Genomic DNA, 56374 nt, shown 5'->3' with positions numbered 1-56374 from the left:
CACGATCCACGCATCAAAGGTCGGCGCGCCAAACTTGGCCAGTTCGCCGGACGTGATCAGCACTTTGCCGTTTTCCTTCGCCACGCCCAGCGCCGGATCCCATACGTAAGTGGCGTCGATGTCGCCACGTTTCCACGCGGCAATGATCGCTGGCGGGGCGAGGTTGAGCACGGTGACTTTCGAAGGGTCGATGTTCCAGTGCTTCAGCGCGGCCAGCAGGCTGTAGTGACCGGTGGATACGAACGGTACGGCGATTTTCTTGCCGATCAGATCTTGCGGAGTCTTGATGCCGGAACCGTCGCGCGCGACCAGTGCTTCGGCGGCGCCGATCTGGGTGGCGATGAGGAAAGTTTCGACCGGAACTTTGCGGGTAATCGCGGCAGTCAGCGGGCTGGAACCGAGGTAGCCGATCTGCACATCACCGGAAGCGATGGCGGCGATGATGTCGGCGCCGTTGTCGAACTTGCGCCAGGCGATGTCGGCTTTGGTGGCTTTTTCGTAAGCGCCGTCGGCTTGGGCAACTTTCGCCGGGTCAACGGTGGTTTGGTAGGCGACGGTGAGGTCGGCGGCCTGGGCCAGAAAACTCGCGGCAGCCAGAGAGGCCACGGCCAGCAGGCGAAGCGGGAAATTCAGTTTCATTGAACAGCTCCATATCAGGCGACCGAGCGTCGGCGTGAAAGGAGACTAAATGATCTAAGAATCGGTAAATAAATAACTTTTTAGAATGAGCTTATGAGCGGAAAAATCTAAGGCGCGGGGGATTGTGGATATTTCGGATCTTGCGTTCGACGTTAGATCTTTGCCCCCTCACCCCAGCCCTCTCCCCCAGGGGGGCGAGGGGGAAAGGGAGCCGATCTTTATGCATTTCAAGGCCTGAGTTCGGCTGGATATTTCAGGTCGGCGTAAATCTCAAGAGCACCTGAATCAGTCCCCTCTCCCTCCGGGAGAGGGCTAGGGTGAGGGGCTTTTAATTGCTGATCGCCAAAATACTCGCCTGATACGAACCGACGAACACGTCGAAATCCCCAACCTCGTTCTGCTCCAGCTCAGCCTGCGCTGCCAGCGACGAACGCGCCAGCTCCTCAAACTTCGCCTGCTCATCCGCCGCCAGTGGCTCGCTACGGAAAAACTCGGCATGGGCCTGGCTCTGTCGCAGCGAGAACTGCGCAAAGCTTTCCTTGTGCTCAGCCATCGCCGCCAGCACTTGCGCCGAAGGTGTCAGGGACGGGTCGCTGACCTTGGCCAGTTGCGCGTCCAGCGCCTTGCTGTGGGCATCGCCGCCATGGCTCTGATCCAGCAACGCCGCCAGTGGCGCGATTTGCTCCAGCAGTTCGGCTGCCCAGGTCTTCATCTCGACCGCTTCACCATCACGCTGCAATTGCAGGCCCGGGCGACGACCTTCCTTGACCACGCTGAGGAAGTTCGACGTCGCGTTGCCGCATGAGGTATTGGTCAGCAACGGGCTGTCGTTCAGCGCGCAATACAGCAGGAAGGCGTCAAGGAAGCGCGACTCGGTGAGGTCGATGCCCATCGGCAGGAACGGGTTGATGTCCAGGCAACGCACTTCAACGTACTGAATGCCACGGGCCACCAGCGCTTGAATCGGCCGCTCGCCGGTATAGGTCACGCGTTTCGGGCGGATGTTGGAGTAGTACTCGTTTTCGATCTGCAGGATGTTGGTGTTGAGCTGCACCCACTCGCCATCCTTGTGCGTGCCGACTTCCACGTACGGCGCGTATGGCGTGGCCACGGCTTTACGCAGGCTGTCGGTATAGCTCGACAGATCGTTGTAGCACGGCGTCAGACCGGCCTGAGCGTTGCTCTGGTAACCGAGGTCGCTCATGCGCAGGCTGGTGGCGTACGGCAGGTACAGCGTGTCGGGATCGAGTTGTTCCAGCTGATGCGAACGGCCGCGCAGGAAGCCTGCGTCCAGCGCCGGCGAGGCACCGAACAGGTACATCAACAGCCAGCTATAGCGGCGGAAATTACGGATCAGGGCGATATAGGACGTCGACTGGAAATCGCGGTCGGTGCCGACGAAACCTTCGGCTTCCTTCAGCAGTGGCCAGAGCTTTTCCGGCAGGGAGAAATTGTAGTGAATCCCGGCGATGCACTGCATGGTCTTGCCGTAACGCAGGGCCAGGCCCTTGCGATAGACGTACTTGAGTTGACCGATGTTGGAGGTGCCGTAATAGGCGATCGGGATGTCTTCCTCGGCCGGCAACGGGCACGGCATCGATGGACTCCACAGGTACTCGTTGCCGAGCTTGCTGTAGGCAAAGCGGTGAATCTTGTCCAGGCTCGCCAACGTGTCGGCCGGATCCGGCAGGGCGGGCGTGATGAATTCCAGCAGCGACTCGGAGTAGTCGGTGGTGATCTGTTCGTTGGTCAGCGCGGAACCCAAGGTTTCGGGGTGCGGCGTTTGCGCCAGGCGACCTTCGCTGGTCACGCGCAGGCATTCACGTTCGATACCGTGCAGGCACTGCTCGAGCAGAGAGAGGTTAGCGCGCTCGCCGAGCAGAGCCAGGCGGCGGTTGAGAAGTTCGCTCAATTTGGATTCCTTCACGCGTCAGTCGCCCCAATATGGGGGTGGGCAAGACGGTCTACAAGGGTGAAGTTGAAACTGGCGTTTTCGCCTGGTTTTTGAGCCACAACGGCCCGTGTCGATTGCCAACTTCACTCCTTGAATCTGGCTATTGCGCGCACGGAAAAGTTCGACGCCGCAGACGCAGCGCCGAAATTAACTCAAATTGATAACGACAAGCTACAGGACAGCGAACGTGCCTTGCGCTTTTGCGACCAGTTTGTCGCCCTGCATCACGTCGGCTTCGACCACCAAAGTACGTCGGCCCGGGTGAATCACCCGCGCCGTGCACATGACCTCACCGTCGGAAACGGCGCGGATATAGTTGATCTTGCACTCGATGGTCGCGCTCTGTTGATCGAAACCGTGGGTGCTGGAACAGGCCAGCCCCATGGCGATGTCGACCAGACTGAACAGCGCGCCGCCGTGCAATTTGCCGCCGCGATTGCGCAGTTCCGGTTCCAGCGCCAGGGCGACTTGCGCCACCCCGGTTTCCAGGCTGTGCAGGCGGCAGCCCAACAGCTTGAAAAACGCGCTCTCGACGAGCCCGGCCGGAATCTCCATCAGCGTTTCTTCAACTGCTTGGCGTTGGCGAACAGCGAGGCCATCGCATTGTTCACTGGCGCTGCTGTCGCGGTTTCCTTGCGCGGCGCGTTGTTCGAAGGCTGGCGCTGGGCCGAGCCCGGACGCGAGCCACGGGCGCCGTCGATTTTCTCGCCCGGGGTGTCGCCCATGCGCATCGACAGACCGACGCGTTTGCGCGGGATGTCGACTTCCATGACCTTCACTTTCACCACGTCACCGGCCTTCACCGCTTCACGCGGATCCTTGATGAACTTCTCCGACAGCGCCGAGATGTGCACCAGACCGTCCTGGTGCACGCCGATGTCGACGAAGGCACCGAACGCGGTCACGTTGGTGACGACGCCTTCGAGGATCATCCCCAATTGCAGGTCTTTCAGATCTTCAACGCCTTCCTGGAACTCGGCGGTCTTGAACTCCGGACGTGGATCGCGGCCCGGTTTTTCCAGTTCCTGAAGGATGTCGGTTACGGTCGGCAGACCGAAGGTTTCGTCGGTGAATTTCTTCGGATCCAGACGCTTGAGGAACGCGGCATCGCCGATCAGCGAGCGAATGTCACGGTCGGTTTCAGCGGCGATGCGCTGCACCAACGGATAGGCTTCCGGGTGAACGGCCGACGAATCCAGCGGGTTGTCGCCGTTCATCACGCGCAAGAAACCGGCGGCCTGTTCAAAGGTTTTTTCGCCCAGGCGTGCGACTTTCTTCAGTGCCGCGCGGGTTTTGAACGCGCCGTGTTCGTCGCGGTGCGTGACGATGTTCTGCGCCAGCGTTGCGTTGAGACCGGAGATACGGGCCAGCAGCGCCACCGAAGCGGTGTTCACGTCTACACCGACGGCGTTCACGCAGTCCTCGACTACAGCGTCCAGACCGCGCGCCAGTTTCAGTTGCGAGACGTCGTGCTGGTACTGGCCGACACCGATGGATTTCGGATCGATCTTCACCAGCTCGGCCAGCGGATCCTGCAGGCGGCGGGCAATCGATACCGCGCCACGGATCGACACGTCCAGATCCGGGAATTCCTTGGCTGCCAGTTCCGACGCCGAGTACACCGATGCACCGGCCTCGGAGACCATGACTTTGGTCATCTTCATCGCTGGGTATTTTTTGATTAGCTCGATCGCCAGTTTGTCGGTTTCGCGGCTGGCGGTGCCGTTGCCGATGGCGATCAGGTCAACCGAGTGCTTGGCGCACAGGGCGGCCAGAATGGCGATGGTCTGATCCCACTTGTTGTGCGGCACGTGCGGGTAAACCGTGGCGTGATCCAGCAGTTTGCCAGTCGAGTCGACCACAGCGACTTTGCAACCGGTACGCAGGCCCGGGTCGAGACCCAGCGTCGCGCGCGGGCCGGCCGGGGCGGCCAGCAGCAAGTCGTGCAGGTTGTGCGCGAAGACGTTGATCGCCTCGGTTTCGGCGCCGTCACGCAGCTCGCCGAGCAGGTCGGTTTCCAGATGGGTGTAGAGCTTGACCTTCCACGTCCAGCGCACCACTTCACCGAGCCACTTGTCGGCCGGGCGGTTCTGGTTCTGGATGCCGAATTGCTGGCCGATCATGCCTTCGCACGGGTGCATGGTGCCCGGCAGTTCGTCGCCGACTTTCAGCGCGGAGCTGAGAATGCCTTCGTTGCGGCCACGGAAAATCGCCAATGCGCGGTGCGATGGCATGCTTTTCAGCGGCTCGTCGTGTTCGAAGTAATCACGGAACTTGGCGCCTTCCTCTTCCTTGCCAGCGATAACGCGGGCACTGAGGGTCGCTTCCTGTTTCAGGTAGTTACGCAGTTTCTCCAGCAGGCTGGCGTCTTCGGCGAAGCGTTCCATCAGGATGTACTTGGCGCCTTCGAGCGCAGCCTTCACGTCGGCCACGCCTTTTTCGGCATCGACGAAGCGTGCGGCTTCGGTTTCCGGGGTCAGGTTCGGGTCGTTGAACAGACCGTCGGCCAGGTCGCCGAGGCCGGCCTCCAGGGCGATCTGGCCCTTGGTGCGGCGCTTCTGCTTGTACGGCAGGTACAAGTCTTCGAGGCGGGTCTTGGTGTCAGCAAGTTTGATGTCGCGCTCAAGGGCAGGGGTGAGTTTGCCTTGCTCCTCAATGCTGGCGAGGATGCTGATGCGCCGTTCGTCGAGTTCTCGCAGGTAGCGCAGGCGCTCTTCCAGGTGACGCAACTGGGTGTCATCGAGGCTGCCGGTGACTTCTTTCCGGTAACGGGCGATGAAGGGAACGGTAGAGCCTTCATCGAGTAGCGCGACGGCCGCTTCGACCTGTTGTGGGCGTACACCGAGTTCCTCGGCAATGCGGCTGTTGATGCTGTCCATAAAACCACCTGACATATTGTGAAAGCAGGCTCGCAGGCACGGAAATAAAGGCCCGGAGTCTGGTTGAGCGGCTAGAAAATTGCCGCTGCCTGGGTCAAAAGGCAGCCCATTGACCCGTGAAATCGAACAATTACTGCGCGCGGTGGGAAAAAAAGCCTGCCACCTGCGGTAACGATTCAGACGTTGCCTGGCACAAAACGCCGCGCATTATAACCAGCGTTCTGTCATTCGGGGGCGTTGCAGTCTGTAGGCATAAACCCCGGTTTTCTGGCAGTGAAGGAAAAATCTGCTAACAATGCACACGGTGCGTATAACGGCAGCTACGCCATAATGCGCGCCGAGCTAAAAGGAGCATCCAATGAGCAGCACTGCACAAACTGCTGAAGGCGAAAAAATTCTCATCGTTGACGACGATCCGGGCCTGAGCAGCCTGCTGGAACGTTTTTTCGTCAGCAAGGGCTACCGAGCCCGTACCGTACCGAATACCGAGCAGATGGATCGTCTGCTGTCGCGTGAGGTTTTCAATCTGGTCGTTCTCGACCTGATGCTGCCTGGCGAAGATGGTCTGACCGCTTGCCGCCGCCTGCGGGCTGCGAACAATCAGATCCCGATCATCATGCTCACCGCCAAGGGCGATGAGATGAGCCGCATCAAAGGCCTGGAGCTGGGCGCCGACGATTATCTGGCCAAGCCGTTCAACCCGGACGAGCTGATGGCGCGGGTCAAAGCGGTTCTGCGTCGTCAGGCTGCACCGGTGCCGGGCGCCCCGGGCAGCGAAGACGAGAACGTCACCTTCGGTGATTACGTCTTGTCGCTGGCCACCCGCGAACTGAAACGCGGCGACGAGGTGCACATGCTCACCACCGGTGAGTTTGCGGTACTCAAGGCCCTGGTGATGAACGCGCGTCAGCCACTGACCCGTGACAAACTGATGAATCTGGCCCGTGGCCGCGAGTGGGATGCCCTGGAGCGTTCCATCGATGTGCAGATTTCCCGTCTGCGCCGCATGATCGAGCCTGATCCGTCGAAGCCGCGCTATATCCAGACTGTCTGGGGCGTGGGCTACGTGTTTGTACCCGATGGTGCCGCCACCAAGTGATCGGTGATTTGTAGGAGCGAGTCTGCAGGTTAGGTCGAAGGGCCATGGCCGCAGACTCGCAATCCGCAATATGCGAGCATTGCTCGCTCCTGCAAGTGTGTAGCGGTTATAGATGAAAACCCCCGTCTGGTTCCCCCAAAGTTTTTTCTCCCGCACCCTCTGGCTGGTGCTTATCGTCGTGCTGTTTTCCAAGGCGCTGACCCTGGTTTATCTGTTGATGAACGAGGACGTGCTGGTGGACCGCCAATACAGCCACGGCGTGGCCCTGACGCTGCGAGCCTATTGGGCTGCCGATGAAGAAAACCGCGCGAAGATCGCTGATGCCGCAACCCTGATCCGGGTCGTTGGCGCTGGTGTGCCGGAAGGCGAACAGCACTGGCCGTACAGCGAAATCTACCAGCGGCAGATGCAGGCGGAACTGGGCGCCGACACCGAAGTGCGTTTACGCATGCACTCGCCGCCGGCGTTGTGGGTGCGTGCGCCCAGCCTCGGCGATGGTTGGCTGAAAGTACCGCTGTATCCGCACCCGTTGCGTGGCCAGAAAATCTGGAACGTGCTCGGCTGGTTCCTCGCCATCGGCCTGCTGTCGACGGCGTCGGCGTGGATTTTCGTCAGTCAGCTCAACCAGCCGTTGAAACGCTTGGTCTATGCCGCCCGGCAGCTCGGTCAGGGTCGCAGCGTGCGGCTGCCGATCAGCGACACGCCAAGCGAGATGACCGAGGTCTATCGCGCGTTCAACCAGATGGCCGAAGACGTCGAGCAGGCTGGACGCGAACGCGAGTTGATGCTGGCCGGCGTGTCCCATGACTTGCGCACACCATTGACCCGCTTGCGCCTGTCGCTGGAGTTGATGGGTGACCGCAACGACCTGACCGACGACATGGTGCGCGACATCGAAGACATGGACGCGATCCTCGACCAGTTCCTCGCGTTTATTCGCGATGGTCGCGACGAATCAGTGGAAGAGGTGGATCTGACTGATCTGGTGCGCGAGGTCGCAGCGCCGTACAACCAGAATGAAGAGAAAGTGCGTTTGCGTCTTGAGCCGATCCAGCCGTTTCCGCTGCGTCGGGTCTCGATGAAACGCTTGCTCAACAACCTGATCGGCAACGCCTTGAACCATGCCGGTGGCAGCGTTGAGGTCGCCGCTTATGTGTCCGGTGACGTCAGTGCGCCGTATGTGGTGTTGAGCGTGATGGACCGTGGCGCAGGGATTGATCCTTCGGAGCTGGAGGCAATTTTCAATCCGTTCACCCGAGGCGATCGCGCCCGGGGTGGCAAGGGCACTGGCCTGGGCCTGGCGATCGTGAAGCGGATTGCTTCGATGCACGGCGGCAATGTTGAACTGCGCAATCGGTCCGGGGGTGGATTGGAAGCGCGAGTCAGGTTGCCGTTGGGGTTGATGTTGCCTCGGGATGCCGTTTAAAACATAAAACCCTCACCCCAGCCCTCTCCCAGAGGGAGAGGGGGCCAGCCGAGGTGTCTGGCGCCATACATCGACCTGAAATTCCGAGTCGATTACGGATTCGGTACAGCAAGATCAGGTCGGCGTATCTCTTAATCATCCCCCTATCTGCTCCCTCTCCCAGAGGGAGCAGACCGAGGTGTCTGGCGTCTACGTCGACCTGAAATTCCGAGGCGATTGTGAATGCGGCACAGCAGGATCAGGTCGGCGTATCTTTTAAGCATCCCCCTATCAGTCCCCTCTCCCTATGGGAGGGTTAGGGTGAGGGGCTCTTGCTCTTCGCTCTAGCCCTTGCCTTTGGTCCGGGTCATGTTCGGCCCGCCATTCTTCTCAAGATGCTCGATGATGATCCCGGCCACGTTCTTGCCCGTGGTGGTCTCGATCCCTTCCAGTCCCGGTGACGAGTTCACTTCCATCACCAATGGCCCGTGATTGGAACGCAGGATGTCCACACCCGCTACGGCCAGGCCCATGACCTTGGCAGCGCGCAATGCGGTCATGCGTTCTTCCGGGGTGATCTTGATCAGGCTGGCGCTGCCGCCACGATGCAGGTTGGAGCGGAACTCACCCGGCTTGGCCTGACGCTTCATCGCGGCGATGACTTTGTCGCCGACCACGAAGCAACGAATATCCGCACCGCCCGCTTCCTTGATGTATTCCTGAACCATGATGTTCTGCTTCAGGCCCATGAACGCCTCGATCACCGACTCTGCCGCCGTGGCGGTTTCGCACAACACCACGCCGATGCCCTGAGTGCCTTCCAGCACCTTGATCACCAGTGGTGCGCCGTTGACCATGTCGATCAGGTCGGGAATGTCATCCGGCGAGTGAGCAAAACCGGTGACCGGCAGACCGATGCCGCGACGCGACAGCAGTTGCAGTGAACGCAACTTGTCCCGCGAACGGGCGATGGCCACCGATTCGTTGAGCGGGAATACCCCCATCATTTCAAACTGGCGCAACACCGCGCAGCCGTAGAACGTCACCGACGCGCCGATCCGCGGAATCACCGCATCGAAGCCTTCCAGCGGTTTGCCGCGATAGTGGATCTGCGGCTTGTGGCTGGCGATGTTCATGTAGGCGCGCAAGGTGTCGATCACTACCATTTCATGCCCGCGCTCGGTTCCGGCTTCGACCAGACGGCGGGTGGAATACAGACGCGGGTTTCGCGACAGCACAGCGATCTTCATGCAACACCTGTGGAAGAGGTAGATACCGGGAACACCGGCTTGTCTTGTACATACTTGATACCCGGATTGACCACCAACTGGCCATCGATCAGGGCTTTGGAACCGAGCAACAGGCGATAGCGCATCGACTTGCGGCAGGCAAGGGTGAACTCGACCGGCCAGACCCGATCACCCAAAGCCAGGGTGGTGCTGATCACGTAGCGCTCCTGGGCATGGCCGTTGGAGCTTTTGATGGTTTTGCGCGTCACCAGCGGCGCTTCGCAACGCCGGTGACGTAACTGCACCACCGTGCCCAGGTGCGCGGTGAAGCGCACCCACTTCTCGCCGTCACGCTCGAACGGCTCGATGTCAGTGGCATGCAGGCTGGAGGTGCTGGCGCCGGTGTCGATTTTCGCTCGCAGGCCTGCGACTCCCAGATCAGGGAGCGCCACCCACTCGCGCAGACCGACAACGGTCAAATGGTCAAATGTCTTCAATAGGAAAAACCAACGATTAACGCGTCCAGGCCTCAGCTGAAACCGGGGCCAACGCTTTGAATGCAGGCTTGGCGAACCAGTAGCCCTGCATCAGAAATATTCCACAGTCCGCCAGGAAGTCCCGTTCACCGGCGCTCTCGATGCCTTCGGCAATGACTGTAACGTCCAACTCCGCACAGATTGTGACAATCCCCCGGACGATCACCTGACGGACACGGTCTTGGTCGACATTCCGGATCAGCGCCATGTCGAGTTTGATCAGGTCCGGTTGGAAATCGGCCAGCAGATTGAGCCCCGAATGACCGGCACCGAAATCGTCGATGGCGGTCTTGAAGCCGAATTCGCGGTATTCACGCAGAATATTGGTCAAATGGCGATAGTTATCTACGTGCTCGCTTTCCAGTGTTTCAAAAATCAGTCGGTCGAGCGGGAAACAGTGTTTTTTTGCCGCCTCGAGCGTACTGCGAATGCACAGCTCTGGACGATAGACGGCGTTGGGCATGAAGTTGATCGACAAGTGTGTCTGCATATTAAGATCGGCCGCGCCTTTGATGGCGCGGGTCCGGCAGAGCTGGTCGAAACGGTAGCGGTTTTCTTCTGTAACCTGATTCAACACAGTGAATGCGCCTTCACCGCTCACCCCACGGACCAGCGCTTCATGGGCGAAAACCGACTGGTCGCGCAGATCGACAATAGGTTGGTAGGCAAAGTCAAAATCGAAGCCCAACGGTTCACTGTGCTGGCAGCCCTGGCAACCGGTGTGGGTCGAGGTTAATGAAGACGGAAATTTTGTCACTCGAGCACCCCCATGCCGATGCACTGGCCAAGATCTGTCTATCGGGAGGGCCGAGTTCTTGCGCCCGACAGAAACGGTAGTACAGTTCCGACTACTGGCTGAACGAGGAATTCAAATGGCACAAAAAAGCGAAGAGGACGACAAGGTCCGTCTCGACAAGTGGCTGTGGGCCGCGCGTTTTTACAAAACCCGTGCCTTGGCCAAGGCGGCGATCGAAAGCGGCAAGGTGCATTGTCGCGGTGAGCGCTGCAAACCTGGCAAAGAGCCGCGTATTGGCGACGAGTTCGAGATTCGTACCGGGCTCGAGGTGCGCACGGTGAAGGTCGAGGCGTTGTCGATTGTGCGGCGTGGTGCGCCCGAAGCGCAGACGTTGTATTCGGAGACTGAGGCGAGTATCGCCAAGCGGGAAGCCGCAGCGGCAATGCGCAAGGCGGGGTCGCTGGGTGTGAGCACCGACGGCAAGCCGAGCAAGAAGCAGCGGCGGGATTTGTTCAAGTTTCGCGGCAGCAGTAACGACGAGTAAGCGCGACGTTCTGTTTTGTTGGTTCTGGCCTCTTCGTGAGCAGGCTCGCACAGGAGATTGCATTCCAATGTGGGAGCGAGCCTGCTCGCGAATCGAGGGCGCAGCCCTCGCCGAAGACAGCTCGGAATCAGGCGCTACGCACCACACTCATCCGCGACACCAGCGGCAACTTGCCCAGCAACGCAAAGATCGGCGCCGTCACCTTCAGCCAGAAATTCGCGGCGTGATAAGCAAACGGCGTGTAGTAACCCCAACCCAACGCCCACACCGCCAGCAGCACGCCGCCGATGTAATCGTCCTGACCCCAATGCGCACCGGCCACCAGACGCGGGAGCATGAACAACAGCGCCAGAGCCCAGATCGTTACAAACTGGCCAGCCGTGCGGCTGAACACGCCCATGAACAGCGCCCAGATCAGCAATACCGAAGCGTGGTCACCAGGGAAACTCTGGCTCGAGCGATCCTTTAGCTCCCAGGTTTTTTCCAGGTGCGGGAAGTAATCGCTGATATGCACCGCGCCTTCGAGCACCATCGACGGACTGCTGTGCTGCCAGTCCATATGGTCGGCGAACTTGGAAAACAGTGCGCGGATCACCACCATCAACAGCAGGATCGAGAAAAAACCGAAGAATGCGCGACGCACCTCAATCGCCTTGAACACCCAGTCGCCCTTGATCAGCAGCGCCAGCAAAATCACACCGACAACGATGTCGAACGGACGCAGACTTGCAATTGCCCAGATGTGGAGCCATATCGGGTTGCTGGCCAGCGGTGCATTGAGCGAGCGGAACAGCCACTCGTCGAAAATCACACACAGCGAGTTGCCCGTAGGCCATAACCAGAAAGCCAGTAGCGCCAGCGGCACTACGTTGCACAGAACCAGCCGGCCGAGGTTCCACCTTGATTGGAACAAACCCGGATTGTTCATAAAATGCCTCCCATGGCTTAACGCTGGCACCAAAAAGGGTGCCAAGAAGTGCAAATTTTCACGTCTTGTAACCATTTTGTCATCACATTCAGATACCCAAAATTATGACCGACCTAGCGGATACCGATTTCACCCAACGTTTCATCTTCGATGACAGCGACACGCGCGGCGAACTGGTGGCGCTTGAACGCAGCTACGCCGAAGTCCTCGCCAAGCACCCGTACCCGGAGCCGGTGGCGCAACTGCTGGGCGAATTGATGGCGGCTGCCTCGTTGCTGGTGGGCACGCTGAAGTTCGATGGCTTGCTGATTCTGCAGGCGCGTTCCGAAGGGCCGATTCCGCTGCTGATGATCGAATGCTCCAGCGAGCGCGAGATCCGTGGCCTGGCGCGTTACAACGCCGAGCAGATCGCGGCGGACGCCACCCTCAATGATCTGATGCCGAACGGCGTTCTGGCCCTGACCGTCGACCCGACTGTTGGTCAGCGCTATCAGGGCATTGTTGATCTTGACGGCGAGACACTGTCGGACTGCTTCACCAACTATTTCGTCATGTCGCAACAGGTCGGCACCCGCTTCAAGCTCTTCGCCGACGGTCGTCGTGCCCGTGGCCTGCTGCTGCAGCAATTGCCGGCCGATCGCTTGAAGGACGAAGAAGAACGCGCCGCCAGCTGGCAGCACATCACCGCGTTGGGCAACACGCTGACCGCAGATGAAATGCTTAGCCTGGATAACGAAACCGTACTCCATCGTCTCTATCACGAAGAGCAGGTGCGCCTGTTCGATGTGCAACATTTGCGCTTCAGCTGCAGCTGCTCGCGGGAACGCTCCGGCAACGCGCTGGTCAGTCTTGGGCTTGAAGATGCGCTGGCGCTGGCAGCCGAGCAGGATGGCAAAGTCGAGATCGATTGCCAGTTTTGCAATCAGCAGTACCTGTTCGACTCGGCCGATATTGCTCAGTTGTTCGCTGGCGCAGGGGTCGACACGCCGTCAGATACCCGGCACTAAAACGGTTCAGCGCAGGTAAATTCACTGCGTAACGACGGAATTTCGCCGTTACGACGGGAGGACCCTACTCTTTTTGGGCTTTTCTGGCATAATCCGGCCCACTTTTTTCGCGGTAGTAGTGCACGACTTTCTACTACAAAACGTTTGGAGCACACTCGGCCACTGGCCGACGGGGAACCTCATGACGCAAGCCAATAACGCCGTGTACACCGATCTGAGTGTTGATGATCTGGTTAAAGAAGCCCTGCAGCGCGGTGAGGGCGAGCTTGCCGATACCGGCGCTCTGGTTGTTCGCACTGGTCACCGCACCGGTCGTTCGCCTGTTGACCGTTTCATCGTTGAAGAGCCTTCCACCCAGGCCGCTATCGCCTGGGGCCCGATCAACCGCAAGTTCCCGGCCGACAAGTTCGACGCGCTGTGGGCTCGCGTAGAAGCCTTCAACAACGCGCAAGAGCACTTTGTGTCCCACGTGCATGTAGGCGCGGCGGAAGATCACTACCTGGCCGTGAAAATGACCACCCAGACTGCCTGGCAGAATCTGTTCGGTCGTTGCCTGTTCATCAACCCGGCCCAGTACAACCCGGCCGGTCGTGAAGAGTGGCAAGTGCTCAACGTGGCCAACTTCGAGTGCGTGCCTGAGCGTGACGGCACCAACTCCGATGGTTGCGTGATCCTCAACTTCGCACAGAAGAAAGTGCTGATCGCCGGCATGCGTTACGCCGGTGAAATGAAGAAAGCCATGTTCTCCGTGCAGAACTTCCTGCTGCCGGCCGCTGACGTGCTGCCAATGCACTGCGCTGCCAACATCGGCGAAGAAGGAGACGTGACCCTGTTCTTCGGTCTGTCGGGCACCGGTAAAACCACCCTGTCGGCCGACGAAAGCCGTTACCTGATCGGTGACGACGAACACGGCTGGGGCGAAGGCGTGGTGTTCAACATCGAAGGCGGTTGCTATGCCAAGTGCATCGACCTCTCCGAGAAGAACGAGCCGGTGATCTGGAAAGCCATCAAGCACGGCGCGGTGCTGGAAAACGTTGTCATTGACGACGCCAAGCACGCCGACTACGCCGATGTCAGCCTGACCCAGAACAGCCGCGCCGCGTATCCGCTGGAGCACGTTGCCAAGCGTTCCGAGAAGAACCTGGGCGGCGAGCCAAACGCTGTGATCTTCCTGACCTGCGACCTGACCGGCGTCCTGCCGCCAGTGTCGATCCTCAACGAAGAACAAGCGGCCTACCACTTCCTGTCCGGCTACACCGCACTGGTGGGCTCGACTGAAATGGGTTCGGGCAGCGGCATCAAGTCGACCTTCTCCACCTGCTTCGGCGCACCGTTCTTCCCGCGTCCGGCCGGCGAATACGCCGAGCTGCTGATCAAGCGCATCCGCGGCTTCGGTTCGAAGGTCTACCTGGTCAACACCGGCTGGACCGGCGGCGGCTACGGCGTCGGCAAGCGCTTCAACATCCCGACCACCCGCGCAGTGATCGCCGCAATCCAGAGCGGCGCGCTGATCGGTGCAGCCACCGAGCACCTCGACACCATCAACCTCGACGTGCCACTGGCCGTACCGGGCGTTGAAACCAACCTGCTCAACCCACGCAACACCTGGGCTGACAAGGCTGCGTACGACGAGGCTGCCAAAGCACTGGCCGGTCTGTTCATCGAGAACTTCAAGAAGTTCGAAGTGAGCGACGCGATCAAGGCTGCTGGGCCGAAGTTGTAAGATTGGTTTGTTGTGAATGAAAAAGCCGCCCTTTAGGGGCGGCTTTTTTTTGAGGGACTAATACCCAATAATATTTTTTAAATCAGCGTCGAGTAAATCTTCATAGTCTGCATCGCTAACACCGAATTCATTAAATCCTTCCTTTATGTCGCTGTGCTCATGCTTGGACAACAGTTCGCGAAGCCCACTTTGAATGTTTTTTGGTTGACTGTTTATCATTATATGTAGCGTTGCTTTATGTCGCGTAAAATTGCTATGCCTATCGTAAATTTGATCGATAAGAGGCTGGATATTATTATTAAATGAGTATAGATAAAGTGCGCCTCTCCACCAACTCTGGGTCATGAGATCAATAATGTCTATTGATCTGTTTCTTTCGAGTTCCTCTGCAGCGAGTGACTCTTGAATCCTGAGGTGCCCAAAACTATAAGTATTTCCGTCGGAGGACTTTATTAAAATGTTGCAAGCATCAATCAAGTCGTTCAGAGCGCTCTGAACTACATCTGAGCCAACTCTTGATTCCAGCCCTCTTGCTAAAAAGCTTTTTAGTTCATCAGTAGTTGCTTCTCTTCGTGATCTTACATGCATTTGGAAGGCGATTTTCTGGCAACACTTCTCTAGAAAAGACTTTTCGTTTGTCGCTCTTTTTATTCCTTTGCTTTGGTCATATAGTCCGCAAAGAAGTTCAATTTTTCGCCGGTAGACGTCTGGTTCATTTTCTGGGACTGGAATTCCATTTTCGTGAAGTGTGCATATAATTGTTGCCAGAAGTGGATTTCGTGCTACTTCGAAAAGTTCATTGTTTTCTATGCATGACCACAATTCATTGCATTGACTTTCATCGGAGAGCCAACCAAATATAAATTTCTTTAATTGGTCCCTGTTGAATGGAAGTAGTGTAATTCCAAGGAACTCTATCTCGTTTATATAGCTAACGCAGTTTCGTGAGGAAGTAATTACTTGGGCTTGTGGTATGTGTTTTGGAAGTTCGGACAGAGCAGGGATTATCCAGTCTGAGTTATTTGCTGATTCGTCCAATGCATCGATTATTATTGTTACTTTCGTTTTTTTGGAAAGCGTTTCAACTAATAAATTTCTGTTTTCTGGTGTGACATCAACGTCTCTATAGAGCAGGAACGAATTTATAAGAGAGTTGAAGTGGCTTTTTTCATCAATGACTTGCGCTTTAAGATCAATACCTGCTTTTCCCAGTTTGCTCGTAACTCGGTTGAGGGGGATAAATAAAACTTCCTCAGAAGAGCTTTTGTTCTTATATAGTTTTTCAGCATAAACGTACAGTGTAGTAGATTTTCCCGCTCCAGCGTCGCCGTACAGTGCTATGTTGCAACCCGAGTCAAAGATAGTGTGGGCTGATATGTCTAGCTCATTGGCAAATGACGTGTCTTTTCTTAGTGTGACTTTGAGAGAAGCACTTTTTAAATTTTTCGTCAAATGGTCGATGCATCGAAGAACTGTGTTGGTAGTGTCGAGAATTGTCCGAGCTTCAATATTTGTAAGTGTTCTTTTGTTTAGTTGTGTCAGTTGCAATGATAAATTTTTTATTTTTGAGTTTATATCGGACTCAACGGTTTTTTCGCAGATGTCCGTTTCATAATTAGGAATGGGTAATACAGAGGAATTTAAGGTTATGATGGTTAGGTTGGCTTTTTGTAAATCTTTTGCCAAGCTACCTATATTCAACAAAGACGATTTTACTCTTTTGTCTTTGATATCTTTTATAGGTAGTTCTCGAATTTGTACCTCTATCTCTAAAAAAGATTCGCTCCAGGATAACTCTTCGATGGTTTCGATTGCTTTCTTTAGGGGAGAAAGAAACCCAGTCGGTACAGATTCTTTGCTTACTTTTGATTTGGATGTCGTAATGACAGCCGCAATTAAGTTTTTTGCTATGGATATTTCGGATGTTATTAAGGATCTTAGGGTTTGAATATTTTCTTTGTTTTGAGTTAGTTGAGCTATTATTTCTTGGTTTTCTTTTTTGTTATATTCAGATAGTTTTTTATTGTAGTTGGATTCTATATTCTGAATGCTTCCCTGAATAAGATTTTGATCGATGCATTCTTTTATCCATTTGTTAGCTTTCTTTAGCTCTTGCCACTCAAGTTCGTCATATGAGCCCTGAAAGGATTTAGAGAAGTGGATATGGCTGGAAAAGACTTCTCGGCTTTCAGTTTGGCCAACAAAAAAATTTAAGTCTGAATAATAATTTGAGTAAGTTGTTTTGGATTCAATGTGTAGTGCTCTGTAGAGCTCAACATTTGAAATATCGTAGTTCTGTAGTTTAATCGCTTGCGACAGATTGTTGTGATCTGGTTCGTAGATATCTGGCCAATATTTGTCGAGGAGGCTGGTGAGCTTCGTTTGGTCGAATATTCCAATGTTATGAAGTTTTATTTTTTCAAACTGCTCACTTAAATGTCTAGTGTCAACAGTAAATGGCGTGATCAAAAGAATTTTCGATGGCGATCTTTCGACTCCATCAGCGCAGGGGATTTTCTTTGAATAGCACAAGCTTAGCTGATGAACGATTGTTCCGAATATTTGGCTACTTGTTGATGTCCTGCTAGGTTTAAACATTTTTGATTGAATGACTGTTACTTCAATGTCATCAAACTCATTTAACTTGTAGGCTATAATATCCTTGCCCAGTTCGTATGGGCCACCATTAAAGTCTACAAATTGATATCCGATTTTCCTGAGTAAAGGGATTATTATTGTTTTGCTAAAATCGTCTTCATGTAGTTTCTGTATATTTTTAAAAAACAGCTCCTTGTTATTCATAAATAAATGCGCCGTAGAAGGATGAATGCTTTTTTACAGTCGTTTGGCGATTCATTTTAGATTTTCCCTTCGTGCATATGGCCATTACGTACGTGTTTTTAGCCTTTGTGTCAGCGTAAACCCGAAGGCATTATTTTGCCAGTACTTAGAAGCTTTAAGTTTGGTTTTAGGAACCGACCTGCTTGCTGAATGGTAGAAAAGAAAATTTCAGTTTAAAAACATGTCTATCTGTTAAAGCAGTCAAAAACTGGTGCCATCCGATCCTGCTCTTGTCTAGAGATTTTCAGCGCTCCAGCCAATGTAGGCCATTGGCCGATGGCATCTTGAAAGTGCTTAATGATTTTATTCACCTGTGAGTCGGAAACTCGAAAAACGGCAGCAACTTCCCTCGCCAACTCCAAATCCAGCGCATTGTCAGAATCAGTGATGTTCAGCTTCAACCCATCCGCATGCGCTACCGGATTCATGTCATACGCTGCCGACAAGCGCCATCCTCGGCCAGGATCCAGAATAAAACCGTGGTTCCGCAAGTGATCATCGGTGTTCGAAACGAGGATGTTGAAGACGATTCGTGACCAGAGTTCACGGAGGTCGGTATTGGGTTCCGAGCCGTGTTCCATGATTACTTCCGCCAACTCTAGATAGCTGGCGCCGGTTGAGGCGTCGTCGCCGTCGACGCGGTTGGTCATGGTCATGGCTGATGCGAAGTGATGTCGGGCGCCGCGTTCGGTTCGGTCGAAACGCTTTACCAGGAAGCAGTGGTGATCGCTTGCGTAGCGTCGGGCCATGCCGGTGGCAACACGTAGACCACAGTTGACCGCCAAAGCGTTTACTACAAATTCCCAACCACCGACATCGTAGTCATCTCTCGTACTTGGGAATTTGGCGATCCACAGTTGGCCGAACTCGTCGACGACGCTGGCTTTCGGTCTGGCGCCGCCCAGTGAGCCGCCCGGTGCGATGAGCATTCTTAGCCATTCGCGGCCCTCGCTGGCTGTGTTATCCCTATCGTTTTCCAGGGCGAGACTTGCCTGCTCTAACGCGCGTAGCTCGACAAAGGGTGGAGCTGCAACGCCGTCGCGGTCGTCGAGGAAGTTGCCTTCGTCATTGAGTTTGTAGCGAAGGGCGCCGACACGGAACAGGTCGTGGACGCCAAGCAGGTAATCGGATTCAAACAACTTGCTGTTGCTGGGGAGCAAGCCGTCGCGAATGTCCCTTTCCAATCGGCGTTTCATCAGCAGTTGGCCCCAACGATCGGGGCTCGAGTCTGCAAAGACGCCAAAGCGGCTCTGATGTTCGCCGGGGAATTGGCGGCCTTCGAAGGGGCCGATGCGCGGGTCTAGAGTTATGGAACTCAACTCGGGATCGGCCAACGCCTTAGGGTCGTACTCAAATTCGAACACGTTGGTGTTGCGTGTTTTCCTTGCGTGTAGAAATCCGAGGCGTCTGGCGCCTTTCAAGGATTCCCAGTCTGCATAAACAGCAATCAGCGTCATTCTTCACCTGTTGGGGGGCCGGCCTTTTTCTTCGTGTTCAAAAGGCTGGAGAGTGAGTGTGTGTTGAATGGGAAGTCAGCCGGAATTTTCGTGGTAGTGGCGGCATCGATAACGTTTGAAGTCCCGGCGTGTTCGGATGTGCCCTTTTTTGCCGCACTGACTGCTCGTACTCGCTGGGTTTTTTTGGCTGCGGATCTTGTTGCAGGCATTAACTGCGCATCCTGCAATTGGCGACCCATTTCATCGGATGCAGCCAGTTTGTTCAGATCCTTTTCCAGCCCCAGCACTTGCATGACCGACAAGTAGGCCCCGATGGTGACGCCTGATCCACCTGACTCCAGATGGCGCAAGGTTGTCAGCGACATGCCTGATCTTTCGGCGACCTGCTTGGCCGTCAATTTGCGGCGTAGGCGAGCCAGCTTCAGTCGTTCACCAAGGTCGACCAACAGCCGAGCAGTGGAGGGCAAAAGCGGCGCTGTTTTCTTGGCCATGTGGCAGTATTCCTTCATTTTTAAACCTTAACTGCCAGAATAATAGCACTTAAGCTGAAGAACGCTGTTTGCCGCAAGATCCCTGAAAAAAAGAAGTTAAGTGGCATTATTCCATCTGTTTTTGGCTTGTATAGCTAGAATACTGCCACTTAAACGTGAGCGCTTCCTCGAGTCAGCCCGGTTTTTGCCGGTACTTTTCGAGAACCTCCATGCGTGAGGAAAGTGGCTTTTCAGCATCGGCAGGGGTGGTTTCAAAACCTTCAATACTTAGGCTAGCCAAGTAGTTTGACCGGCGAACCTTGTCGTAATGGGCCTGCTTTTGCTGAAACGTCAAAACGCTCGTGTCAGCATTTGAGTCTGAATCGCGATGATTTTTGCGTAAGATCTCGTCCATTTCGATAACGCTTTCCATCAGCTCATCAAAGAATTTGCTCATGGTTGCTCCCATGTTTAATTACCGTTTTTTGATCGCTCTCACAGAGTGCATAAGAGCGATACGATCACTCAATTTCAGACTGGAGCCTTCCAATTGAGCATCTGCTGCTGTGCGACTTGCAGCAGGTCACAGCCATCCTGCGTCAGCAGATAGAGGGCGTGGGTGATGTGGGGGATGTCTTCGACGTCGGCTTGTCTGAAGTTGAGGCAGTAGAGGGTGCGTAGCAGGTCGCTTGAAGCGCGCAGGCGCTGAACGGCGCATTCGAGGATGTCTTGCGGGTTGGCCGTTGTGTCGATGATCAGGGGCTTGGTGTCGGTGAGGTTTGATTCGAGTGGGCGGTAGCGATCAGGGGTAAGCGGATTCCATGCTTTCATTGTTCTTCTCTCTATAGGCGTTCCAATAGCCGCCGCCATCATGACCAAACGATGGGAGGCGACTGTGTTCGGGTTGGTCAACCAGAGAGAGAGAACTCCGTGTACGCCGAAGCGTCCCAAACACAGCCGCCATAAAGCATGCCGCACAATAGATGGCGGCAAGCATACAAGGGCATGCGTAGTTTCTCTCTCTCAATTTCAGGTGACCAAACCCGAGTCGCTGATTTGGCAGCGACAGCCACGACTATAGATTTGACTTACCAAGCCGCGATAGGCGGCAACGGAGTCTAGGTTTGTAGGAACTGGACGAATAGCGGATAGGCTATTGCTGTAGGTTTTTTCGTCCGCTCACACCCCCAGCGCCATCAACCAATAATCCGATACTCCGCAACGTTTAACAGGCTCGTCGTCAGCCCCGTTGCCGGCGCGTAGATCGAACCCTTCACTGCCGAGAACGGCACCCCTTTGCTACCCAGCGAAACATAGCGCTCACCTTTATCCAGTTCGGTGAAGTAGGTGTAGGAAATGCTGTGCATCCGCTTGTAGCGCGCTTCGTCGGCGACGATGGCGCCCGTCAGGCGCAGCAGATCTGTTTCGCTCAGGTTCAGGGTTTTGTTCAGTTGTACGCCCCAGCGCTTGAGGCAGGTTTCGGCGAGGTGGCGGACGATGCGGCCAGGTTCGACCAGCGCTTTCAGGTCGCCGCTGTTGGTGGGTACACCACCGTCAGCTGTGGCGTTGCCGGCCATGGTCGCGTGGCGGCCGGCCATCGGGTAGACGCAGGTTTTAGTGCCGGTGGCGGTTTGCGGAATGACACAACTGAAACCTTTGGAGCGTTCATCGCGGGCATAGAAGGCGACATATTCTTTGACGTTGGCGCCAAGTTTGACGCGCGCATCCTGGAAGTTGCCGATTCCTGGTACCGGATCAAGGGCAAATATATTCACCGGGATATTATTCAGTTCGTGATCATTGAGCATCGCATTGGCCAGCATATGGCAACTTACACCCCCTCGGCTCCAGCCCACCAGATTGACCTGAGTGGGAATAACGCCATCCTTGCGAAATGTCTTGATGATCTGCTCCTGTAACTTCTGTTGGGTCACGCTGCGATCACCGTAGTTATATTTGCGCCAGAACCACGAACCCTCGACTTTTACGTCTTCAATAGGAATGCCAGCGGCTTTGAGGCGGTTGTATTCAGTCTCGGTCAGTTGCTCGCGCTGCCAGTCGCATTTGCCCTTGATAATATTGAGGGCATGCTGCACGTTTTCCTCCCAGCCTTTGCCGAACAGCGTGCCCGTAAGGCCGTACTCCTTGGTTTTGGTGAACAGATCGTCAGCTTGCAGGTTGCCGCTGCCGGGTCCGTCGACGACGATCCATTCGGCGAACTCGCGGCCGGTGTGGTTGGCAGCCAGCGTGGAAACCAATTCACCGTCCCAGAAGTTTTCATGGGCGGTATCGAACTTGTTGGAACCCGTACCGCAAAAAAATATAGTTAGAACTGTCATGCTGTTGCTCTCGTTTAGTTGTAAGAGCGAACAAGTTAGTGTGGGCTGCATGTATAAATAAAGCGTGTTGGTGTTTCCGTATTTGTAGCGGGATTAGTTGTATGTTGTTTGGGGCGATTTTTGTTTGGCAACTTCAAGCAAGTCACAGCCATCCTGAACCAGCAAATAAAGCGCGTTAACGATGTTGGGAATATCTTTCACATCAGCCTGTTTGAAACATAGGCAATAGAGTGTCTCCAGCAAGTCCCCGGCCGCGCGAAGGCGCTGATCGGCGGCATTGATCAGGTCAGTCTGGCTGGAGTGGCTGTCGATAAGCAGTACCGGGTTTTCGCTGTAGCAAGTCTTGAGGGGGCGGTAGCGGTTGATCATGGTCAGGCGTGTCCTGTTCGAAGGCGCTGGAGCGGGCCGGTGCAGTGTTTGCAGCCGCGCCGGCCACTATAGAAGGGCGTTTCTCTGTGGGACAAGACAGCCGCAATGGACAGTATTCGTAGGGGTTTTTCCGTGTTTTGAGGAAATGCCCTACGTGTTTTCGCAGCTTTTTCAGGCCAAAACCCTTAGGCGTAATAATTCCTACATGTTTGTCAGGCGATTCGCGGTAAACCGCTGTATCGTGCGCGCCAGAATCTGTAGGGCGTTTCCAAACGTCTGACACGCGCTTAAAGGGAATTAGGTATGCACTGGCTACGAATGGCCGCGATTTTATTGCTCGGGCTGAGCACTTGCCGTTGGACCATGGCCTCTGACATTGGCAATGCATGGGTGCTGGACCGTCTCGATCGCACCGATTGGCCGGAGGCAATCATCAGCCAAGCGAGCATGGACACGGCGTCGCGCGGGGAGGTGTTGATGTTCGCCAAAGCCCTGTTGGCCAGTGAAGCACTGGATGAAGAAGGGCTTGAGCAGCGACTCGGTGTGCCCCACGTGCAACTGAAGTCGATTCGCCGCGTGCGTGACGGCCTCTGGGAGGGGTTGTTGAGCACCTATCGCAACGCCAGCCAGAACTGTGATGAACAACCGTTCTGCCCGCGCGTGCGCAGCGTCGCTGACCTGCGGCAGTTGGCGGCGGCATTCACTGGCGACATCAGTCCGGCCCATGCGCTGTGGGCGAGCAAAAGCCAAAACGTCCATGAGCAGATGCTGAATGAGCAGTTGCGGGTGGCGGTGTTGCACCCCTGAACCTCCGGTGTTGTGTTGTTCTGACCGGCCTCTTCGCGAGCAGGCTCGCTCCCACAGGGACCGTGGCAATCAAGTAATCGCTGTATCATTCCGAATCGATTTGGCCCCGACCTTTTCTCGACTCGCTGCGATCGCCCGCTAGGCTGTTGGCATGGCAGCAGTCAATGGAGTGACAGCGAATGCACAACACCCTGGAACAGGTTTTTGGTTTTCCACAGTTTCGACCCGGGCAAGAGGCCGCGATCAGCGCGGTGCTGGCCGGGCGCTCGGCGGCGGCGATTTTTCCCACCGGTTCCGGCAAGTCGATTTGCTATCAATTGCCGGCGCTGATGCTGCCGCACCTGACATTGGTGGTCTCGCCGTTACTGGCGCTGATGCAGGATCAGTTGGCGTTTTTGCAGCGACACGGTATTTCCGCTGGCAGCATTGATTCAGCGCAGAGCCGCGATGACGCCAATGACGTGATGGCCCGCGCCCGCTCAGGTGAACTGAAGATTCTGATGATCTCGGTGGAGCGCTTGAAGAACGAGCGCTTCCGCAACTTTTTGCAGCAAGTGCCGATCTCGTTGCTGGTGGTCGACGAGGCGCATTGCATCTCGGAATGGGGCCACAACTTCCGTCCTGACTATCTAAAACTGCCGGACTACCAACGCCAGTTCAACATCCCGCAAACCTTGCTACTGACGGCCACGGCAACGCCGAAAGTCATCGCCGACATGCAGGCCAAATTCGCTATCGCCGACGCTGACGTGGTGACTACCGGCTTCTATCGGCCCAACCTCAATCTGTTGGTCGAACCGGTGCGCGGCCAGGACAAGCGGCGGCGTCTGGTGGAGTGGATGGCCGAGCGGCCAGGGCAGCCAAGCATCGTCTATGTGACCTTGCAGAAAACCGCCGAACACATCGCCGAACACCTTGAGCGTAACGGCATTCAGGCCGAGGCGTATCACGCAGGTCTGGCCCACGACAAACGCGAGGCGATCCAGAAGCGCTTCATGGCTGGGCAGTCCAATTGCATCGTCGCGACGATCGCTTTCGGTATGGGCATCGACAAGAGTGATATCCGCAACGTCGTGCACTTTGATCTGCCCAAATCCATCGAAAACTACAGTCAGGAAATTGGCCGCGCCGGGCGCGACGGGCAGCCATCCGACTGTTTGGTATTGGCCAATCGCGACAGCCTCAATGTGCTGGAAAACTTCGTATACGGCGATACGCCGGAGCGTGACGGCATCCGCTATGTGCTCGACGAACTGAAGGCATCGGCACCAGAAGGGCAGTGGGAGTTTCTGCTCGGGCCGCTGGCGGATCAGAGCAACATTCGCGCACTGCCGCTGAAGACCTTGCTGGTGCAACTGGAACTGCGCGGTTTGATCGCACCGCGCTACGCCTACTACGCCGAATACCGTTTCAAATACCTGCTGGAACCCGAAGTGCTGCTTGAACGTTTTGAGGGTGAGCGCAGGGATTTCGTCGCTGCAATCATTCAGACCTCGACCCGCGCGCGCACCTGGGCCACAGTGAATTTCGAGTCGATGTATTCGCAATATTCCGCCGAGCGCAATCGGGTAGTGAAGGCGCTGGATTACTTCCAGGAAAAGGGTTGGGTCGAGCTGGAAAGCAAGCAAATGACCGAGGTCTACAGCCTGCTGAACAGCGACTTCGACAGCGATGTCCTGAGTGCCGAGCTGCATGAATATTTCACCCGACATGAGCAGGCCGAAGTGGCGCGCATCCACGCGATGCTTGAGGTATTCGCCACCGAACGCTGCTTGGGTTATCGCCTGGCCGAGTATTTCGGTGATCACAATGCGCCCGAGCAGTGTGGGCATTGTTCGGTGTGCCACGGGCAGGTTGCGCGGCTGCCGGCACCACCGGAGTTGCCAGCGCTTGTGGATAAAAACTTCGCGGCGCTGTGCGGCGATTTTATCCACAGGCATGAGCAGCACACCGGGTTGATTCCAACGGCGGAACGGCTGACGCGATTTTTGTGCGGGATCAGCGTGCCGTTGTTTACCAGGCTCAAGGCGCGAACGATTACCGGGTTTGCGGGGCTGGAGGAGTATCCCTATGCGGAAGTCCGCAGTTGGGCGCAAGAGCACCTCTGATCCTTGTAGGAGCTGCCGAAGGCTGCGATCTTTTGATGTTGATTTGTTCAAGATCAAAAGATCGCAGCCTTCGGCAGCTCCTACATTAAGTGTCATCAAGTCTGGGGCTCTATCCATCCGCTGAATGTCGATCATCACGGTAATAAACTTCAAAATCCGTTATTGGCTGACTATGGTGAGACCAGTCTTTGGATCGCCAACAAGAGAACAACATGAGCCAGACATCCTTCGATATTCAGCAGGCCGCGGTGATTGGCGCGGGCACCATGGGCCGCGGCATTGTCATGTGCCTGGCCAATGCCGGCGTGACCGTGCAATGGGTGGATAACAATCCACAGATGCTTGAACAGGCCCTCGCCACTGTGGCCGAGACTTATGCACACAACGTGCGTCAGGGGCGGATTGATCAGGCCGAGGCGGATGCGCGTATCGCACGGGTGAGTACGGCGGCGGATTATGCGGCGATTCGCAATGTCGACCTGGTGATCGAGGCGGTGTACGAAAATCTTGAGCTGAAGCAGAAGATCTTTCGTGAGCTGGATGGTTTGCTCAAGCCTGAAGCCTTGTTGGCGAGCAATACCTCGGCGCTGGACATCGATGCGATTGCTGCGGCGACGAGGCGTCCGGAGCAAGTGCTGGGCCTGCATTTCTTCAGCCCGGCGCACATCATGAAACTGCTGGAAATCGTTCGCGGTGCGCAAACCTCTGCGGCGGTGCTGGAGGCTGCACTGGCGCTGGGCAAACGCATGGGCAAGGTCAGTGTGGTGTCGGGGAACTGCCACGGTTTTATCGGCAATCGCATGCTGCATCCGTATGTGCTGGAGGCGCGCAAGATGTTGCTTGAGGGCGCTTATCCACAGCAGGTCGACGCGGCGCTGCAAGGTTTCGGTTTTGCCATGGGGCCGTTTCGCATGTACGACGTGGTTGGCATCGATCTGGAGTGGCGTGCCCGCGAGTTGGCCGGCAAGGGCCAGGATGCGCCAGAGGTTCAGGTGGATAACCGCTTGTGCGAGCTGGGCCGGTTTGGACAGAAGTCTGGCAACGGTTACTACCATTACGAGCCGGGCAGTCGTCAGGCCGAGCACGATCCTGAGGTCGATGCGCTGGTATTGCAGGTCAGCGAAGGGCTGGGCTTCCAGCGCCGCGAGATCGGTCCGGAGGAGATTCTGGAGCGCTGCCTGCTGGCTCTGGTCAACGAAGGCGCGAAGGTTTTGCAGGAGGGCATTGCCGCGTCAGCGCACGACATTGATCTGGTGTACCTGAACGGCTACGGGTTCCCGGCGGACAAGGGCGGGCCGATGGCCTGGGCGGATCAGCAAGGACTGGCCGATATTCATCAGCGCTTGCTGGCGCTGGAGACGCGTCAGGGCGATCAGTGGAAACCGGCGCGGTTGATTGGTGAGTTGGCGGCGCAGGGTAGGCGGTTTGCTCAGGATTAGTGTTGAAGTCAAAATCTTACCCCCTCACCCCAGCCCTCTTCCCCAAGGGGGCGAGGGGGAAAGGGAGCCGATCTCTGTGCCTTTCGCGTTCGGCTCGGCAATTCAGGTCGGTGTATTTCGAGAGAACACCTCGGTCAGTCCCCTCTACCTCTGGGAGAGGGCTAGGGTGAGGGCAAGCAGCCTCACTGAAAAAACAGGAGAATCAGCCCAACCATGTCCACCCCTCAACGCACCGACTACTCACACTTCCAGCCCATCACCACACGCTGGCACGACAACGATGCTTACGGTCACGTCAACAACGTCACCTACTACAGCTTCTTCGACACGGCGGTGAACACCTACCTGATTCAAGTCGGTGGTCTGGATATTCATGATGGCGAGGTGGTGGGATTTGTGGTCAGTTCGGCGTGCGATTACTTCGCTTCAATTGCCTTTCCGGATCTGATCGAGATCGGTCTGCGGGTCGGCAAGCTGGGCAACAGTTCGGTGCAATACGAATTGGCGGTGTTCAAGGTGGGAGAGAGCGAGGCCTGCGCGGCCGGGCGCTTCGTTCACGTATTCGTCGATCGGACGAGTAACCAGCCAGTGCCGATTCCCGCCAAGCTGCGGCAGGCACTGGAATACCTTGTGGTTTAAAAAAAGCAAAAAAATCGCAGCCCTCGGGCTGCGATTTTTGTTCAAGCATCCGCCTTAACGATGGCGATAGTACTTGTGATGCTTGCGGTGGCCGTAGGCATGGCCGCGACCTGGATGGCCGTCGCGGTAGTAGCGACGATCATCATGGCGACGGTCATAGCGACGATCATCGTCATCGCTTTTGTTACCCATATAGTTACCCAGCGCGCCACCGGCGCCGCCACCTGCTGCGGAGCCGATCAGGCTGCCGGTGGTGCCGCCCATGCTGCGGCCGACCACGTTACCGCCGGCTGCGCCCAGCGCACCACCGATGGCGGCTTCGCCACGGCTGCGTTTGTCGGCGCCGACCGCGCTACCACCCGCGCCGCCCAGGGCTGCGCCAATGGTGGAACCTGTATTGCCGCCTAAGGACTGACCGACGACCGAGCCAAGAACCCCGCCCAATGCGCCGCCCACACCTGCTTCGGTGGTGCCGCCTGCAGAAGCAAAACCACTGACCAGGCCAAGGGACAACAAGAGAATCGAGGAGAACTTCATAGATGAGCCTCAAAGGGATGACGGCGCCGATCCTGAGGCTGTGTAACAAGGCTGACAATCGAAATCCGACGAATAACACGACTTGTATACAATTTTGCAAGTTGCTGTTTTTTCAGCGGAACTTAACTGATTTTCGCCGGTCTTTAGCTACTTCGGACAGGCCGCTTTTGTGAAAAAGCGGCCTTTTTTGTGGGCGTTTGAAAAGTGCTAGCCGGAAGAGGTTTATTGAATGTCCCACCGCTTTCGCGAGCAGGCTCGCTCCCACAGTTGATCGGGTTCATGCAAAAAAATCGCGATCCATGTGGGAGCGAGCTTGCTCGCGAATAGGCCGGTACTGACACCGCTTCAGGCGGATTTAGCCATGATCAACCCAGTCTCACTCGCCGCTTCCAACCGAATCGCAATGAACTTCGACGTCGGTGTATGGCTGCCATCCCCGGTGCTTTCCAGCGGCACCAGCGGGTTCACTTCCGGGTAATACGCCGCCGCTTGTCCGGCGGGAATATCAAACGCCAGCAGCGTAAAGCCTTTAACGCGACGCTCGCGGCCATCGTCCCATATCGAAACGATGTCGGCTTTCTGCCCCGGACGGAAGCCCAGACGAATGATGTCCGCTTCGTTGGCAAACAATACATCGCGCTGGCCTTTCACCCCGCGATAACGGTCGTCGAGGCCATAAATCGTGGTGTTGTACTGATCGTGAGAGCGCATCGATTGCAGGATCAGATCCGGCAGTTGCCCGGTGGCGCGGGTGCGTTCGTGCACCAGATCTTTCGGCAGCATGTTCGCGCGGAAATTGGCGCGGCCCGACGGCGTGTTCCACTTGCGCGCGCCAGCGCTGTTGCCGAGGTAGAAGCCGCCCGGGTTCTTGATCTTCTCGTTGAATTCTTTGAAGTTGGGAATGGTATCGGCGATCAGTTCGCGGATGCGTCCGTAATCGGCCACCAGCCAGTTCCAGTCCACCGGTTTGCTGCCCAGCGTGGCGGCGGCGATACCGGCGATGATCGACGGCTCCGAGCGCATCTGGTTCGACAGTGGCTGCAACTGACCGTTGGAGGCGTGAACCATGCTGAACGAGTCTTCCACGGTGACCGCTTGCGGGCCTTCGGTCTGGATATCAATGTCGGTCCGGCCGAGGCACGGCAGGATCAGCGCGTCTTTACCGTGAGCCAGGTGGCTACGGTTGAGTTTGGTGCTGATTTGTACGGTCAGGTCGCAATTGCTCAGAGCGGCAAACGTGCGCGGACTGTCCGGCGTGGCTTGGGCGAAGTTGCCACCCAGACCGATAAAGACTTTGGCGCGACCTTCAGCCATCGCGTGGATCGCTTCGACCACGTTGTGGCCGTTGTGGCGCGGCACTTTGAACTGGAAGCGTCGTTCCAGCGAATCGAGAAACGCCACCGGCGGACGCTCGTTGATGCCCATGGTGCGGTCGCCCTGCACGTTACTGTGGCCGCGCACCGGGCACAGGCCTGCGCCGGGTTTGCCGATGTTGCCGCGCAGCAACATCAGGTTGGCGATTTCCTGAATCGTCGGCACCGAGTGGCGATGCTGGGTGATGCCCATCGCCCAGCACATGATCACGTTCTTGCCCTTGGCGTACATGCGCGCAGCTTGCTCGATTTCTACGAGGGTCAGGCCGGATTGCTCGACGATCTGTTCCCATGGCGTGTCATCGACCACGCCCAGGTACTCGAGCACGTTGGCGCTGTGGGCATTGAGGAAGTCGTGATCGAACACCGCAGGCTCGCCAGCCTTCTGTGCATCGCGCTCCCACTGCAGGAGGAACTTGGCCATGCCGCGCAGCAGCGCCATGTCGCCACCGAGTGCCGGGCGGAAATACGCGGTGTTGGTCGGCTTGTCACCGTTGGTGAGCATTTCGATCGGGTGTTGCGGATGCTGGAAGCGTTCCAGACCCCGCTCTTTCAGCGGGTTGATGCACACCACTTGCGCGCCGCGTTTCACCGCTTCACGCAGTGGTTCGAGCATGCGCGGGTGGTTAGTGCCCGGGTTCTGGCCCCAGACGAAAATCGCATCGGCGTGTTCGAAATCGTCGAAGGTCACGGTGCCTTTGCCGACGCCGACACTTTGCGCCAACGCCACACCGCTGGCTTCGTGGCACATGTTCGAGCAGTCAGGAAAGTTGTTGGTGCCGTAAGCGCGCACGAACAGTTGATACAGGTACGCCGCCTCGTTGCTGGCACGACCCGAGGTGTAGAACTCGGCCAGATCCGGGCTCGGCAGGCTTTGCAGGTGTTTGGCGATCAGCGTGTAGGCGTCATCCCAACTGATCGGTTTGTAACGATCGGTTTCGGCGTCATAAACCATTGGCTCGGTCAGACGGCCCTGGTACTCGAGCCAGTAGTCGCTCTGCTCCAGCAGAGAGGTCACGCTGTGTTTGGCGAAGAACCTGGCATCCACGCGACGCTTGGTCGCTTCCCAGTTCACCGCTTTCGCGCCGTTCTCGCAGAACTTGACCATGCCGCTTTCCGGCGAATCGCCCCACGCGCAACCCGGGCAGTCGAAACCGCCGTTCTGGTTGGTCTTGAGCATCATGCGCAGGTTCTTCAGGGCGTTGTCGCTGGTCAACCAGGCCTGGGCCACACTGATCAGCGCACCCCAGCCGCCGGCGGCACCTTTGTAAGGCTTGTAGCGCGGGACAGGTTTCTGGTCGGCTTGATGATGTTGGCTCACGCTTGATTCTCCATCGCGGGGCTGTACACCCGCGGCGCACTTTTCTGCGGCAGGTGGATGAGATTGAGGTTGTGTCGACGGGCCCATTGCACGGCAAGGCCCGTGGGCGCGGACAGGCTGACCAGAGTCTGGATGCCGGCGCGCAAGACTTTCTGGATCAATTCGAGGCTGCAACGGCTGGTGACAATCGCCAGTCCGCCTTCAGTGGAAATCTTCTGGCGGATCAGCCCGCCGATCAGTTTGTCGAGGGCGTTATGTCTGCCGATGTCTTCGCGCCCAAACAGCAATTCGCCGCTGGCGTTCATGAACACCGCCGCATGCACCGCGCCGCAATGCTGACCCAAAGGCTGAAACGCGCCGATACGCTGACGTAAACCGTCCAGCCATTCGATCGGTGGCAGCGGCGCGCCGGGCAAGACCTTGAGATCAGGCAGTGCCTGCTCCACCGCTTCAACGCCACACAAGCCGCAACCGCTGGTGCCGGCCATTTGCCGACGTTGTTGCTTGAGATTCCAGAACGCGCGATTGGCGATGGTCACTTGCGCGTATTGCGCGGAGCCTGCACCGGTCAATTGCAGGTCGTAAATGTCGGTGGCGTCGATAATGATGCCGCTGCCGAGGCTGAAACCGACGATAAAGTCTTCCAGGTCGGTCGGCGTCACCAGCATCACCGCCTGACTGATGCCGTTGTAGGCAATCGCCAACGCGACTTCCTCGGCCAGCGCAGTGCTGGCCGATTCCTCGCGGGGTAGATCGCTGTAACTGTAGGTCTGGCTGGCAGCGGGCGCGGGCGTTTCAAGTGCAGGCGCCGCGCAGGCTGGGCGCTTGGCGTTCATGGCATCACCGACGGTTTGAACAACGTTAAGACTAGGCGCGGCAAGTTGTCGCGTCTAATCGCTAGTGTCGATCTATCGATAGATGCCGTTGATCAAGGCGCCGTTGGCGATTTCTGATACAGCGCAAAACACGCCTCGGCGAGCGCCGAGCGTGGCGCCCCGCGCCGCATGATCAAGCCCAGCGGGGCGAGGGTCTGAGCGTTTTCGATGGGCTGCAGGCGCAGGTGGTCGGTGAGTTTTTCCAGCCCTCCGTCAAGCGGCATGATCGCGCAGCAGAACCCGCCGTGTACGGCTTGTAACAATTGATGCACGGCGTCGGTTTGCAGCAACGGTTGCGGAGTCAGGCCACGGCTGTGGAAATTGTGGTCGATGGACTGACGAAAGTGCATGCCGCTGGTGAGCATGCCCAGCGGCAGTTCGATCAGCGACGCCCAACTCAAGGGTTCGTCGCCAAATGTAAACGAGCGCTGATCGTAGAGCAGGCCCATGCGCGTTTCACTGAAGGCCAGGGACTCGAAGCGCTCGTTATCCAGGCGCTCGAGATACGACACGCCGAGATCGATGCGATTGTTCGCCAATTGCTCAAGAATCTGCTCCGAACTCAGCGCCGACATCTCAAAACGCAAGTTCGGGTGGGCGCTGTGCAGGCGTTGCATCAACGGCAGTGGATCGAAACTCGACAGCGGCACCACGCCTAGGCGCAACGTGCCGATCAGGTTGCCGCGACATGCCGCCGCTTCCGCGTGCAAACCGTCATATGCCGCCATCACCGAACGTGCCCACGCCAGCACGCGCTCGCCCGGCGCGGTGAAACCTTCGAAGCGCTGGCCACGGTTGACCAGCGGCAGGTCGAGTTCTTCTTCAAGACTGCGCAGGCGCATCGACAGCGTTGGCTGAGTGATATGGCAACGCGCGGCGGCCTGGCCGAAGTGGCGGGTTTCGTCGAGGGCGATGAGGAATTTCAGTTGCTTGATGTCCATCTTCGCTCCGGGCGCTGGCAGGGGTGGGAGATTCTACCGCTTGCGCGGTGGCAGGGTCATTGGTCGGCTTGGAACCGGGTTTGTCTGAGGTGGTCTAGGCTTGGACGACTGACCCTTTATTCCATGGAGAGAACCACGATGAGTCTTTTAAGTTTTGTAAAAGAAGCCGGTGAGAAGCTGATCGATCTGCTGACCCCGGGCAACGCCAATGCCAGTGAGCAGTTGAAGGAACACATCAGCAAGGTCGGCTTGGGCAATCCGAATGTGCAGGCGACGGTGGATGGCGACAAAGTGACCGTCGCCGGCGAAGTTGCGAGTCAGGAAGAGAAAGAGAAGATTTTGCTGGCGGTAGGCAATATTGAAGGTGTCGGCAGCGTTGATGATCAGATCACGGTGACTGGTCCGGTGGTGGCGGCAGCAAAGTTTGTCGTGGTGAAAAAAGGCGACACCCTCAGCGCGATTTCCCTCGCTGTGTATGGCAACGCCAACCAGTACAACAAGATATTCGAGGCCAACAAGCCGCTGCTGTCGCATCCGGACAAGATCTATCCAGGGCAGACCCTGCGTATTCCTGAGTAACACAAACCCTCTGTAGGAGCTGCCGAAGGCTGCGATCTTTTGATCTTGTTTGTAAAAAATCAAAATCAAAAGATCGCAGCCTTCGGCAGCTCCTACAGAAGATTAGAGTCCGGCAATCAGATCCCGATAATCCTCAACCGCCGCAAACTCAGCCGTGTCCTTCGGACCCTTGCGGCTATCCGGCTCTTTCACCGCCAGCAAATGTGCCACGCCAAAATCCCGCGCACTGCGCAGTATCGGCAAGGTATCGTCGATAAACAGACTGCGCGCCGGATCAAAGCCGATGTCCGCCTGCAAGGCATCCCAGAACTGCGGGTTCTCCTTGGGATAACCATAATCGTGGGAGCTGATCAGCCGCTCGAAATACGGCGCCAGTTCGATCCGCTCCAGCTTCAACGACAGTGAGTCGCGGTGCGCGTTGGTGATCATGATCACCCGTTTTCCGGCGCGTTTGATTGCCTCCAGAAAGGTATCGGCATCCGGCCGCAAGGCAATCAGGTGCGCAGTTTCCAGCTTCAGTTCACGCACCGACAACTTCAGCTCGGCACTCCAGAAATCAAGGCAGTACCACTGCAACTGGCCGGCGTGGCGTTCGAACAGCGGCTGCAATTCCATCTCGGCCATGGCCCGGCTGACCCCGTGCAGTTCGGCGTAACGCTGGGGCAGGTGTTCCAGCCAGAAGTGATTGTCGAAGTGCAGATCCAGCAGCGTGCCGTCCATGTCCAGCAGAACGGTATCGATGTCGGACCACGGTAATGAAGGCATGGCAACGTCTCGAACGGTAGAAAGATATCCGACATAAACAATCGGGAAAGCCGCGTTATAGTAGCGCGTTCACGCCAAGGAGCTTTGCATGCGCCAGAAACCCACCGTACTTGCCCGCGAGATCGTCGCCACCAGTCGCCTGTTTTGTGTCGAAGAACTCAAACTGCGTTTTTCCAACGGTGTGGAACGCACTTATGAGCGTCTGGTCGGCAAAGGTGCGGGCTACGGCGCGGTGATGATCGTGGCGATGCTGGATGCCGAGCACGCGGTATTGGTGGAAGAGTATTGCGGCGGCACTGACGAATACGAATTGTCCTTGCCCAAAGGTCTGATCGAACCGGGCGAAGACGTATTGGCGGCAGCCGAGCGTGAACTCAAGGAAGAGGCCGGTTTTGGCGCGCGGCAACTGGAGCATCTGACCGAGCTGTCGTTGTCGCCCGGTTACATGAGCCAGAAGATCCAGGTCGTTCTGGCCACCGATTTGTACGAAGAGCGCCTGGAAGGCGACGAGCCCGAGCCGATGCGCGTCGACAAAGTGAACCTGCGCGAATTGTCGGCGCTGGCGCTCCATCCTCAATTCTCTGAAGGTCGCGCGTTGGCTGCACTGTATTTGGCCCGCGATCTGCTGACCGAGCGCGGGTTCTTTCCAGCATGAGTGAGATATCGATGAAGTTTCCCCACCCTTTGATGGCGCCGGTCGTTGAGCTGGCATTGCAGGCCGGCGAGGCGATTCTGCCGTTCTGGCGCGCCGGCGTTGAAGTCACGGCCAAGTCCGATGACTCGCCCGTGACGGCAGCGGATCTGGCCGCGCACCACTTGATCGTCGCCGGGCTGACGGCGCTGGATCCGAGCATTCCAGTGTTGTCGGAGGAAGACGCCAACATCCCTCAGAGCGTACGCGCTGGCTGGCAGCGCTGGTGGTTGGTGGATCCACTGGATGGCACCAAAGAGTTCATCAGCGGTAGCGAAGAGTTCACCGTGAACATTGCGCTGATCGAAAACGGTCGCGTGGTATTCGGCGTGGTATCGATGCCAACCAATGGTCGTTTCTACGTTGGCGGCGCCGGGCTTGGCGCATGGCGCTGCGACAAGGGCGGCACGCCGGTTGCGATTCAGGTGCGTGATGTGCCGGGGCCGGAAGAGGCGTTTACCGTGGTGGCCAGCCGTCGCCATTCGAGTCCCGAGCAGGAACGTCTGTTGGCCGGGCTGAGTGCCAGTCTGGGCGAGTTGCAATTGGCCAACATTGGCAGCTCGCTGAAATTCTGCCTGCTGGCTGAAGGCGCGGCGGATTGCTATCCGCGCCTGGCGCCGACTTCGCAGTGGGACACGGCGGCGGCGCAAGGTGTGCTGGAAGGCGCGGGTGGTGAAGTGCTGGATTTACGCGGGGAAGCGTTTTGTTATCCGGCGCGGGAATCGCTGTTGAACGAGTTCTTTTTGGCATTGCCGGCGAAGGCGGCGTGGCGGGCGAGGTTGTTGGAGTTGGCCCGGGGGTAAGTGGGCTGATCCGCAATCCCCCTCACCCCAGCCCTCTCCCCCAGGAGAGGGAGCCGATCCCGGGATATTTGAGAGTAGCGCCGACCTGGTCGAGTTTTGCTGAATCCATAATCGCTTCGATCTTTCAGGTCGATGTCCAACGCAAGACACCTCACCCTAACCCTCTCCCTTTGGGAGAGGGTATAGGGTGAGGGGCTTTTGATTGTCAGCGATGCAAAACGTACTGCCCGGTAAATGTCACAGCATCCTCATCACCTCCCGCATTGACGATCCGCGTATCAAGCGTCAACCGCGCCCGTCCATAACGCTGATACATCGCCAGAAACTTCTTCCACACCTTTGCATCCGGCGCCGGGCAAATCGCCACGGCATCGCCGGTCACTGGCAGTGGATAACTGATCTGCCCTTCTTGAATCACAATGTGCCCATCGGTGATGCCTTCTTCCTTCAGACGCAAATGCAACCAGCCCCACCCGGCCAGCACCGCGCCGCAGTAGAGGCTGCCACCGAACATCGTGCTCTTGTGATTGACGTTGGGATCGAGAGGCAGATGCAGGCTCAACTGCTGCTCGTGCCAGTCGAGCACCTTCAGCCCCATGTCCCGTGTCAGGGGTATGTCGTGATGCAGGACCGATTCCAGATAGTGACTGTCGGTGCTCATTCGTTTTCGTCCCCATGGCTGCTGTCGCCGAAGTTGAGGCCATGCTTGCGCAACTTGTCATGCAGGGTCTTGCGCGGAATGCCCAAGGCTTCGGCGAGGCTGCGCACCGAACTGTGGGAGCGCGCCAGTTCCGCGGCGATCAGCGACTTCTCGAAGTTTTCCACTTGCTCGCTCAGACCGCCATTGATGACTTCGACCGTGGTGCTGCCAGCGCTTTCAGCGTCACCGTTATCCAGCGCCAGTTCCAGGCCGAGAGCGAAACGTTCGGCGGCATTCTGCAGTTCGCGTACGTTGCCCGGCCAGGTGTGGCGCAGCAGCAAGGCGCGTTGCGCCGGTTGCAATTCGTGTGGCGGCAGGCCGTGGCGGGCGCTGGCTTCGTCGGCGTAATGCTGGAACAGCACCAGTGCATCCTCGCCGCGTTCGCGCAGCGGCGGAATACGCAGCGGTGCAACGTTGAGGCGGTAATACAAGTCGGCACGGAAGCGGCCTTGATCGGCGGCCTGACGCAGGTCTTCCTTGGTCGCGGCAATCACGCGGATGTCCAGTGGGATCAGTTGATTACCCCCCAGACGCTCGACCACGCGCTCTTGCAGCATGCGCAGCAACTTCACTTGCACATCCATGCTCATGCTCTCGATTTCATCGAGAAACAATGTGCCGCCGTTGGCAAATTCGAATTTGCCGATGCGGCGTTTTTGCGCGCCGGTAAACGCGCCGGGTTCATGGCCGAACAGTTCGCTTTCCACCACGGACTCGGCGAGTGCGCCGGCGTTGATCGCCACGAACGGGCCATTACGACGGCTGGACAAATCGTGCAGCGCACGGGCGACCACCTCTTTGCCGGCGCCGGTTTCGCCGAGGATCAGCACGTCCGCCTTGGTCGCGGCCAGCGCGCCGATCTGCTCACGCAGGCGCAGCATCGGCGTCGAATGGCCGACCAGCCGCGCGCTCAGTTCATTGCGGTCACTGAGGGCTAAGCGCAGGCTGCGGTTGTCCAGCACCAGTCGGCGCAGGGCGAGGGCGCGGCGCACGCTGTCGAGCAGCGCATCGCTGGCAAACGGTTTTTCGAGAAAATCGTAAGCGCCGGCACGCATGGCCTGCACCGCCAGCGGTACGTCGCCGTGGCCGGTGATCAGCAGCACTGGCAGTTCCGGATCCTGCGCGTGCAGTTCGGCCAGCAACTCGAGACCGTCCATGCCCGGCATGCGAATGTCACTGACCACCACGCCCGGCCAGTCACGCTCAAGTTGTGCGGCCAGTCCTTTGGCTTCGGACAGCGGCAGAATTTTCAGGCCGGCCAGATCCAGGGTCTGGCCGAGGGCCTGACGCAGGTGCGGATCGTCGTCGATCAACACCACCTGAATGCGATTGTCGATGGTCATGCACTTCGATCCTCGGACGGTTGCAGGCTGACCCCGGGCGCACCGGCGCGCAGCCGCAGGGTAATCAAGGCGCCACCTTGCTTGTGGTTGGCGAACGACAGTTCACCACCGAAGGCGCGCATCAGCGTTTCACAAATCGCCAGCCCCAGGCCCAGGCCCTGAGTGCGGGTCTTGGTGGTGTAAAAGGGCTCGCTGGCGCGGCCGAGGGCTTCCATGCAAAAGCCCGGGCCGTTGTCGCGAATGTACAGATTGACGCCCTCGGCGGTGGATTCGGCACTCAGCCACAGTTTGCGCGGCGGGCCTTTCTCGGTGAGCGCGTCGAGGGCATTGGCCAGCAGGTTGCCAAGCACCTGACGCAGGCGCGTTTCCCCGGCCTCGACCCACAGCGTGGCGGCGGGCAGATCGCGGATCAGTTCGACTTCCATGCTGCGCCGACGTTTGGCCAGCAGCGCCAGGGCATCGTCGAGCGCCGGTTGCAGGGCAACGCTTTCCGGTGCGTGGCGATCACGGCGGGCGAAAGCGCGCAGGTGGGCGATGATCGAGGCCATGCGGCCGGTCAGTTCGCTGATTAGTTTGAGGTTGCCGCGCGCATCGTCGATGCGTTGATGATCGAGCAGCACTTCGGCGTTTTCCGCGTAGCTGCGGATCGCTGCCAGCGGCTGATTGAGTTCGTGGCTGATGCTCGCCGACATGGTGCCCAGCGCTGACAGCTTGCCGGCCTGGACCAGGTCGTCCTGAGCACGCACCAGCTCCTGCTGGGCCTGTTCACGCTCCAGCACTTCCTCCTTCAAACGCCGGTTGAGGCCTTCGAGGTCGCTGGTGCGCTCGGCGACGCGGCCTTCCAGTTCACGACGTGCCTTGGCCTCGAAGGCGATGCGTTCCAGATAATGCCGGCGGCGTTGCATCATCAGACCGAGCAACAGCATCAGCACCAGCAGCGTGGCGCCGCCGATGGCAACCACGGTGCGCACCGGGCGGTCGATCAGCGTGCGCGGGGCGAGGATGCTCACGCTCCAGCCGGTTTCGGCGATGTCGTGGGTCTGGGTCAGCCATGCGCTGGGGCTTAGGTTCAGCGGCCGCGGTGCGCGGGTCGGGTAAGGCTGGATAGCGGTGATCGCCGAGCGTTCGCTGTCACTCAAGTTACGGGTCGAGCGGAAGCGCCATTCCGGACGAGAGGTGAGAATCACCACGCCGTTGTGGTCGGTCACCAACAGTTGTTCCGGGGTTTTGCCCCACAGGCTTTCGGTGTGGTCGAGGTCGACCTTGATCACCAGCACGCCGATGATTTTTTCGCCATTGCGCACGGCGGCAGCGAAGAAGTAACCGCGTTTGGCTGATGTGGTGCCGAGGCCGAAAAAGCGTCCGAGGCGTCCGGCCATGGCTTCGCTGAAGTAGGGACGGAAGGAGAAATTGCGACCGACGAAACTGTCGTGCTTGTCCCAGTTCGACGCTGCCAGCGTCTGGCCGCTGGTGTCCATCAGGTACATGACTTCGGCGCCGGTCTGCGCAGCGATGTTCTTCAGCAGGCGATTGGCATTGCCTTGGGTGACGCCGTCGTCCGGTGCGCCGAGTACCGCGCGCAGGGCGGGCAGGTCGCCGAGGATCTGCGGCAACACTTCATAGCGGTGCAGGGTGCCCAGCAGGTTGGCGACGTAGAGGTCGAGGGTCTGGCGGTTCTGTCCGGCGAGTTCGCTGCGGTAATAGCGCTCGGCGAGATGTTCCAGCGGCCACAGCAGCGGCGCAAGACACAGGGCCAGCAGGGCAAGACTGCGCCAGCGAGGTCTGGGGGGAAGAGTTGGTTTCATGAGCCGATGCGCCTGTAGGGACAGGCGCATTATGCCTAGGCTCAGGCGAAGACGTCAGCGTCCTTGAGCAGAGCGGCGGCTTGATCCTTGGCGGACAGCTTCGGCGCTTCGTCCAGCTGCCAGTCGATGCCAAGAGCCGGGTCATCCCAGCGAATGCTGCGCTCGGACGATGGGTCGTAGTAATTGGTGGTCTTGTAGAGGAATTCGGCGAACTCGCTCAGCACCACGAAACCATGGGCGAAACCTTCCGGTACCCACAGTTGGCGATGATTGTCGGCCGAAAGACGTACCGCTACGGATTTGCCGAAGTGCGGCGAGCTGCGGCGAATATCCACGGCCACATCCAATACTTCGCCAACGGTCACGCGGACCAGTTTGCCCTGGGTGTTTTGCAGTTGGTAATGCAGGCCACGCAATACGCCTTTTTGCGAACGCGAGTGGTTGTCCTGAACGAACTGCGTGTCCAGACCGGTGGCGTCCTGGAACGCCTTGGCATTGAAGCTCTCGTAGAAAAAACCGCGCTCGTCACCAAACACCTTCGGTTCGATGATCAGGACACCGGGCAGGTCGGTGGTGATTACATTCATGGGGACTTCCATAGGCTGGTGTGAATGGCCGACATTCTTGCGCAAAGTGCCGGAGGGTGCGAGTGCCGGAAGACAAATAGCCCGGATGCCTTTGCGCGGTTGGGGGTTGCAGATCCTGCGCAGCAATGGCGATATAGGCGCCTAATAAAATTTCAGGGGTCGTTTCATGCCGCTCGCCACGTTGATTCATCGCGCCAGTTTGCCCAGCCCGCAGGTTTCTGCAGAGCAGGCCCGGCAATGGTTGGCGGAGCATTACGGACTCAGCGGCACGTTGCAGGCCCTTGGCAGCCAGCAGGATCTCAATTACCGCGTCGACAGCCCGCGCGGTCGGTTCGTGCTGAAAATCTGCCGTGGCGATTACGCTCTGGTCGAGCTGCAAGCCCAGCATGCCGGGCTCAAGTACCTGGCCGAGCACTCGGCGGTGACGGTGCCGCGGGTGATCGCGGCCAATAATGGCGAGGATCTGCTGTCACTGAAAGTCGGCGGCGAAGCTGTCCATGTGCGGCTGCTGGATTACATTGAGGGCCAGCCGCTCACGCATCTCGATCACCTGGGTCGTGATGTGGTGGCGGGGTTTGGCCGGCTCTGCGGTGAGATGGATCTGGCGCTGGCCGGGTTCGATCATCCGGGCCTTGAGCGCACGTTGCAGTGGGATGCCCGCCACGCCAGCGCACTGATCAGCCATCTGCTGCCAGTGATCAACGACGAGCAGCAGCGCACATTGATTGCCGATGCCGCCGAACAGGCTGAACGCCGCTTGCAGCCGTTGCAGGGCAAGCTGCCGGTGCAGGCGATCCACATGGACATCACCGATGACAACGCCGTCTGGGCGCGCGATGCCCAGCGGCACTGGCAGTTGCAGGGCGTGATCGACTTTGGCGATCTGGTGCGCACCTGGCGCATCACCGATCTGTCGGTGACCTGTGCGGCGTTGCTGCATCACGCCAGTGGCGATCCGTTTGTCATCCTGCCGGCGGTGCAGGCTTACCACGCGGTCAACCCGCTGCAACATGCAGAGTTGCAAGCGCTGTGGCCATTGATCGTCGCGCGCGCGGCGGTGCTGGTACTCAGTGGCGAGCAACAGGTCAGCATCGATCCTGCGAATACCTACAGCCGTGACAACCTCAGCCATGAGTGGGAAATCTTTCGTGTGGCCACTTCGGTGCCACAGGCACTGATGGAAGCGGCGATCCTCACTGCCGTCGGTCACGCATTGCCGGCAATCGACAGCGAAGGTTTTGCGCCCTTGCTGCCCGGTCTGGTCGGGCGTGAATTTGCGCTGATTGATCTCGGCGTGCTGAGTCCGCATTTCGAGGCGGGCAACTGGGAGCAGGCCGGCATCGATCAGCACTTGTTGGACGAAGCGGCGGCGGCCCATGGTTTGGCAGCAAGCCGTTATGGGCAGTACCGTTTGTCGCGCACTCGTCCCGACAGTGCCGTTGAACCGGACACCTTCCCGTTGCACGTGGAATTGCGCGTGCCCGATGGCACCGCCGTGGAGGCGCCGTTCGCTGGTGTCGTGCATCAGGCAGTAGACGGCGTGCTGCAACTGGATGGCCCGCAACTCAGCGTGCGCCTCTGGGGCGTGACACCTTCGCTGCACAGTGGCGCGGCGTTGGTCAAAGGCCAGGTGCTGGGCGCGGTGAGCGGCCCGTTACGGGTGCAGTTGTGCCGTGGCGCGCAACTCAATGCGCCGTTGTTCTGTACCCCGGCGCAAGCAGCGGCGTGGCAGGCACTGTGCCCGTCGCCGGCAGCATTGTTAGGGCTGGCCTGCGATGCCGAACCGGAGCTGGACGCGAAAACCCTGCTCGAACGCCGCGATGCCAGTTTCGCCCGCACACAGAAACACTACTACGTCGATCCGCCGCGCATCGAGCGCGGCTGGCGCAATCACCTGATCGACATGCAGGGCCGCTCCTATCTGGACATGCTCAACAACGTTGCGGTGCTCGGTCACGGCCACCCGCGCATGGCGGCGGTCGCGGCGCGGCAGTGGTCGCTGCTCAACACCAACTCGCGATTCAACTATGCGGCGGTGGCGGAGTTTTCCGAGCGCTTGCTGAAACTGGCACCCGAGGGCATGGATCGGGTGTTTCTGGTCAACAGCGGCAGCGAGGCCAATGACCTGGCGATTCGTCTGGCGTGGGCCTACAGCGGCGGCCGCGACATGATCAGCGTGCTTGAGGCCTATCACGGCTGGACGGTCGGCGCCGATGCGGTATCAACGTCAATTGCCGATAACCCGAAAGCCTTGGAAAGCCGCCCGGACTGGGTGCATCCGGTGCCTGCGCCAAACACTTATCGCGGTGAATTCCGCGGTCTTGATTCGGCGCCGGATTACGTGCGCAGCGTTGAGCATCACCTGGCAAAACTCGCCGAGCAGAAGCGCCAACTGGCCGGGTTCATCTGCGAGCCGGTTTATGGCAATGCCGGCGGCATCTCGCTGCCGCCGGGGTATCTGCAGCAGGTGTATGCGCTTGTACGCGCGCAGGGCGGCGTGTGTATCGCCGACGAAGTGCAGGTCGGTTACGGGCGCATGGGCCACTTCTTCTGGGGCTTTGAAGAGCAGGGCGTGGTGCCAGACATCATCTGTATGGCCAAGGGCATGGGCAACGGTCAGCCGCTGGGCGCGGTCATCACTCGGCGGGAAATTGCCGAGGCGCTGGAGGCCGAGGGCTATTTCTTCTCGTCGGCGGGCGGCAGTCCGGTGAGCTGCCAGATCGGCATGGCGGTGCTCGACGTGATGGAAGAAGAAAAGCTCTGGGAGAACGCGCAGGTGGTCGGTGGCCACTTCAAGGCGCGGCTTGAAGCGTTGATCGATAAACATCCGTTGGTGGGCGCGGTGCACGGTTCCGGGTTCTATCTGGGGCTGGAGCTGATCCGCAATCGCGAGACGCTGGAGCCGGCGACTGAGGAGACGACGTTGCTATGCGATCGCTTGCGTGAGCTGGGGATTTTCATGCAGCCGACTGGTGATGACCTGAACATTCTGAAGATCAAGCCGCCGATGGTGACATCGCGCCAGAGTGTGGATTTCTTTGTCGACATGCTCGATCGGGTGCTCACCGAGGGCCTTTGACACTCACCCCATGTAGGAGCTGCCGAAGGCTGCGATCTTTTGATCTTGTTTTTCAAGAGCAAAATCAAGAGATCGCAGCCTTCGGCAGCTCCTACAGCGTTTCGGGGTCAATTCGATTTGTATCGGTATTTTGTGCGTAAAATTAGACGGAATGCATTTATCTAGCTTCTAAAGCCGATATTTATCGGCTATAAAGTCGCCATTGCTCCGGTATGGCGATCTCATGTCCGGTGCGCGCGTTTTCTTTTCGGTCGAATTGTCGACCGTCAAAGCACTTGCCCGGAGATGATTCATGAGCCGTATCGTTACCGTCGCCGCCACTCAGATGGCCTGTTCCTGGGATCTGGAAGCCAACCTCGAAATCGCTGAAAGGCTGGTGCGTGAAGCCGCCGCCAAAGGTGCGCAGATCATCCTGATCCAGGAGCTGTTCGAGGCGCCGTACTTCTGCCAGAAGCCAAACCCGGACTACCTGCAACTGGCGACGACGGTGGAAGAAAACGTCGCGATCAAACATTTCCAGAAAATCGCCAAAGAACTGCAAGTGGTGCTGCCAATCAACTTCTACGAACTGGCCGGCCGTGCGCGCTTCAACAGCATCGCGATCATCGACGCCGACGGCAGCAACCTCGGGATTTATCGTAAAAGCCACATCCCGGACGGCCCGGGCTACCACGAGAAGTATTACTTCAACCCGGGCGACACCGGTTTCAAAGTGTGGAATACGCGTTACGCGAAAATCGGCGTGGGCATCTGCTGGGACCAATGGTTTCCGGAAGCCGCACGGAGCATGGCATTGCAAGGCGCGGAGATCCTGTTCTACCCGACCGCCATCGGCAGCGAGCCGCACGACAAGACCATTTCGTCGCGCGATCACTGGCAGCGCGTGCAACAGGGTCATGCCGGCGCCAACCTGATGCCGCTGATCGCCAGCAACCGCATCGGCAACGAAGAACAGGACGGCTACGACATCACGTTCTACGGCTCTTCGTTCATTGCCAACCAGTTCGGCGAAAAAGTGCAGGAGCTGAATAAAACTGAAGAAGGTATTCTTGTGCACACTTTCAACCTCGACGAGCTCGAACACATTCGCAGCGCGTGGGGTTCATTCCGTGACCGCCGTCCAAACCTGTACGGCGCGTTGAAAACCCTCGACGGTTCCCTGGAGTCCTGATCCCGATGACCACCTTGAAAAGTACCCCGCGCGCCGACGGCTTTCACATGCCGGCCGAGTGGGCGCCGCAGACGCAGACCTGGATGATCTGGCCCGAGCGCCCGGACAACTGGCGTCTGGGCGGCAAACCGGCGCAAGCCGCGCACGCTGCGGTGGCCAAAGCCATCGCACGTTTCGAACCGGTGACCGTGGCGGTGTCCGCCGGCCAGTACGAAAACGCCCGGGCACGCCTCGACGTACCGAATATCCGCGTGGTCGAGATGTCCAGCGATGACGCTTGGGTACGTGACAGCGGCCCGACCTTCGTCATCAACAACAACGGCGAAGTGCGCGGTGTGAACTGGGACTTCAACGCCTGGGGTGGTTTCGACGGTGGCCTGTATTCGCCGTGGAATCGTGATTCGCAGGTCGGCGGCAAGATCCTCGAGATCGAGCGCAGCCCGCGTTACCGCACCGAAGGTTTCGTGCTCGAAGGCGGGTCGATTCACGTCGACGGCGAAGGCACGTTGATCACCACCGAAGAATGCCTGCTCAACCGCAATCGCAACCCGCACCTGAGCCGGGAAGAGATTGAGGCGGTACTGAGCGCCAATCTGTCTGTGGATAAAATCATCTGGCTGCCGGACGGTTTGTTCAACGACGAAACCGACGGTCATGTGGATAACTTCTGCTGCTACGTGCGTCCGGGCGAAGTCCTGCTGGCATGGACCGACGATCCGCAGGATCCGAACTACCCGCGTTGCCAGGCCGCGATGAAAGTCCTGCAAAGCAGCACTGACGCCAAGGGGCGCCCGTTCACGGTGCACAAAATGCCGATTCCGGGGCCGCTCTATGCGACTGAAGAAGAGTGCGCCGGTGTCGATCCGGTGGACGGCACGCAGGAGCGCAATCCGTCTGTGCGCTTGGCCGGTTCCTACGTCAACTTCCTGATCGTCAACGGCGGCATCATCGCGCCGAGTTTTGACGATCCCATGGATGCGCCAGCGAAAGAGATTTTGCAGAAGCTGTTCCCGCAGCACGAAGTGGTGATGGTGCCGGGCCGCGAACTGTTACTGGGTGGCGGCAATATTCACTGCCTTACCCAGCAGCAACCCGCGCCGCACAAAGAGTGAGTTGAGTCGTAACACCTTGAGTTGATTAACAAATCAGCCGGGTAATGATTAGCTCGCTATGCATGTACACAAGCCCGCAGCCCGAAAGGACGGCGGGCTTGTTTGTATCCGCTTGTCGACAATTCAAAGACTTTGGCATAGCTCTTGTATTCATCATCCGTGCACTAGGGAGGGGGAGAACTTCAACAGTTCTGTCATAAACCTTGGATAACGTAGCCGCTCACGAACGGGGAGAGAGCGCTGAAATGAACGCCGAAGTGAACGTAGTCAGCGAGCGGACGTTGCATCCCATGGCCGTTAACGGCGAAGCGCTCCAGATTGTCGCGCACTGGTTGAAGTCCAATGGAACGCGTCAGATCAGGGAACCTGATCCGCGCCGGATGATGATCGAGCGTTACCCCGCTGACCTGTTCAGCGAGGCCGAACTGGAAGCGTTGTGGGCTGTGATGGAAGGATAAGAAGAACAACAGGGATTGGTGAAAGCGCTGCCGGGATGGCGGCGCTTTTTTATGCACGATTATTCTGTACACACCCATTCAATGTGGGAGCGAGCCTGCTCGCGAAGGCGGTGGATCAGGTTACGACGATGTCGACTGACCCGACGCTTTCGCGAGCAGGCTCGCTCCCACAGGGATTTGTGTGAAATCAGAAGCTGTAGGTGCCGGTCATTACGACGCTGCGCGGTGCACCTGGCTGGATCTGATACTGGCTGGTCGCCGACGCGTAGTACTCGCGATCAGTGATGTTGTTCAGTGCCGCGCGCAAATCCCAATCCTTGAAGCGGTAACCGACCAAGGCATCCCAGCGGCCGTAACCCGGCAACACGGTGGTGTTGGCGTTATCGGCATAGCGTTGGCCAACCAGGGTCAGACCGGTTTCGCCGTACCAGCCCATTTCCGGTTTCCAGGTCAGGAACAGACTGCCGTTGTGCTTGGCAACGTTGTTGATGCGTTTGCCTTCCAGGCCGTTGTTGTCCTTCTCGATCTTCGCATCCTGCAGACCGACGCCACCGCGCATGTACCAGTTGCCGACGAGATTGCCGGTGGCCGTCAATTCGATCCCGCGCGAGCGTTGCAAACCTGACATCACCGTCAGGGTCGGATCGTTTGGATCAGTGGTGCGGCGGTTATAGAGTTCCAGATCGTAGATCGCCAGCGTGGTGCTCAAGCGGTCATCGAACCAGTCGCTTTTCACGCCGATTTCTTTCTGCTTGGTCAACTCGGGACTGAGGTCGTTGGTGTTACCGGCCGCGCCCGGGGTGATGCCGATCAAACCACCGCCGACTGGCGAAAAGGTCTTGGACCACGAGGCGTAGAACGAATGGTTCTGCAACGGCGTCCAGACCAGGCCGACGCGCGGGCTGGTGCTGTGGCTGTCGCGGTCTTCGGAGATGTTGCGCAGCTTGTTGGTCGACTCGATATCGAAAGTGTCGTAACGCAGACCGGCGAGCACTTGCCATTGATCGTTCAAGCGCAGTTGATCTTGCATATATACCGCACGGCTTTCGACTTCGGTGTGGCTGCTGCTGGAAACCTGCATGGCTCCTGTGTGGCGCAGATCGCGGTTCGGGTTGTAGAGGTCGAGCGACGGCACGGGCTGCGCGCCCGGCGTTCTGCCGGTAGCGGCGTTGTACAGTGTCGGATCGCGGCGCTGGCTGCCGATCTCGATGCCGGTGAGCAGGCGATGTTCAAGGCCGAAGGTATCGAAACCGCCTTCAAGCTCAAGGTTGTTGTAGACGTTGCGGGTGGTCAGATCCTGCTGCCAGTGCTGGCGCGTGACCTTGTTGGTCGCCGGCGTGTAACCGGTGAGGTAGGTGTTGTCGAAATCACTGTCGAGTTTGAACACGCCGAGGGTCTGGCGCAGTTGCCAGTTGTCGTTGATTTCGTAGGTGAGTTTCGAGCGCAAGGACTGCGACTTGTCATCGATGAAGTCGTGATCGTTGCCGTAGGTCGTGTCACGACCGACATCGGCCGGGCGCCCGTTGACGCCGGGAATACCGCGATCCGGGGTGCGGTTGTAGCGGCTGTATTCGTACTGCACCAGCCAGTTCAGGTCCGGCGTCAGTTGCCAGCTCATCGACGGCGCGAACAATTGGCGATTGCCACTGACACCGTCGCGGAAGCTGTTTTCATCCATGTTGCCCATGTTCAGACGCAGGCTGATGTTTTCGCTCGGGTCGCTGCTGAGGTCAGCGTAAAGACTGCGCAAATCTTCACTGCCCGCCTGGGCTTCGATAGTCGAGCGACGGCCGAACTCGGGCATTTTGCTCACGCGGTTGACGATCCCGCCCTGACTGCCACGGCCGTAAAGCACAGCGGCTGGGCCTTTGAGCACTTCGACACGTTCGATGTTGTGCAAGTCGCGCTTGTACTGGCTGTCGTCGCGGATGCCGTCCAGATAGAAATCGTTGCTGGCATCGAAGCCGCGAATGCGCAGGCTGTCGAAGCGGGTGTCGGCGCTGCTGCTGACGTTGGGCATGCCACTCAAGGCGTCGCCGATGTCATTGGTGCCGTAGTTGGCAACGTTTGAGGTCTTGATCGAATCGATCGCCTGGGGCACATAACGCACGGGCGTCGAGGTCCGAGTCGCGGTGCTGCTCAGTTTCACGCGCGGGTCATCGGCTTGCGCTTCGGCGCTGATCGCGGTGGCGGGTAGCTCGGTCGCGGCGTAGGCAAAACCGCTGGATAGAAAAGCAGAAAGCCCAAGGGTGACGGGCGTAAGACGGAACGGGGCAGGCATTGAACAGCGCATCCGAAAGGGTGGAAGAACTCGATTGCGCGAATGGTAATGCTTTGCATTTACTTCCGTTAATTATTCCTTATAAGTTCCCTTGTGTGATTGTTTCAATTTGTGTCGGCTCCGACACAATCTGCCTGAATCGACAATTCGACCGATTCATGAAACAGACTGAAAGCCATTCCGGCGTTTTTCCGCAAAGGTGCGGCGACTAATCTGCCGCCATCGATTTTCCTGACTTTCTGCCGGAGCGTTCCCCATGATTCTTCATTACATCTACGACCCCTTGTGTGGCTGGTGCTATGGCGCCAAGCCGCTGGTAGACGCGGCGCAGGCAGTGCTGCCAGTGATCGCGCATGCCGGGGGAATGATGAGTGGCGCCAATCGCCAGCGCGTTTCGCCACAACTGCGCAATTACGTCATGCCCCACGACCGACGCATTGCCGAGTACACAGGCCAGCCTTTCGGCGAGGCCTATTTCGACGGTTTGCTGCGAGATCACTCAGCGGTGTTCGACTCAACGCCACCGATTGCTGCGGTCATGGCGGCTGAAGCCATCGACCGCGGCGGTTTGCGCCTGTTGGGCCGCTTGCAGACGGCGCACTATGTGGAAGGGCGACGCATTGCCGATTCCGCCGTGCTGCTGGAATTGGCGATGGAGATGGGTTATGCGCAGGACGATTTCCACATTGCGCTGGAGTCGGTTGACAGCGAGGGTCATATAAAAGCCAGTCGCCAGTTTCTGGCGCAATTGGGCGGCCAGGGATTTCCGACCATGGCAATGGAACAGAACGGCAGCTTCCAATTGGTCGACATCAGTCCATGGCTGGGCAAGCCGCAAGCATTTGCCAATTGGTTGAAACAGGCCATCGCTCTCGATGAGCCAGGCAACGCCTCTGCACTGTGTGCTGTCGATGGCTGCGTTTGATACACACTGGATTCACTGGCTGCAGGCATTTCCCAGCAAGGAGTCAGCGCAAAATTTACGTTTCTTAGACGATTTTTACCTATTTAAAGACGATTCTTGAAATTGACACATTGTTCAGGGCACGGCTACGATTCGGCCCAACGCCTGTGGCCAACCGCCATGACTCAAAATAAGGAGCAGGCCCGCCATCACGTTATCGTGGGCGGGCCTTTTTGTTTCGGGGTGAATAAAAGAGTGCAAAAGCGCCGTTTCCGCCGTTCGACACAGCGCGTTTCAACCCGTAATAAGGAAAACAAAATGTTGAACAAGCGAATCAGTCTGATCGCACTGGGGATGTTGAGCGCCACTTCGGCCATGGCTAACGACCAGGCCGAGTCCAAGGGTTTTCAAGAAGACAGCAGCCTCAAAGTGCTGCTGCGCAATGCCTACATCAATCGTGATTACAAAGACGGTAACAAAGACAAAGCCGAATGGGGCCAAGCGGCCATCGGTACGTTCTCGTCCGGCTTCACCCAAGGCACCGTCGGTGTCGGCGTTGACGCCTTTGGTCTTTACGCGCTGCGTCTGGACGGCGGCAAGGGCCGCAGCGGCGCCGGTGGTATCGACTTCTTCAAGCAAGAAAACAGCTACGTAAAAGACCACAACGGCAGCGCGGCCAACGACCTGGCCAAGGCCGGCGCGGCGGTGAAGTTTCGCTTCTCCAACACCGTGCTGACCTACGGTGACCAGATGCCGGCCCTGCCGGTGCTGAACTACGACAACTCCCGCCTGCTGCCGGAAAGTTACACCGGTACGTTGATCACTTCCAAAGAGATCAAAGGCCTGGAACTGAACGCCGGTCGTTTCACCGCCGAATCGCGCAAGAGCGATGAAGGCCGTGACAGCGGTGGTCTGAAGTCGATCAATGTGCTGGGCGGTAGCTACCAGTTCACTGAGCGCTTCAAGGGTGCGCTGTACGCTTCCGACGTTGAAGACGTATTGAAGAAACAATACGTGAACGCCAACTACGTGTTGCCGTTCAACAAGGATCAGTCGCTGACCCTGGACTTCAACGGCTATCGCACCAAGCTGGACAGCTCCTACGTTCGCGAAAACACCGTGCCGGGCAAAAGCATCGTCACCGGTCAGGACAACAAGATCTGGAGCCTGGCAGCCACCTTCGCCACCGGCCCGCACTCGTTCACCGTGGCGCACCAGCGTTCCACCGGCGACAGCAACCTGGGCTACGCCTACGGCGGCTACCAGAAAGATCAGCAGCGTGTCGGCGATGGCGGCAACACCATCTACCTGGCCAACTCCTACTGGTCGGACTTCAATGCTGAAGACGAACGCAGCTGGCAGCTGGGCTACGGCCTCGACTTCGGCGCATTCGGCGTACCGGGCCTGAGCTACAACTTCGCTTACGTGCGTGGCGATAACATCACCACCTCCACCAGCGAAGGCGGCGCCGAACGTGAAATCTTCAACCAGTTCAAGTACGTCGTGCAAAGCGGCCCGGCCAAAGACCTGAGCGTGAAACTGCGCAGCTCGATCCTGCGTGTTTCGCAGAAGTCCAGCGAGTACAACGTCAGCGGCAACGAGCTGCGTGTATTCGTGGACTACCCGATCAACATCTTCTGATGAACGATCAGGTGTAATGAAACTGAGAAAGCCCCGACTGGTTCGGGGTTTTTTTTCGACGGTTTTTTAGTGAAAACCGGAAAAACCCCGTGTTTTTGTCATGTAAAAGTTGTTTTTCAGTCGCTTCAAACCCCGTTTCAAACGACGCTTTAAATGCCTGAAATTCTTTCTCATGGACGCAAATTCTCCACCTAATAGATTAGGCCGCTCAACGCAGCGGAGAATTTGGTAATGATCGTTTTGAACAGAGAAGTGGGCGAATCGCTACGGCGCGACAAATATGTCAACGTCCAGGGTGGTGACTTCAATCTCTACGGTCATTTTGCCGACTTCGTCAGACTGACCAAAAGTTGGGAAAACATGGAGCCTGACAGTTACTACGGTCAGGCCGAAGCCGGCATGCGTTACCGTCGTTACAGCGACTTTGAGTACAACCCGAAAACCCGCGAGCTCAAGCAACTCGAGCATCGCGCCTACGTGCAGTCGAAAGAGAACAACGCCTATGTTGGCGGCCTGGTACGACACTTTCAGGACTTCTCCGATGAAGTGATCACTTCGCCGGTAATGCGCAGCCTGATCGACACCGATTTCGAGGTGTACAAAAGCGTACTGCCGGAAGAGCTGCACGATGAAATCTGGCAGTGCCAGATCCATCAGATCCGCATAGAGATCAAACCCGGCAAGCAACTTGAAATCACCCCTGAAGGTATTCACTGCGACGGCTATCCGTTCAGCGGTGTGCACTTCTGGGGCCGCAACAACGTCGAGGGCGCGGAGAGTCGTTTGTACGACATCCACGAGCATCAACTGGCGTCGACCACTTACCAGGAAATTCTCGACACCACTTACTTCCTTGATCGCGATATGCGCCACTACGTGACCCCGGCCCGCAACACGCACACCCATGCGATGGCGTACCGGCAGATTCTGGCGATCTCCTTCTCGCGGCCCGGGACCGCTTTCGACATTGTTCGCTAATCAGATCACCCCAATCGACGGCGTCGAGTGCTCGACGCCGGTGGTGCTGCGCCGCGCCACGGCCAAGGATGCGCAGCGCATGGAGCGTTTTTTCCGCCAGTTCGACGAAGTGTCGTTCTGCGAGTGGCAGGATGCCAAGTGCCTGCGCGGTGTGCTGATCCAGAAAACCACCACGGCCTATCTCGCCTTCGACGTCGAAGGCGAAATCGTCGGCGCGGTGCTCGGCGGCATGCTCGGCAGTCGCGGCACGATCAATCATCTGGCGGTCAGCCCGCGCTATCGCAGCCAGGGCGTCGGTCAACGCCTGGTTGAAGCGGCGTCGTCCGATATGAAACGGGTCGGCGTGTTGCGGATGTTTCTGTTCGTCGACGATGCTAACCTCGCGGGCAAGCGATTCTGGGCTGCCCAGGGTTTTTGCGAACCCCACGGCGAGCGGACATTTGAGAGGGATCTATGAATGAAACGTCCGGCAGTGCGCCGCTGATGGCGACTCATCAGCCGTCGCGCACCTTTGCCGAAGCCAGCCCGGTGGTCGCCGGCTACTTCACGGTGTCATTCGTGTTCGGGCTGATGGCCGTCAACGCAGGATTGCCGATGTGGCTGCCGGTGGCGATGTGCTTGTTCGTTTACGCCGGCGCTTCGCAATTTGCCGCGCTGGCGCTGATCTCCAGCGGCGCGTCGCTGACCACCATTGTGCTGACCACGTTCCTGATCAACGCGCGCCACATGCTGATGTCGGTGTACATGGCCAAGGCCCTGCGGGCGCTGGGGCTCAGCCGCATGGAGCGCTGGGCTTACGCCGGTGGCCTGACGGACGAATCCTTTGCGTTCCACAGCGTCAAACTCGGCACTGGCGCGCCGGTCAACGTGCGCTATCTGATCGGTTTCAACCTGTTCTGCCACACCTCGTGGGTGCTCGGCGGTTTGCTTGGCGCGGTCTGCGCGCAGTACGCGGCGCACCTGATCAAATATCAGCTCGACTATGCCCTGACCGCGATGATGCTCTACGTGCTGGTATCGCTCTGCAACACCCGTAACAAACTCATCGCCGCTGCAGCCGCTGTGCTGTGCATGGGCGCACTGAGCCTGGTCGGCAGTTCGCCGTTCAATGTGTTTATCGCCACGTTTGTGGGCTGCGGAGTGGGTGTATGCCTGACCAAACGTTCCTGATTCTGGTGGTCGCGCTGATGATGGCCGTGACTTTCCTGCCACGCGCGTTGCCACTGCAAGTCAACACCGAGCACTGGCCGCCGTTTGTTGCGCGGGCGCTGGAATACTTGCCAGTGGCGATCGTCGCTGCGATCAGCCTGACACCCTTGTTGATCAAGGATCAGCACATACAGCTCGATCGCCCGGAATTCTATGCCGCGATTCCGACGTTGTTATGTGCGTATTTCAGCAAAAACCTCTTTCTCAGTGTGGCGGCTGGGACGGCTGCGTACATTGCGCTCGGCTCGTTCATGTAGCGGCAAGTCGACGACATCGTTGAGTGCCTGGTTCGACAACTCCGGATTGTTCACCGCCAGACGCACTTCGAGAAAATCCTCGAACCCGGGGAAAATCGTCAGGCCGTTCTTCTGCGCGGCTTCACGCGAGACCATGCCGACCGCATCCATCTGCGTGATCAGCGACAGCGTCAACGTTTCACTGCACGAATAGACCATGCGCTGACCGTTCTCGTGATTGCCCAGCCCGGCGTCGAGAAAACGCAAAAAGCTGTGGGAATACGGACAATCTTCCGCAGGACGTACCTGAAACTTGTTGCCCAGCAACGTCAGTGGATCGTTTTCCTGCCCGCAATGGGCACCGACCACCTGCACCTGTACATCCGGCAGGACGATACTCGGCAAGCCCGGCCGTTGCGGGCCGATCAGCACCGCAAGGTCGAAGTCTTCATTCTTCAGCTTGCTGAGGTTTTCCATCGACTCGGCGTAGCTGAATTCCATCTGGTAATCGGGAAACACCTCGATCAGGCGTCCGATCATTCGCCGATTGAAGTCAGCCGACAACGTGTTGTTCAACGCCACCTTCAACGTTCGCTGGCCCGGCACCTTCAGCGCCTCGACCTTCTCTTCCATCTGTCGCGTGGCAATCAGCACTTTGTCCATGTAAGGAGTGAGCTCAGTGCCTTGCGGCGTCAGCGTCAGGCCTTTGTTGGACCGTCGAAACAAGCGGAAACCGAACTGCTCTTCGACCTTGTTCAACTGCGCGGCCAACGCCTGCACAGTCAGGCACGAATGCTCGGCTGCGGCCGACAACGAGCCGGTCTGCACGATGCGCATGAGGTTGCGTAAGGTTCTGCTATCCATGGGTAATGCCCTCTGAAGTGGGCTGGGTATTGTTGTTTACGAGACTGCCGGTCAGGCGCCATATGCTGGCTATATTCCTGTACCTGAGCATAGTTGTCGCGGGTTTAGTAGCGAATTGATGTCCTCGCCGATGGCTGGAGGCTGACACAGGATCGGGTTTTTTGGTGACGTGGGGGTGATGAAGGTCAAAAAAATGCTGACTTGGAATAACAATTCGTGGTTTTTTCCGGGATCTGAGCAAAGGGACGAATTGATTCATTTACGGATTAAAAGAAAACAAACATCCGTATCTGTACTAGGCTTGAAGGCATGTCATTCAGCAACGGAGGTGGTCGTGCCTACTTCATCCACTGCCCTCACCCCGCGTGAGCAACTCGACATTCCTGAAGCCGGGCGCGTTGCGTTGAAGTTCTTCTTCAACCTCATGGAGCGCTGGGGCTGCAACGCCGAGCAGCAGCGCACGCTGTTGGGGGGCGTCGGCAACACCACGTTCTACAAGTACAAACATCTGCCGCCGAATATCCGCCTGCCGCACGATACGCTGGAGCGCATCTCGTACCTGATGGGCATTCACAAAGCGTTGAGCATCATCTTCAGCAACAGCAGCGAGCGCGCCTACACGTGGGTCAGCAGCCCAAACACGGCTGCGCCATTCAATGGCCGAACGGCGCTGGATTACATGCTGGCGGGGAGGGTGGTCGACATTGCCGACGTGCGCCGTTACCTCGACGGGGTGCGCGGTTGAAAGTGCCTGATTTGGTGGATGTGCAATGGCCGAGAGCCTACCGGATCGTCAACAGCAGCTTCCCTCCGATTGCGTTGTTCGAAGACGTGCTCGATCCCGAAGACCTGGAAGTTGCCTACGCGCTGGAAGCGCTAACCAATGATCGGTTGATAGAGCAGGCCGGGGTTCTCGCCCGAGTGCGTCCCGAAGATCGACTCTCCGGCCCCGGCTCGACTCCGGTGATGGCTGCGTTCACCCACATCGGCAAACGCAGTCGTTTCTGCGATGGCACCTTCGGCGTTTACTACGCCGCCAGCAGCCAGGCCGCCGCCATCGCCGAAACCTGCTATCACCAGGAACGTTTCCTCGCAGCCACCAACGAAGCGGATCTTGAGTTGACCATGCGTACTTACGTCAATCGGGTGGTTAAACCGCTGCACGACGTTCGTCATGACTTCCCAGACTTACATCAACCCGATCCAGACGCCTATGGCCCGTCCCAAGCGTTTGCTCGACAACTGCGCGAGTCTGAATCCTGGGGCCTGCTCTACAACAGCGTTCGCCTGTCGGGACACGAATGTGTCGCCGCGTTTCGGCCTCCGGCGGTTTCGATTCCGAAGCAGGGCAAGCATCTGCGTTATGTGTGGAGTGCGAGCCAGCGCCGGATTTCGTTTGTGTTTGAGATCAGTCAGGTTTGAAACGCAAAAAGCCCTCGCATCAACGAGGGCTTCATGTGGGTGATTTACATCAACGGCTTGTTCGGCGGCGCATCCATCACTTTCACTACATCATCTATCAGTGCCTTGCTTAACTCCTGCAGATACTGGGAGGCATAAGCGTGAAGGTCAGGATCGCGAGAGACTGTGGAGTCAGCGGTCAGTAGCTTGGAGATGTGAAGCAAATGTGAGGCGTGCGAGAGAGCGGCTATTACTGGAACACCACGATTGGTGCGGAACAGCGCTTGATTGGCCTGGAAGGAAAAGTGCGTGAGGCCTGGGGTTTTCAGATCGAGGTAGTTGGTCATTTCGCTTCACCTGCCGTAAGGAAGTGTCGTGAGGTGACCGTTGCTGCAGTTCGGTGAATTGCTGATGGATCCATGGCATTCATTTGTGAACTCCCTGTATCAAATGAGAGCCGCCATTTTCGTTCTCAGGCGAAAGGGTGGCAGCTATGCGCAGGCTGAGAAACCGGAGATACAGGAACCCGGCAGACCCGGAGGTCTCCCACGCACAGCCGCCATTGCACGGTTATGCAGACGCAAAAAATGCGCCGGCAAACGTGAGTTGGGCGCTGGTGCGCCTGCATCTTACGCGGGTTCTCAGGCCCGGTCGCTGAATTGGCAGCGACGAGCTGAACGGTAGCTTTGCGAGAAGCGAATGAGCAACGGTGGCTAGTAGTGGCTTCTCGTTACAACAGATTTCACAAGGCTTCGCGCCATGCATTTCGTCGATCTGTCCCTATAAACGTTTATGGTTTGTTTGTACGGCGTAGCCGTATAGTCAGGTTCATGTATACAATCATCGAAACGGAAATGTTCAAGCGCTATGCAGACGCATATGGGTCGATGGTGAGCGCCATGAATTCATAAATTGGCTTGCTGCAAATCCTCTGGCTGGTGATGTCGTGCCTGGCAGTGGAGGTTTGCGCAAGGTGCGGTGGACTCGCAGCGGCATGGGTAAGCGAGGCGGTACACGTGTCATTTATTACAACACGCTTTCTGAAGGCTCGATTTGGTCGCTCATTGCCTACACCAAGGCAAAGCTCGACAACTTGCCCGTAGCCTTCCTTGAGCAACTGAAGGAGGAAATCAGCGATGGTCGATGAACTGGAGCAATTCCAGCAGGACTTGCTGGAATCTGTACGTCAGATGAAGGCCGGAAAGGCCGCGCGTGTAACGCAGGTGCCGCTCTCTGCGGCAGCGGAAGCACGTGCCAAAGTGGGCGTTTCTCAAAGTGCGTTTGCCAAGTTGATTGGGGTGAGTTTGCGGACTTTGCAGGATTGGGAGCAAGGTCGCAGGCAGCCGACTGGTGCGGCGCAAACTCTCCTGAGGGTTGCCAGTCAGCATCCTGAAGCGTTGCGGGATCTGCACCCTGCTTGATACCACTTAAACCTTTGGGCTGACTTCTGCTACATAAAACAACGAAGCCCCTGCATTTCTGCAGAGGCTTCGTTTTGTATGGCGTCGGCACTAAAATCGAAAAAAGAATTCAGGTTGCGACTCTCTCTATTAATTGAAAAACGTGGTCTGT

52 protein-coding genes and 1 pseudogene (1 of these 53 cut by a window edge) are annotated in these 56374 nt (G+C 57.7%); 26 read left to right on the top strand and 27 right to left on the bottom strand.

Translation table 11 applies throughout. The features are described 5' to 3' along the window. From tauA to QZR14_RS16620, 4 genes are all read right to left on the bottom strand, one after another. On the bottom strand, positions 1-639 hold the 5' portion of the coding sequence (gene tauA / locus QZR14_RS16635; RefSeq protein WP_150649930.1) for a taurine ABC transporter substrate-binding protein. It extends 339 nt beyond the left edge of the window; the window shows 639 of its 978 coding nt (coding positions 1-639); its start codon is at positions 637-639; its stop codon lies off the left edge, out of view. Between the two features lie 328 nt (positions 640-967). Further along, complete coding sequence (gene gshA, locus QZR14_RS16630) at positions 968-2551, bottom strand: glutamate--cysteine ligase (RefSeq protein WP_311997142.1); 1584 nt, start codon at positions 2549-2551, stop codon at positions 968-970. Positions 2552-2764: 213 nt separating this feature from the next. Further along, complete coding sequence (locus tag QZR14_RS16625; protein ID WP_250606428.1) at positions 2765-3148, bottom strand: PaaI family thioesterase; 384 nt, start codon at positions 3146-3148, stop codon at positions 2765-2767. Continuing rightward, positions 3148-5472, bottom strand: coding sequence for a Tex family protein (locus QZR14_RS16620; RefSeq protein ID WP_250606427.1), 2325 nt, complete (start codon positions 5470-5472; stop codon positions 3148-3150). Before QZR14_RS16620 ends, QZR14_RS16625 begins: the two co-directional genes overlap by 1 nt. Before the next feature lie 358 nt (positions 5473-5830). On the opposite strand from QZR14_RS16620, the gene ompR reads away from it, so the two are divergent. Further along, positions 5831-6571: an osmolarity response regulator transcription factor OmpR gene (ompR, locus tag QZR14_RS16615; protein WP_016986271.1), complete on the top strand. Its 741-nt coding sequence runs from the start codon at positions 5831-5833 to the stop codon at positions 6569-6571. Between the two features lie 112 nt (positions 6572-6683). Next, positions 6684-7997: an ATP-binding protein gene (locus tag QZR14_RS16610; RefSeq protein ID WP_016986270.1), complete on the top strand. Its 1314-nt coding sequence runs from the start codon at positions 6684-6686 to the stop codon at positions 7995-7997. Positions 7998-8320: 323 nt separating this feature from the next. Here the strand turns inward: QZR14_RS16610 and rimK are convergent, their stop codons facing one another. The 3 genes from rimK to rimA are packed head-to-tail and all read right to left on the bottom strand — an operon-like array spanning position 8321 to position 10498. After that, positions 8321-9226 carry a 30S ribosomal protein S6--L-glutamate ligase gene (gene rimK, locus QZR14_RS16605; protein WP_007949201.1) on the bottom strand — a complete coding sequence of 302 codons (906 nt, stop codon included), beginning with the start codon at positions 9224-9226 and terminating at the stop codon, positions 8321-8323. Further along, positions 9223-9702, bottom strand: a complete 480-nt coding sequence (rimB, locus tag QZR14_RS16600) for a retropepsin-like aspartic endopeptidase RimB (RefSeq protein WP_123449456.1) — start codon at positions 9700-9702, stop codon at positions 9223-9225. The genes rimK and rimB overlap by 4 nt, the downstream gene beginning before the upstream one ends. A 16-nt stretch (positions 9703-9718) precedes the next feature. After that, entirely contained in the window at positions 9719-10498 is a 780-nt protein-coding gene (rimA, locus tag QZR14_RS16595; RefSeq protein ID WP_250606426.1) for a S6 modification regulatory phosphodiesterase RimA, read from the bottom strand. A gap of 115 nt (positions 10499-10613) precedes the next feature. On the opposite strand from rimA, the gene QZR14_RS16590 reads away from it, so the two are divergent. Beyond that, on the top strand, positions 10614-11021 hold the full coding sequence (locus tag QZR14_RS16590) for an RNA-binding S4 domain-containing protein (protein ID WP_311997141.1): 408 nt from the start codon (positions 10614-10616) through the stop codon (positions 11019-11021). A 127-nt stretch (positions 11022-11148) separates the two neighbouring features. On the opposite strand, the gene QZR14_RS16585 is transcribed toward QZR14_RS16590, so the two are convergent. After that, positions 11149-11949: a phosphatase PAP2 family protein gene (locus QZR14_RS16585; protein WP_311997140.1), complete on the bottom strand. Its 801-nt coding sequence runs from the start codon at positions 11947-11949 to the stop codon at positions 11149-11151. A gap of 104 nt (positions 11950-12053) precedes the next feature. Between QZR14_RS16585 and hslO the strand changes: the two genes are divergently transcribed. Beyond that, the gene (gene hslO / locus QZR14_RS16580; RefSeq protein ID WP_311997139.1) at positions 12054-12956 is read left to right on the top strand and encodes an Hsp33 family molecular chaperone HslO; all 903 of its coding nucleotides are present in this window, start codon (positions 12054-12056) and stop codon (positions 12954-12956) included. A gap of 181 nt (positions 12957-13137) precedes the next feature. Further along, positions 13138-14679 carry a phosphoenolpyruvate carboxykinase gene (locus QZR14_RS16575; RefSeq protein ID WP_123449451.1) on the top strand — a complete coding sequence of 514 codons (1542 nt, stop codon included), beginning with the start codon at positions 13138-13140 and terminating at the stop codon, positions 14677-14679. Between the two features lie 57 nt (positions 14680-14736). Here QZR14_RS16575 and QZR14_RS16570 read toward each other — a convergent pair whose 3' ends face one another. From QZR14_RS16570 to QZR14_RS16540, 7 genes are all read right to left on the bottom strand, one after another. Next, entirely contained in the window at positions 14737-17481 is a 2745-nt protein-coding gene (locus QZR14_RS16570) for an NACHT domain-containing protein (RefSeq protein WP_311997138.1), read from the bottom strand. A gap of 224 nt (positions 17482-17705) precedes the next feature. Then, positions 17706-18977: a type II toxin-antitoxin system HipA family toxin gene (locus tag QZR14_RS16565; protein WP_311997137.1), complete on the bottom strand. Its 1272-nt coding sequence runs from the start codon at positions 18975-18977 to the stop codon at positions 17706-17708. Continuing rightward, positions 18974-19468, bottom strand: coding sequence for a helix-turn-helix domain-containing protein (locus QZR14_RS16560; RefSeq protein WP_311997135.1), 495 nt, complete (start codon positions 19466-19468; stop codon positions 18974-18976). Before QZR14_RS16560 ends, QZR14_RS16565 begins: the two co-directional genes overlap by 4 nt. Positions 19469-19640: 172 nt before the next feature. Next, entirely contained in the window at positions 19641-19802 is a 162-nt protein-coding gene (locus QZR14_RS16555) for a YhfG family protein (RefSeq protein WP_230669414.1), read from the bottom strand. Between the two features lie 176 nt (positions 19803-19978). Then, a complete protein-coding gene (locus tag QZR14_RS16550; protein ID WP_311997134.1) occupies positions 19979-20278 on the bottom strand; it encodes a hypothetical protein in 300 nt (99 codons plus the stop codon). 365 nt (positions 20279-20643) lie between these two features. Continuing rightward, positions 20644-21786, bottom strand: a complete 1143-nt coding sequence (locus QZR14_RS16545; RefSeq protein ID WP_311997133.1) for a hypothetical protein — start codon at positions 21784-21786, stop codon at positions 20644-20646. Positions 21787-21879: 93 nt separating this feature from the next. Further along, a complete protein-coding gene (locus tag QZR14_RS16540; RefSeq protein WP_250606419.1) occupies positions 21880-22155 on the bottom strand; it encodes a hypothetical protein in 276 nt (91 codons plus the stop codon). Between the two features lie 303 nt (positions 22156-22458). Between QZR14_RS16540 and QZR14_RS16535 the strand changes: the two genes are divergently transcribed. From QZR14_RS16535 to QZR14_RS16520, 4 genes are all read left to right on the top strand, one after another. Beyond that, positions 22459-22962: a polysaccharide deacetylase gene (locus QZR14_RS16535; protein WP_250606418.1), complete on the top strand. Its 504-nt coding sequence runs from the start codon at positions 22459-22461 to the stop codon at positions 22960-22962. A gap of 179 nt (positions 22963-23141) precedes the next feature. Continuing rightward, positions 23142-25070, top strand: coding sequence for a RecQ family ATP-dependent DNA helicase (locus QZR14_RS16530; protein WP_250606417.1), 1929 nt, complete (start codon positions 23142-23144; stop codon positions 25068-25070). A gap of 212 nt (positions 25071-25282) precedes the next feature. Continuing rightward, a complete protein-coding gene (locus QZR14_RS16525; protein ID WP_311997132.1) occupies positions 25283-26509 on the top strand; it encodes a 3-hydroxyacyl-CoA dehydrogenase in 1227 nt (408 codons plus the stop codon). Positions 26510-26722: 213 nt separating this feature from the next. Beyond that, positions 26723-27148, top strand: a complete 426-nt coding sequence (locus tag QZR14_RS16520) for an acyl-CoA thioesterase (RefSeq protein ID WP_250606415.1) — start codon at positions 26723-26725, stop codon at positions 27146-27148. Positions 27149-27202: 54 nt separating this feature from the next. On the opposite strand, the gene QZR14_RS16515 is transcribed toward QZR14_RS16520, so the two are convergent. The 4 genes from QZR14_RS16515 to QZR14_RS16500 form a co-directional block, all read right to left on the bottom strand. Further along, entirely contained in the window at positions 27203-27685 is a 483-nt protein-coding gene (locus QZR14_RS16515; protein WP_007909074.1) for a glycine zipper domain-containing protein, read from the bottom strand. A gap of 345 nt (positions 27686-28030) precedes the next feature. Next, a complete protein-coding gene (locus QZR14_RS16510) occupies positions 28031-30379 on the bottom strand; it encodes an FdhF/YdeP family oxidoreductase (protein WP_311997131.1) in 2349 nt (782 codons plus the stop codon). Further along, entirely contained in the window at positions 30376-31215 is an 840-nt protein-coding gene (fdhD, locus tag QZR14_RS16505; RefSeq protein ID WP_250606413.1) for a formate dehydrogenase accessory sulfurtransferase FdhD, read from the bottom strand. Before fdhD ends, QZR14_RS16510 begins: the two co-directional genes overlap by 4 nt. Positions 31216-31307: 92 nt before the next feature. Further along, complete coding sequence (locus QZR14_RS16500) at positions 31308-32195, bottom strand: LysR family transcriptional regulator (RefSeq protein ID WP_250606412.1); 888 nt, start codon at positions 32193-32195, stop codon at positions 31308-31310. A 138-nt stretch (positions 32196-32333) separates the two neighbouring features. On the opposite strand from QZR14_RS16500, the gene lysM reads away from it, so the two are divergent. Continuing rightward, positions 32334-32774 (top strand): peptidoglycan-binding protein LysM, encoded by a 441-nt coding sequence (lysM, locus tag QZR14_RS16495; protein WP_311997130.1) that lies wholly within the window; start codon positions 32334-32336, stop codon positions 32772-32774. Positions 32775-32876: 102 nt separating this feature from the next. On the opposite strand, the gene yrfG is transcribed toward lysM, so the two are convergent. Next, positions 32877-33539, bottom strand: a complete 663-nt coding sequence (yrfG, locus tag QZR14_RS16490; RefSeq protein WP_250606410.1) for a GMP/IMP nucleotidase — start codon at positions 33537-33539, stop codon at positions 32877-32879. 88 nt (positions 33540-33627) lie between these two features. Here yrfG and nudE point away from each other — a divergent pair, with 88 nt between their 5' ends. Together nudE and cysQ are read left to right on the top strand one after the other, a co-directional pair. Next, positions 33628-34194 (top strand): ADP compounds hydrolase NudE, encoded by a 567-nt coding sequence (gene nudE / locus QZR14_RS16485; RefSeq protein ID WP_311997129.1) that lies wholly within the window; start codon positions 33628-33630, stop codon positions 34192-34194. An 11-nt stretch (positions 34195-34205) separates the two neighbouring features. After that, positions 34206-35033 carry a 3'(2'),5'-bisphosphate nucleotidase CysQ gene (gene cysQ / locus QZR14_RS16480; RefSeq protein ID WP_311997128.1) on the top strand — a complete coding sequence of 276 codons (828 nt, stop codon included), beginning with the start codon at positions 34206-34208 and terminating at the stop codon, positions 35031-35033. A gap of 205 nt (positions 35034-35238) precedes the next feature. On the opposite strand, the gene QZR14_RS16475 is transcribed toward cysQ, so the two are convergent. The 4 genes from QZR14_RS16475 to rfbC are packed head-to-tail and all read right to left on the bottom strand — an operon-like array spanning position 35239 to position 39468. Further along, positions 35239-35694: a YiiD C-terminal domain-containing protein gene (locus QZR14_RS16475; protein ID WP_311997127.1), complete on the bottom strand. Its 456-nt coding sequence runs from the start codon at positions 35692-35694 to the stop codon at positions 35239-35241. Then, on the bottom strand, positions 35691-37076 hold the full coding sequence (locus QZR14_RS16470) for a sigma-54-dependent transcriptional regulator (protein ID WP_311997126.1): 1386 nt from the start codon (positions 37074-37076) through the stop codon (positions 35691-35693). The genes QZR14_RS16475 and QZR14_RS16470 overlap by 4 nt, the downstream gene beginning before the upstream one ends. Next, a complete protein-coding gene (locus QZR14_RS16465; RefSeq protein ID WP_250606405.1) occupies positions 37073-38881 on the bottom strand; it encodes a sensor histidine kinase in 1809 nt (602 codons plus the stop codon). Before QZR14_RS16465 ends, QZR14_RS16470 begins: the two co-directional genes overlap by 4 nt. A gap of 41 nt (positions 38882-38922) precedes the next feature. Further along, positions 38923-39468: a dTDP-4-dehydrorhamnose 3,5-epimerase gene (gene rfbC, locus QZR14_RS16460; protein ID WP_077570264.1), complete on the bottom strand. Its 546-nt coding sequence runs from the start codon at positions 39466-39468 to the stop codon at positions 38923-38925. A gap of 166 nt (positions 39469-39634) precedes the next feature. On the opposite strand from rfbC, the gene QZR14_RS16455 reads away from it, so the two are divergent. The 4 genes from QZR14_RS16455 to QZR14_RS16440 all read left to right on the top strand — a co-directional run bounded on the left by QZR14_RS16455 (position 39635) and on the right by QZR14_RS16440 (position 45288). Then, positions 39635-42547: an aminotransferase gene (locus tag QZR14_RS16455; protein WP_311997125.1), complete on the top strand. Its 2913-nt coding sequence runs from the start codon at positions 39635-39637 to the stop codon at positions 42545-42547. 292 nt (positions 42548-42839) lie between these two features. Then, positions 42840-43718: an N-carbamoylputrescine amidase gene (gene aguB / locus QZR14_RS16450; protein WP_311997124.1), complete on the top strand. Its 879-nt coding sequence runs from the start codon at positions 42840-42842 to the stop codon at positions 43716-43718. 5 nt (positions 43719-43723) lie between these two features. Next, positions 43724-44830, top strand: coding sequence for an agmatine deiminase (aguA, locus tag QZR14_RS16445; protein ID WP_250606403.1), 1107 nt, complete (start codon positions 43724-43726; stop codon positions 44828-44830). A gap of 245 nt (positions 44831-45075) precedes the next feature. Continuing rightward, complete coding sequence (locus QZR14_RS16440; protein ID WP_250606402.1) at positions 45076-45288, top strand: hypothetical protein; 213 nt, start codon at positions 45076-45078, stop codon at positions 45286-45288. Positions 45289-45475: 187 nt separating this feature from the next. Here the strand turns inward: QZR14_RS16440 and QZR14_RS16435 are convergent, their stop codons facing one another. Next, on the bottom strand, positions 45476-47569 hold the full coding sequence (locus QZR14_RS16435; RefSeq protein WP_311997123.1) for a TonB-dependent receptor: 2094 nt from the start codon (positions 47567-47569) through the stop codon (positions 45476-45478). Positions 47570-47825: 256 nt separating this feature from the next. Between QZR14_RS16435 and QZR14_RS16430 the strand changes: the two genes are divergently transcribed. From QZR14_RS16430 to QZR14_RS16405, 6 genes are all read left to right on the top strand, one after another. Beyond that, positions 47826-48494, top strand: a complete 669-nt coding sequence (locus QZR14_RS16430) for a DsbA family protein (RefSeq protein ID WP_311997122.1) — start codon at positions 47826-47828, stop codon at positions 48492-48494. Positions 48495-48791: 297 nt separating this feature from the next. Next, positions 48792-50114, top strand: a complete 1323-nt coding sequence (locus tag QZR14_RS16425; protein WP_311997121.1) for an OprD family porin — start codon at positions 48792-48794, stop codon at positions 50112-50114. A 231-nt stretch (positions 50115-50345) separates the two neighbouring features. Next, positions 50346-51092, top strand: a complete 747-nt coding sequence (locus QZR14_RS16420) for a 2OG-Fe dioxygenase family protein (protein ID WP_034151909.1) — start codon at positions 50346-50348, stop codon at positions 51090-51092. A gap of 79 nt (positions 51093-51171) precedes the next feature. Beyond that, complete coding sequence (locus QZR14_RS16415) at positions 51172-51549, top strand: GNAT family N-acetyltransferase (protein ID WP_130887682.1); 378 nt, start codon at positions 51172-51174, stop codon at positions 51547-51549. Then, positions 51546-52262, top strand: a complete 717-nt coding sequence (locus QZR14_RS16410) for an AzlC family ABC transporter permease (protein ID WP_123449419.1) — start codon at positions 51546-51548, stop codon at positions 52260-52262. The genes QZR14_RS16415 and QZR14_RS16410 overlap by 4 nt, the downstream gene beginning before the upstream one ends. After that, complete coding sequence (locus tag QZR14_RS16405; protein ID WP_311997120.1) at positions 52241-52558, top strand: AzlD domain-containing protein; 318 nt, start codon at positions 52241-52243, stop codon at positions 52556-52558. Before QZR14_RS16410 ends, QZR14_RS16405 begins: the two co-directional genes overlap by 22 nt. Here the strand turns inward: QZR14_RS16405 and QZR14_RS16400 are convergent. After that, the gene (locus QZR14_RS16400; protein WP_311997119.1) at positions 52475-53401 is read right to left on the bottom strand and encodes a LysR family transcriptional regulator; all 927 of its coding nucleotides are present in this window, start codon (positions 53399-53401) and stop codon (positions 52475-52477) included. The genes QZR14_RS16405 and QZR14_RS16400 overlap by 84 nt on opposite strands. Positions 53402-53735: 334 nt before the next feature. Between QZR14_RS16400 and QZR14_RS16395 the strand changes: the two genes are divergently transcribed. Continuing rightward, on the top strand, positions 53736-54146 hold the full coding sequence (locus QZR14_RS16395; RefSeq protein ID WP_311997118.1) for an MbcA/ParS/Xre antitoxin family protein: 411 nt from the start codon (positions 53736-53738) through the stop codon (positions 54144-54146). An 11-nt stretch (positions 54147-54157) separates the two neighbouring features. Further along, positions 54158-54823 (top strand): RES family NAD+ phosphorylase, encoded by a 666-nt coding sequence (locus tag QZR14_RS16390; RefSeq protein ID WP_442967408.1) that lies wholly within the window; start codon positions 54158-54160, stop codon positions 54821-54823. Positions 54824-54867: 44 nt separating this feature from the next. Here the strand turns inward: QZR14_RS16390 and QZR14_RS16385 are convergent, their stop codons facing one another. Continuing rightward, entirely contained in the window at positions 54868-55149 is a 282-nt protein-coding gene (locus tag QZR14_RS16385) for a DUF3077 domain-containing protein (protein ID WP_311997117.1), read from the bottom strand. Positions 55150-55632: 483 nt separating this feature from the next. Here QZR14_RS16385 and QZR14_RS16380 point away from each other — a divergent pair. Both QZR14_RS16380 and QZR14_RS16375 read left to right on the top strand, forming a co-directional pair. Beyond that, positions 55633-55949: pseudogene (locus tag QZR14_RS16380) on the top strand (transcriptional regulator). Further along, positions 55939-56223: a helix-turn-helix domain-containing protein gene (locus QZR14_RS16375; protein WP_016986316.1), complete on the top strand. Its 285-nt coding sequence runs from the start codon at positions 55939-55941 to the stop codon at positions 56221-56223. The pseudogene QZR14_RS16380 and the gene QZR14_RS16375 overlap by 11 nt, the downstream one beginning before the upstream one ends. Positions 56224-56374 lie beyond the last annotated feature (151 nt).

This window comes from Pseudomonas sp. rhizo66, from assembly GCF_031931925.1.
Classification (GTDB): Bacteria; Pseudomonadota; Gammaproteobacteria; order Pseudomonadales; family Pseudomonadaceae; genus Aquipseudomonas.
The sequence above is the reverse complement of the archived record's forward strand: the minus strand, read 5'-3'. Positions and strand labels throughout refer to the sequence as shown.

What these genes read in the sequence shown, in the direction of transcription:
- QZR14_RS16625 (WP_250606428.1), bottom strand. Translation starts at nt 3,148, where the DNA reads ATGGAGATTCCGGCCGGGCTCGTCGAGAGCGCGTTTTTCAAGCTGTTG.
- QZR14_RS16620 (WP_250606427.1), bottom strand. Translation starts at nt 5,472, where the DNA reads ATGGACAGCATCAACAGCCGCATTGCCGAGGAACTCGGTGTACGCCCA.
- ompR (WP_016986271.1), top strand. Translation starts at nt 5,831, where the DNA reads ATGAGCAGCACTGCACAAACTGCTGAAGGCGAAAAAATTCTCATCGTT.
- QZR14_RS16610 (WP_016986270.1), top strand. Translation starts at nt 6,684, where the DNA reads ATGAAAACCCCCGTCTGGTTCCCCCAAAGTTTTTTCTCCCGCACCCTC.
- rimK (WP_007949201.1), bottom strand. Translation starts at nt 9,226, where the DNA reads ATGAAGATCGCTGTGCTGTCGCGAAACCCGCGTCTGTATTCCACCCGC.
- QZR14_RS16590 (WP_311997141.1), top strand. Translation starts at nt 10,614, where the DNA reads ATGGCACAAAAAAGCGAAGAGGACGACAAGGTCCGTCTCGACAAGTGG.
- QZR14_RS16585 (WP_311997140.1), bottom strand. Translation starts at nt 11,949, where the DNA reads ATGAACAATCCGGGTTTGTTCCAATCAAGGTGGAACCTCGGCCGGCTG.
- hslO (WP_311997139.1), top strand. Translation starts at nt 12,054, where the DNA reads ATGACCGACCTAGCGGATACCGATTTCACCCAACGTTTCATCTTCGAT.
- QZR14_RS16575 (WP_123449451.1), top strand. Translation starts at nt 13,138, where the DNA reads ATGACGCAAGCCAATAACGCCGTGTACACCGATCTGAGTGTTGATGAT.
- QZR14_RS16570 (WP_311997138.1), bottom strand. Translation starts at nt 17,481, where the DNA reads ATGAATAACAAGGAGCTGTTTTTTAAAAATATACAGAAACTACATGAA.
- QZR14_RS16565 (WP_311997137.1), bottom strand. Translation starts at nt 18,977, where the DNA reads ATGACGCTGATTGCTGTTTATGCAGACTGGGAATCCTTGAAAGGCGCC.
- QZR14_RS16560 (WP_311997135.1), bottom strand. Translation starts at nt 19,468, where the DNA reads ATGGCCAAGAAAACAGCGCCGCTTTTGCCCTCCACTGCTCGGCTGTTG.
- QZR14_RS16550 (WP_311997134.1), bottom strand. Translation starts at nt 20,278, where the DNA reads ATGAAAGCATGGAATCCGCTTACCCCTGATCGCTACCGCCCACTCGAA.
- QZR14_RS16545 (WP_311997133.1), bottom strand. Translation starts at nt 21,786, where the DNA reads ATGACAGTTCTAACTATATTTTTTTGCGGTACGGGTTCCAACAAGTTC.
- QZR14_RS16540 (WP_250606419.1), bottom strand. Translation starts at nt 22,155, where the DNA reads ATGATCAACCGCTACCGCCCCCTCAAGACTTGCTACAGCGAAAACCCG.
- QZR14_RS16535 (WP_250606418.1), top strand. Translation starts at nt 22,459, where the DNA reads ATGCACTGGCTACGAATGGCCGCGATTTTATTGCTCGGGCTGAGCACT.
- QZR14_RS16530 (WP_250606417.1), top strand. Translation starts at nt 23,142, where the DNA reads ATGCACAACACCCTGGAACAGGTTTTTGGTTTTCCACAGTTTCGACCC.
- QZR14_RS16525 (WP_311997132.1), top strand. Translation starts at nt 25,283, where the DNA reads ATGAGCCAGACATCCTTCGATATTCAGCAGGCCGCGGTGATTGGCGCG.
- QZR14_RS16520 (WP_250606415.1), top strand. Translation starts at nt 26,723, where the DNA reads ATGTCCACCCCTCAACGCACCGACTACTCACACTTCCAGCCCATCACC.
- QZR14_RS16515 (WP_007909074.1), bottom strand. Translation starts at nt 27,685, where the DNA reads ATGAAGTTCTCCTCGATTCTCTTGTTGTCCCTTGGCCTGGTCAGTGGT.
- fdhD (WP_250606413.1), bottom strand. Translation starts at nt 31,215, where the DNA reads ATGAACGCCAAGCGCCCAGCCTGCGCGGCGCCTGCACTTGAAACGCCC.
- QZR14_RS16500 (WP_250606412.1), bottom strand. Translation starts at nt 32,195, where the DNA reads ATGGACATCAAGCAACTGAAATTCCTCATCGCCCTCGACGAAACCCGC.
- lysM (WP_311997130.1), top strand. Translation starts at nt 32,334, where the DNA reads ATGAGTCTTTTAAGTTTTGTAAAAGAAGCCGGTGAGAAGCTGATCGAT.
- yrfG (WP_250606410.1), bottom strand. Translation starts at nt 33,539, where the DNA reads ATGCCTTCATTACCGTGGTCCGACATCGATACCGTTCTGCTGGACATG.
- nudE (WP_311997129.1), top strand. Translation starts at nt 33,628, where the DNA reads ATGCGCCAGAAACCCACCGTACTTGCCCGCGAGATCGTCGCCACCAGT.
- cysQ (WP_311997128.1), top strand. Translation starts at nt 34,206, where the DNA reads ATGAAGTTTCCCCACCCTTTGATGGCGCCGGTCGTTGAGCTGGCATTG.
- QZR14_RS16475 (WP_311997127.1), bottom strand. Translation starts at nt 35,694, where the DNA reads ATGAGCACCGACAGTCACTATCTGGAATCGGTCCTGCATCACGACATA.
- QZR14_RS16470 (WP_311997126.1), bottom strand. Translation starts at nt 37,076, where the DNA reads ATGACCATCGACAATCGCATTCAGGTGGTGTTGATCGACGACGATCCG.
- QZR14_RS16465 (WP_250606405.1), bottom strand. Translation starts at nt 38,881, where the DNA reads ATGAAACCAACTCTTCCCCCCAGACCTCGCTGGCGCAGTCTTGCCCTG.
- rfbC (WP_077570264.1), bottom strand. Translation starts at nt 39,468, where the DNA reads ATGAATGTAATCACCACCGACCTGCCCGGTGTCCTGATCATCGAACCG.
- QZR14_RS16455 (WP_311997125.1), top strand. Translation starts at nt 39,635, where the DNA reads ATGCCGCTCGCCACGTTGATTCATCGCGCCAGTTTGCCCAGCCCGCAG.
- aguB (WP_311997124.1), top strand. Translation starts at nt 42,840, where the DNA reads ATGAGCCGTATCGTTACCGTCGCCGCCACTCAGATGGCCTGTTCCTGG.
- aguA (WP_250606403.1), top strand. Translation starts at nt 43,724, where the DNA reads ATGACCACCTTGAAAAGTACCCCGCGCGCCGACGGCTTTCACATGCCG.
- QZR14_RS16440 (WP_250606402.1), top strand. Translation starts at nt 45,076, where the DNA reads ATGAACGCCGAAGTGAACGTAGTCAGCGAGCGGACGTTGCATCCCATG.
- QZR14_RS16435 (WP_311997123.1), bottom strand. Translation starts at nt 47,569, where the DNA reads ATGCCTGCCCCGTTCCGTCTTACGCCCGTCACCCTTGGGCTTTCTGCT.
- QZR14_RS16430 (WP_311997122.1), top strand. Translation starts at nt 47,826, where the DNA reads ATGATTCTTCATTACATCTACGACCCCTTGTGTGGCTGGTGCTATGGC.
- QZR14_RS16425 (WP_311997121.1), top strand. Translation starts at nt 48,792, where the DNA reads ATGTTGAACAAGCGAATCAGTCTGATCGCACTGGGGATGTTGAGCGCC.
- QZR14_RS16420 (WP_034151909.1), top strand. Translation starts at nt 50,346, where the DNA reads ATGATCGTTTTGAACAGAGAAGTGGGCGAATCGCTACGGCGCGACAAA.
- QZR14_RS16415 (WP_130887682.1), top strand. Translation starts at nt 51,172, where the DNA reads ATGGAGCGTTTTTTCCGCCAGTTCGACGAAGTGTCGTTCTGCGAGTGG.
- QZR14_RS16410 (WP_123449419.1), top strand. Translation starts at nt 51,546, where the DNA reads ATGAATGAAACGTCCGGCAGTGCGCCGCTGATGGCGACTCATCAGCCG.
- QZR14_RS16405 (WP_311997120.1), top strand. Translation starts at nt 52,241, where the DNA reads ATGCCTGACCAAACGTTCCTGATTCTGGTGGTCGCGCTGATGATGGCC.
- QZR14_RS16400 (WP_311997119.1), bottom strand. Translation starts at nt 53,401, where the DNA reads ATGGATAGCAGAACCTTACGCAACCTCATGCGCATCGTGCAGACCGGC.
- QZR14_RS16385 (WP_311997117.1), bottom strand. Translation starts at nt 55,149, where the DNA reads ATGACCAACTACCTCGATCTGAAAACCCCAGGCCTCACGCACTTTTCC.
- QZR14_RS16375 (WP_016986316.1), top strand. Translation starts at nt 55,939, where the DNA reads ATGGTCGATGAACTGGAGCAATTCCAGCAGGACTTGCTGGAATCTGTA.